The following is a 57671-nucleotide window of genomic DNA, read 5'->3' as shown; positions in this document are numbered from 1 at the left end:
TCTGGGACGGAATGGCACCCCGGCGGCGCGGGCGCTGGCGGCGATGGGCGCGGATGTTCAGGCGTGGGATGATGGCGAGGCGGCGCGGGCGGCTCTGCTGACGGAGGCTGGCGAGGTTTCGGGGTCGCTGACGGTGGCGCCGGTGGAGAGCCTGGCGGGTGTGGATGCGCTGGTGATGTCGCCGGGGATTCCGCATGTGCTGCCAGTGGCGCATCCGGTAGCGGTGATGGCGCGTGAGGCGGGGGTTGCGATCCTGTCCGATGCGGATCTGCTGTTTCAGGCGGTTCGGAAAGCGGGCTCGAAGGCGCGGTTCGCGGGGATTACCGGCACGAACGGGAAGTCCACGACGACGGCGCTGCTGGCGCATCTGCTGCGGTGTGGCGGGGTTGAGGTATCGGAGGGCGGCAATCTGGGGCCGGCCTCGCTGTCGCTGCCGTTGCTGCCTGACGATGGTGTGTATGTGCTGGAGATGTCGTCCTACATGCTGGAGCGGCTTTCCGCGCTGCGGTTTGATGTGGCGTGTCTGCTGAATCTGACGCCGGATCATCTCGATCGTCATGGTGATATGGTGGGGTATGCGGCGGCGAAGACGCGGATTTTCGACCGGATGGGGGCGGATGATCTGGCGGTGATCGGGAACGGGGATTCCTGGTGCCGGGAGATCGCGGCGTCTGTTACGGCGCGGGGGGTGCCGGTTCAGACGGTTTCCGGCGTGGATGAGGCGGCGGATTTCCATCTCATGAGCGGTGCGGTTGTGGACCGGGAGGGGATTGTCGCGCGTCCGGGGGCGGCGTTGCCAGGGGCGCATAATGCCGAGAATGCCTGTGCGGCACTGGCGATGGCGCTGAAGCTTGGCGTGGCGCGGGGTGTGCTTGCGGACGGGATCGGGTCATTTGGCGGGCTGGCGCACCGGCAGAAGCTGGTGGCTGAGCTGGATGGCGTGGCGTTTGTCGATGACAGCAAGGCGACAAACGCGGATGCGACGTCCCGGGCGCTGGGCTGTTACGGGCGGATCGTGTGGATTGCGGGCGGGATCGCGAAGGCGGGCGGGATCGCTGATCTTGTGCCGTATTTCCTGCGGATTACGGAAGCGTTTCTGATCGGGCGGGATGCGCCCGAGCTGGCGGAGACGCTGGCGGCGCATGGGGTTCGGCACAGCATCGTCGGTGATCTGGAGCATGCGGTGCCTGAGGCGTATCGGGCAGCGCGGGCGCAGGGAGCGGAGGTGGTTCTGCTCTCGCCGGCCTGTGCGAGTTTCGATCAGTTTTCAGGATTTGAGGCACGGGGGCTGCGTTTTGCGGCGCTGACGGAAGAGCTGCTGCGGGACGCGGCACGGAACGGATCGGAGCGGGCGGGATAATGGCCAGACTTTCGCGCATCGACAATTCTTCGCTCGGGCGGTGGTGGCGCAGTGTTGACCATGTGACGCTGGCCTGTGTCGGAATTCTGATCGGGTTTGGCTACATTCTGATGCTGGCGGCCAGTCCGGCTGTGGCGGTGCGCATTGGTGCGTCACGCAACATGTTCATTTTCAAGCAGGTGGTATTTCTGTCGCTGGCCGGGGCGATTGTGATCGGCGTGTCGATGCTTTCGCGCAAGGGCGTTGTGCGGCTTGGGTTTATTGGCAGTGCGATTGCGATTGCGGCGACGGCGCTGACTCTGGTGCATGGGATTGAGATCAAGGGAGCACGGCGCTGGATCGCGCTGCCGATGATGTCTGTGCAACCCTCCGAGTTTCTCAAGCCGTGTTTTGCAGTACTGACGGCGTGGCTGCTCGCGCAGCGGCGGGTGATGCGGTATTTTCCGGGGATGCTGCTGGCGCTTGGCTGTTTCGCGGTCATTCTCGTTCTTCTGAAATCGCAGCCGGATATCGGGATGCTGACGGTTGTGACGACGGTGTTCATGTCGCAGCTTTTTGTGGACGGGCTGAATCTCATTCTGGTCGCGGGTGGCGTGGGGCTGATGGCGGCGGCGTTTGTCGCGGCGTATTTTCTGTTTCCGCATGTTCATTCGCGGGTTGAGCGGTTTCTGCATCCGAATGTGGGTGATCACTATCAGATCGACACGGCTCTGCGGGCTTTTGGCAATGGCGGTCTGATGGGGCGTGGGCCTGGCGAGGGGCGCGTGAAGGATCTGCTTCCTGACGCACATGCCGACTTTGTCTTCGCCGTTGCGGGCGAGGAATACGGGCTGCTGATCTGCATGTTCATTATTGCGGTGTTCGCGACGATTGTAGTGAGGACGCTGCTGCGGCTGGTGCGCGAGGACGATCCGTTTCTGGTGCTGGCGACGGCGGGTCTGGTGACGGGTTTCGGGTTGCAGGCGTTTGTGAACATGGCGTCCACGCTGCATCTGATCCCGACCAAGGGCATGACGCTGCCGTTTATTTCCTATGGCGGCTCTTCGGCGATGTCGGTGGCGCTGACGATTGGCATGGTGCTGGCGCTGACGCGGCAGCGTGTGGGGCAGAGCCGTGTGAGCAGGTCGCTTCCGGGTTCGGCGGGCACATGGAAGGCGGCGGCATGAGCGGTGTGGTGACGAAATCTGCTGGTCCGGTTGTGATCGCGGCGGGTGGCACGGGCGGACATTTCTTTCCGGCGGAGGCCCTGGCGGATGCGCTGGTGGCACGTGGGTATCGCGTGGCGCTGATGACGGATGCGCGGGCCGGGAAGCGGACGAGCGGCGTGTTTGCGACGGCGGATCAGTTTGTTCTGCCGGGGGCTGGCGTGGCCGGGCGAGGGCCGGTGCGGGCGCTGAAGGGTGGTCTGGCGTTGCTGAGCGGCGCACGGCAGGCGCGGGCGATCATGGCGAAGATCCGGCCATCGGCGGTGGTGGGGTTTGGCGGCTATCCGTCGGTTCCCCCTCTGCTTGGAGCACGGCTGCTGTCGCGTGCGGGACGGCCGGCGATTGTGCTGCATGAGGGGAATGCGGTTCTCGGCAAGGCGAATGCGTTTCTGGCGCGGTTCGCGGACGGGATTGCGACGTCTTTTGCGAAGGTGGCGGGTTTGCCGTCCGGGGCGCGGGTGCGACTGACGGGGATGCCGGTGCGTCCGGCGATCGCGGCGCTGGCGGGTGAAGGCTATGTCGCGCCGAAGGCGGACGGGAAGGATGGCACGCCGACGGATGGTATCCGGCTTCTGGTCTGGGGCGGGTCGCTTGGCGCGCGGGTGTTTTCGGATGTTGTGCCTGAAGCGCTGTCGCTGTTGCCGCTGACGATCCGCGAGCGGGTGAGTGTGACGCAGCAGGTTCGGGCTGAGGATCTGGAGCGGGTTCGCACGGCTTATGCGACGTATGGCATTGCGGCGCGGCTGGAACCGTTTTTCTCCAATGTGGCGTCGCTGATGCGGGAGGCTCATCTGGTGATCGGGCGGGCCGGCGGTTCTTCGGTGGCGGAGCTTGAGGTAGCGGGACGACCTTCGGTGCTTGTGCCGTTTCCCATGGCGGCGAGTGACGAGCAGACGGCGAATGCCCGGGCGCTGGAGGGTGTCGGGGCGGCATGGCTGATTCGTCAGGAGGCGTTTACGGCGGATGCGCTGTCGGCGCTGCTGGCGATGCTGTTCACGGATGTTGGGACGCTGGCGGCGGCGGCGGGCGCTGGCGCGGCGCTGGCGCGGCCGGATGCGGCGGAGCGACTGGCGGACCTTGTCGAAGCGTCTTTATCCCGCGGGAGCTTGCATTGAACGGCCCGGGGCGCGTATCGGGGCGCCGGAACAGACCGGAAAAAGGCCCTGAAACCGGACCTTCCGCCACATCATTTTCATCTTTTTCGTCCAGAAAGTTTTCATCTTTTTCGTCCAGAAAGACGGTTCTGACCCAGGAGGTCCACCCATGAGAGCCTTGCCGCTGACCATCGGCACCATTCATTTCGTCGGCATCGGCGGCATCGGCATGTCGGGTATTGCCGAGGTGCTGCATCTTCTCGGCTATAAAGTGCAGGGTTCGGATCTGTCCGAGAATGCGAATGTCCGGCGGCTGCGGGCCGCAGGGATTCATGTCTCGATCGGGCATGACCCGGAGAATCTGGGCACGGCGCAGGTTGTGGTGATTTCGACGGCGGTGAGCCGCGACAATCCGGAAGTGGTGGCAGCGCGAAGCCGGCTGATCCCGGTTGTACGGCGTGCGGAGATGCTGGCGGAGCTGATGCGTCTGCGCTGGTCGGTCGCGGTTGGCGGCACGCATGGCAAGACGACGACGACGAGCCTGATCGCGGCGGTTCTTGAAGCCGGAAAGCTTGATCCGACGGTGATCAACGGCGGGATCATCGAGGCGTATGGCACCAACACGCGCATGGGCAAGGGCGAGTGGATGGTGGTTGAGGCGGATGAGAGCGACGGATCGTTCCTGCGTCTGCCGTCGGTGATTTCGGTTGTGACTAACATGGACCCGGAGCATCTGGATCACTGGGGTTCGGGCGAGGCGATGGAGGCGGCTTATGACCAGTTCGTCTCCAACGTGCCGTTTTATGGGTTTGCGGTGCTGTGCATCGACCATCCGGCGGTGCAGCAGATGATTCCGCGTCTCTCGGACCATCGGATCGTGACCTATGGCTTCTCGCCGCAGGCGGATGTCCGGGCCGAGAAGGTGATCACGGACAAGCTGGGCGCGACGTTTGAGGTTCAGATCACGGACCGGACGCGGCGGCGGACGCGCAGGGCGGGACCGTTCCGGCTGCCGATGCTGGGCAACCACAATGTTCAGAACGCGCTGGCGGCGATTGCCGTTGCGACGGAAATGGACATTGACGACGCGACCATCCGTTCAGGGCTGGCGGCGTTCAAGGGCGTGAAGCGGCGCTTTACCCGGACGGGTGAAGCGGGTGGCGTGACGGTGATTGACGATTACGGTCATCATCCGGTGGAGATTGCGGCGGTGCTGAAGGCGGCGCGGCAGGCCGGGGCGCGCAAGGTGATCGCGGTGGTGCAGCCGCACCGGTATTCGCGGCTTCAGACGCTGTTCAGTGATTTCTGCACCTGCATGAATGACGCGGACTCGGTGATTGTGGCGGATGTGTATGCGGCGGGTGAGGCGCCGGTTGAGGGCGTGGACCGTGACTGGCTGGTTGAGGGGCTGCGCGAGCGCGGGCATCGGTCTGTAGTGCCGCTGACGGAGCCTGGTCATCTGGCGGAGATGATCAATGCGATGGCGAAACCGGGCGACTATGTGGTGTGTCTGGGCGCGGGCACGATCACCAACTGGGCGCAGACGCTGCCGGGTGAGCTGATGGCGTTGCAGTCTGGCCAGAAGGCTGGTTGCGCGGCATGAGTCCGGCATCCGTCCGGGTTGAGCGTTCTGAGTCCGGAGCTTTACCGGGGCGGGCGCTGGCGGCGATGGCGGGCGCTGTGCGTGGGCGGGTTTCGGTGGAACAGCCTCTTGGTCCGCGCAGCTGGTTTCGCGTGGGCGGGCCGGCGGAGTGTCTGTTTCAGCCGGCTGATGTGGATGATCTGACGGTGGCGATGGAGCGGTTTTCGCCGGAATTGCCGGTGATGGTGCTCGGGGCGTGCTCGAATGTGATTATCCGCGATGGCGGGATACCGGGACTGGTGATCCGGCTCGGCGGTCCGTTTGCGGGGATCGCGGTGGAGCCGGACGCGGTTGTTGCGGGCGGTGCGGCGCTGGATGCGACCGTGGCGGAAACGGCGGCGGCGGCGGGGCTTGGCGGGCTGGAGTTTCTGGCGGGCATTCCGGGGTCGATCGGCGGGGCTGTGCGGATGAATGCCGGGGCTTATGGCTCGGACATGGCGGCGGTTCTGGACTGGGCCGAGATCGTTTCACGCGACGGGACGCTGATGCGGCTTCCGGCCTCTGCGCTGCGGTTCGGGTATCGGCGTTCGGCCTTGCCGGACGGGGCGATTGTGGTGCGGGCGCGGTTGCGCGCGGAGCCGGCGGATGCGGCTGCGGTGAAGGAACGCATTGCGGGGGTTCGCGCGGCGCGGGAGGGTTCGCAGCCGGTCCGGGCACGAACGGGCGGATCGACATTTCGCAATCCTGATAAGGAAGTCTCTGAGATGAAAGCCTGGCAGCTTGTCGATGCGGCAGGGTGTCGCGGGCTGATGGTCGGCGGGGCGCAGGTGAGTGAGAAGCACTGCAACTTTCTGATCAACACGGGTGGCGCGACAGCGGCGGATCTTGAGACGCTGGGCGAGACGGTGCGGCGGCGGGTTCTGGAAACATCCGGTGTGACTCTGCACTGGGAAATCAAGCGGATCGGGCTGCCTGCTGCCGATGCGCGGGCGAATGGCATTGAGGAGCCGGTGGGATGAGCTTTTCGCGGCGTGTGACGGTTCTGATGGGTGGCGCTTCGGCGGAGCGTGAGGTCAGCCTTTCCTCCGGCGCCGGCGTGGTGGCGGCGTTGCAGGCGGCGGGGCACGAGGCGCAGGGGCTGGATGTGACGCGGGATCTGGGGGCACTGGTTGCCGGGCTGGCGGACCAGAAGCCGGATGTGGTGTTCAATGCGCTGCACGGGCGGTTTGGCGAAGATGGCGCGGTTCAGGGCGTGCTGGAATGGCTTGGCCTGCCTTACACGCATTCGGGCATCCGGGCTTCGGCGACGGCGATGGACAAAGCGGCGTCCCGCGCTGTGTTTCTGGCGGCGGGATTGCCTGTGGCTGAGGGCCGGACGATTGCGATCAGCGAGCTGGCTGCGGGAGATCCGTTGCCGGCGCCGTATGTCGTCAAGCCGCTGGATGAGGGATCGTCGGTTGGCGTGTCGATCGTGCGCGAGGGATCGAACCAGCGGGAGCGGATTGTCGGTTCGTGGCGGTTTGGGCCGGTGGCGCTTGTGGAGGAGTTCATTCCGGGGCGCGAGATTACGGTCGGCGTTCTGGATGGCGGTGCGGCGGGTCCGCATGCGCTGACGGTGACGGACATCACGCCGGATGCGGCGAGCGGTCATGATTTCTACGATTATGACGCGAAATATGGTGAGGGTGGCAGCCGTCATGCGCTGCCGGCGGAGATTCATCCGCAGGCCTTTGAGCAGGCCTGCGAGATTGCTGTCGCAGCGCATGCGGCGCTGGGATGTTCCGGGGCATCGCGGTCCGATTTCCGGTATGATGACACGGCGTGTGGTGACGGGCCGGGCCGGCTGATTTTGCTGGAGGTCAACACGCAGCCGGGAATGACGCCGACTTCGTTGCTTCCGGAGCAGGCGGCGTATTGCGGAGTTTCTTACGAAGAACTCTGTGACTGGCTGGTGCGGGATGCGCTGAACCGGGCGGAGCGTGCGCGCCGATGAGAATGCGCTGATGAGCAGGGGTCCCTCCCCTCGTGACGAGCCACCCGGAGGCAATCGCTTCCGGCAGACGAACCGGGCGGATCGGCCGTCCCGGTTCATGCTGTTTGTGCGCCGGCACAAACATATACTGCGGTTTTTCGGGGGAGTGGCTGTTCTTGTCGCGGGGGGCACGATTTTTCTGAGAATACATGGGGTGCAGACGGTTCTTGCGCCTTTGCGTTCGAAGATCGTGGCGGAAATTCCGCTCAGGGTGACGGCGATCCGGGTTGAGGGGCAGAACCTTACAAGTCCTGATTCGATCAGGGCGGCACTCGGAGTTTCTGTTGGCGACCCGATGCTGGAGTTTGATGTGGCGGCGGCGCGGAAGCGGCTGGATGATCTGCCGTTTGTGGATCACGCGAGCGTTGAGCGGCATCTTTCCGGTCTGATTGTCGTCAGGCTGGTGGAACGTCCGCCTTTTGCGGTCTGGCAGCATCACGGGCGTTTCGTTCTGATTGATCATGACGGCAATCCGGTTCCCGATAAGGGCATGACGGGCAAGGATGCGCGGGCGTTCATGCAACTACCTCTCGTGGTTGGCGAGGGCGCGGATCATGCTGCGGCTGATTTGCTTGATGCGGTCGCGAAGGTTCCGGATGTGAGTTCGCGGATGACGGCGGCGACGCTGGTTGGCGACCGGCGCTGGACGATCACGCTGAAGGACGGGACGATCGTTTACCTTCCTGAGGCGGAAGAGGTTCCGGCGCTGAACCGGCTTGCCTCTTTGCAGAAGCGGTTTGGGCTGCTTGACCGTCCGGTAGAGATCATTGACCTTCGTCTGCCGGATCGCATGACCATTCGGGAGCGTCCGGGAGCGTCCGATACGGATGCGACGAGCGATCAGAAGCAGGATGCGGGATCGGGTGCGGCCGGGGCAGTCACCGGAGCTCCGGCGGGCGGCGCCGCCGCGAAGAATGTCGGGGAAAATGCTGGTGCGCCGCACGCGGATGCGCCTGTTGCGCGGCCGGTCGGGCATGCCGGGTCACATAACAGTGATCAGGGCATGAGTGACGGGAATGCGTCCCCCGAGCGGTCGCGATCTGGTACACCTCAGGAGCAGGACGGGGGTGCGGAAATGAAAGAAGGAGTTATGCCGGCATGAAAGATCTGGTTGTCACGGGATCTCCTTCGTCACTTTCGACGACAACTGCTGCGGCGTCTGTCGGGGAGCGGCGCCTTCGCCTGATGGGGCGCAGTCAGAATGAGCCGCCGGAGAACAGCAGGCCGGAGCCGCGCGTGTGGCGGAACGGTGTTGTTGGCGTGCTGGACATCGGGTCCACGAAAATCACCTGTCTGATTGGCAAGGGCGAGCCGAACGGGATGCTGCGGGTGCTCGGGCACGGGTGGCTGCGGTCGAGCGGCGTGAAGAGCGGGGCCGTTGTTGATCTGAAGGCGGCGGAAGCGATTATTCGTCATGTGGTGGGCAATGCCGAGCGCGAGGCGGAACGGTCCCTGGACAAGGTGATTGTCAATCTTTCCTGCGGGCAGCCGGAGAGTCGGCTGTTTAATGTTCACTGGCCAATTGGCGGGCGTGAGATCACGGACGCGGATATTCGCCGGATTGTCACGGAAGGGCGGATGAAGGCGCAGTCTGAGGGCCGCGCGGTGATTCATACGCTTCCGCTTGATTTCGCCGTGGATGAAACGGATGGCGTGACGGACCCGCGCGGGCATCTTTGCGATCAGTTGCGGGCGCGACTGCATGTGATTGATGCTTCGGCGACGGCATTGCGGACTCTGGACTCCCTGCTGGGTCGGGCGGAGCTGAAACTTGATGCGCTGGTCTCGGCTCCCCTCGCCTCCGGTCTGGCGGTGACGGATGCGGATCAGCGTCTTGTGGGCACGACGGTTGTGGATATGGGTGGCGGCACGACGTCACTGGCTGTGTTTGCTGACGGGCAGTTGCTGCATACGGCGCAGATCAACATTGGTGGCGAGCATGTTACGCGGGATATTGCGCGTGGTCTGGGGACATCTACGGATAATGCCGAACGCCTGAAGACGATGCATGGTCATGCGGATCTTTCGGGAGAAACGGATGACGGTGTGACGATCCGGATTGAGCGGGCTGGCGGTGACACGCCGAGTTTCGAGGCGATTCCGCGTGCGATGCTGGGGGATATTATCCGGCCGCGCATTGAGGAAACGTTTGAGCTGGTCAGGGATCGTCTTGACAGTGCCGGGCTGGGCCGGCTGGCGGGGGGGCGCGTGATTCTCACGGGGGGTGCTTCGATGCTGGACGGTGTCGGGTCGGTTGCCGCGCGGGTGCTGAATCGTCCGGTGCGGCTGGGGCGTCCGAACGGTGTGATCGGGCTTCCTGAGAAGTGCGCGGCAGCAGGTTTTGCGACGACGGTGGGTCTTCTGACCTGGGCGGCGTCGGCGGAGCGTCCGTTTGGTGACATTGAGTTCGCGGAGGAACGTCCGGCTGGCGTTTTAAATAAATTAGTCTCTTTCATTCGTGCTCGTGTCTAATATGATAAGAAAATCTTGATAATTTTGATTCACGGAGTGTTTCCGTGAGGACCGCCATCCTCAGTAATCGTCCAAGGAAGTTTACATGACCCTCAACCTGACTGTTCCGCCACAGACTCATGCGGATTTCACCCCGAAGATCACGGTGATCGGGGTTGGAGGCGGCGGCACGAATGCCGTGGACAACATGATTCAGGCGGACCTGAAGGGCGTGGAGTTTGTTGTTGCCAACACGGATGCGCAGCAGTTGATGCACAGCAAGGCTGACCGGCGCATTCAGCTTGGTCCGCATCTGACGCAGGGCCTTGGCGCGGGCGCCAAGCCGGAAATCGGGCGGGCGGCGGCCGAAGAGGCGGGTGACGAGCTGGCGCGTCATCTGGACGGCGCGCACATGGTGTTCGTGACGGCGGGTATGGGCGGCGGCACCGGCACGGGCGCGGCGCCGATTGTGGCGCGTATGGCACGTGAGCGGGGCATTCTGACGGTTGGCGTGGTGACGAAGCCGTTCAGCTTTGAGGGGCCTCGCCGGGCCCGGGCGGCTGAAGAGGGCATTGCCGAGCTTCAGCAATATGTCGATACGCTGATTGTCATTCCCAATCAGAACCTTTTCCGCATGGCCAATGAGCGCACGACCTATAAGGACGCGTTCCGCATGGCGGATAACGTCCTTTACATGGGCGTGCGTGGCGTGACCGATCTGATGATGGCGCCGGGTCTGGTCAATCTCGATTTTGCGGACATCCGGACGGTCATGGCCGAGATGGGCAAGGCGATGATGGGCACGGGCGAGGCCGAGGGAGAGGACCGCGCGCGGCTGGCGGCTGAGGCGGCGATTTCCAATCCGCTGCTGGAAGACACCTCGATGGGCGGGGCTCGTGGTCTGTTGATTAACATCACGGGCGGCGACGATATGACGCTGTTCGAGGTCGATCAGGCGGCGAACCGTATTCGTGAAGAGGTTGCCGAGGACGCGAACATCATCTTCGGTTCGGCGGTTGATCCTGATCTGAACGGCAAGATCCGCGTATCTGTTGTGGCGACGGGAATTGATATTCCGTCGGCGCGTCCGCATCTCGCGGTTGATAATGTCGAGCCGATGCAGGCCACCGGCACGGATGGCGGCTATGCGATGCAGCCCGGAGCTGATCAGAACGCTGATGCCCGGCAGGGTGGGCATCAGCAGAGCGGGCCTGTGTTTGGTGGCCAGGCTGGTGGTGCTCAGCAGCCGGGCCGGGCAGAAACAGCGACCGGGTTTGGCGGAGCGCAGCAGCCCGTTCGTCAATCGCCGAACTTCAGCATGGAGCAGCAGGGGCATGCCGCGGCTCAGGGTGGCCAGGCACGCAATGCATCTCCGCGCACGGGTCTGTTCACAGACACATCGCGGGCGCCGGTGCATCGGGCGCCGGAGCCTGCGCCGCAGCAGCCGCGCAGCCTGTTCGGTATGATGACCGGCGTTCTTCGCAGGCCTTCGGAGCCGCGCCAGGAGCAGCAGCCTGCCCGGCCGAACACGCCCCCCCAGAACACGGCGCCTCAGGTGAGTCCTGCGCCGCGCCCGCAGGCCGCGCCGACGGTGCGTCCGGCTCAGGCTGACGATGGCGGGCTCGACATTCCGGCGTTCATGCGCCGGCCTTCCTGATAATCCGGAGCCGATTCGGACCGGGAAGAAGATGTGGCATCAGTTTTATGGAAGCCGGAACGATTATCGTTCCGGCTTTCTGTTGTCCGGTTATTCATACTGTATCCAAACGTTTCCGATACTTTTGTATGTTTAAGTGTTGCACGCTGAACCTGCCGCAGATAACCGCGTTAATACGTCGGATTTTCGTAACAAACTGTGCTGTCGCCACCGAAACAAGACGCAATAAACATTGACTGGAACCGAAAGGGCTCGCTGGTATTCTGAATACAGCGCCAGTGAATAGTATCCATGAATGTCGTCTGAACCCGACAAGGTTTTAAGAGAAAGAAAAATGGAAAGCCTCAGTCTTGATCCGGTGATGACTGCAGATACTCCTGAAGAAGGGTTTCTGTCGGCAGGCAACTCTTTCAGAAACTTTGCCACAAGCACGTTTTCTTCCCGGGTCACTGAGCCGGTTATGGCGGACCAGAGAACTCTTCGTTCTTCTATTTCGTGCGTCGGGATCGGGCTGCATACGGGTGCGCGGATCAGCCTGCGCATGGAGCCGGCTCCCGCAGGCACGGGGATTGTTTTCCAGCGCACTGATATCGCCGCAAAGCCGTTGCGGGCGCGCTATGACAACGTTGTGGAAACACGGCTGAGCACGGTGATTGGCGAATCGGCAGAAAGCCTCAATCGGGTTGCCACCATTGAGCACATGATGGCGGCGCTGCACGGACGGGGCATTGATAACGTGCTGATCCTGGTGGATGGGCCGGAACTTCCCGTTCTTGACGGATCTTCCGCTGATTTCCTGTTTCTCCTGGACTGCGCCGGCACCAGTGAGCTGGACCAGCCACGCCGGGAGATTGAAATTCTGAAGCCGGTGCGTGTTGCGAAAGGTGATGCGTTCGCCATGCTGCGGCCCCGTGCCGGGTCCGGGCTTGGGCTGGAAATGACGATTGATTTTCCGGCTGAGGCGATTGGGCGTCAGACACTGGCGGTGGATCTTAATGAGGCCGTGTTCCGGCATGATCTGTCATTTTCGCGCACCTTTACCGACCGGCGGGAAATTGACGCACTGCATCGTGCCGGACTTGCGCTCGGCGGCTCACTCGACAACGCGATCGTTGTGGATGGGGTGAACGTTCTGAATCCGACGGGCCTGCGGGTGCAGGACGAGTTTGTGCGCCATAAACTGCTGGATGCGGTCGGTGATCTTTATCTTGCCGGAGCGCCGTTGCGGGGTGAGTTTACGGGGCACAAATCCGGTCATCAGCTGAACAATCAGCTTTTGCGGGCGCTGTTTTCTGACAAGTCTGCCTGGCGCTGGGTTGAGCGGCGCGGTTCAGGGACGCCGCAGTCACGTCGTGCGGCCTGATAAGAGGGGCTGACCTCTGAGGCTGGCAGAGTTCTGCCTGGATCCGGAAGGCTCTGTTGTCGTGACGTGTTGATCTGTATTTTTTCAAAGGGCTGGCGGAATCCGGGCTCTGCACGAACCCGGCAGGGACCGTCACACGAAGGCGTGCTGCGCACGACGACCCCTGCACCCCGATCTGTTTAATTAAAATGGTTTCCAAAGGTCTGAGACCTTTGGTGGGTTCCAGGGCAAAGCCCTGGAAAGGAGCCAGCACGCAACGCTAACAGTTCCTTTCCAGAGGTCGCGGAACTTTGGGAACCATTTTATTAAAGAGAACCGGAGTGTGAAGAAATTCCTAGCCCCGGACTGAGTATCGACAGTCTCCGGCATCACTCTCCCGCCTTTTTCTGTCTGCTGAGCGTTGCTGGCTGCCGGACGGGACCAGTGGTGTCCGCCGTTTCCGTGTCGTCAGGTGATTACGGATAAAACAGATTGCGCGAGCGGCTTTCCGGCGCTGCAATCCGTGCTATAAGGCTGTGCGTTTATTACATATCTGAACAGTGAGTTGATACGTGCCGCAGCCAACCTCGCGCATCCCGTCCAGTGTGTCGTCGAGACTGGTTTCGACCGCGGCCTGTGCCACGCTCACTATTCTCGCAGGCTGTTCCCTGTTCGGTAAGGACAAAGCAGCCCAGGTGCCGCAGCTGGCTTCGGCCGATGCCTATTACAACAATGGCATCGATGCGCTCCGGAGCCGGCGTTACACGCTGGCAGCGGCGGAGTTTGAAGTTCTTCAGCAAAATTATCCGTATTCCGGTTATACGGCCAATGCTCAGCTCATGGAGGGTTATGCGTATTACCTCCAGAGCAAATATGCTGAATCGGCGCAGCAGCTTGACCGCTTTATTGAGCTGCATCCGACCAGCGGCGATGCGCCGTATGCGTTCTATCTTCTGGCGCTCTGCTACTATGAGCAGATTGGCGATGTCCGGCGTGATCAGCAGATGACGTCTGAGTCGATGTCGCGTCTGCAGGACGTGATCGCACGCTTCCCTCAGTCAAAATATGCCCGGGACGCGCAGCTCAAGATTGATCTCTGCCGCGATCATCTGGCCGGCAAGGAAATGCTGGTTGGACGATATTATCAGCAGCAGCGTGCCTATGAGGGTGCGATCGGCCGGTATCAGCGGGTGGTTCAGGACTTCCAGACCACGAACCATGTGGCTGAAGCTCTCGAACGGCTGGTTGAGGTCTATCTCTCTCTTGGTCTGACAGATGAGGCGCGCAGGACCGGTTCCGTGCTGGCCTACAACTATCCGGGCAGCAAATGGTATCGCTACGCTTACAGCGATCTGAAGCGCTATCGCCTGCTGGAGGCCGGGACACCGAAGCCAGGCACGACAAAGGGGCCGGCCGGCGCGGCATCGCAGGCTGAAACATTGTCTCCCGCACAGTCGGCCGCGCGGGGTATCGGTCGCGCTGACGCGCCGCCTGCTCTTTCGAGTGCTCCGGTCCAGCCTGTGAACTCAGAACCGCTGACGCAGCAAAGCGATGGCTCGACTCTGACCAGCAATGTCGCACATCAGGGTGTCGGGCAGGGCACGAGCGGTCGTCCGCGCTGAGTCCGGCCTCTGTCATGGCAGCGTTTCTGGCGATCACAGGCCGGAGCAGCGGCTGTGACGGTTGACGGAACAGTGCTGCTGAACGATCCATCGGACTTACCGCTCCGGGCGGCGTGCTGCATGTTTCAGCATTCTGTTGCCGTCGGGCGGAACGGGTTTTCGCCATGCTAAGTTTTCTTTCTATTCGCGATGTCGTGCTGATTGAGACGCTTGATCTTGCGTTTCATGCTGGCCTGACGGCTCTGACCGGCGAGACCGGCGCGGGGAAGTCGATTCTTCTGGACAGCCTGGGGCTGGCGCTGGGTGAGCGGGCCAATGCGGGGCTGATCCGGGCGGGTGCGGCTGAGGCACGGGTGACGGCCAGTTTTGAAGTGCCGGGCGATCACCCGGTCCATGCCATTCTGGCGGAACTTGATATTCCTTCCGAGCCGGGTGAGCCGCTGATTTTGCGGCGTGTGGTCAATGGTGACGGACGCTCGCGGGCCTGGGTCAGCGATCAGCCGGTCGGTGTCGGGCTGTTGCGGCGGATTGCGACGACCCTGGTGGAAATTCAGGGACAGCATGAACAGATGGGGCTGGCCGATCCGACCAGTCATCGTGATCTGCTGGATGCTTTTGGGGTGCGCCCTGCCCTTCGCGCTGAGGTGACGCGGTGTTTTGCCGCGTGGCGGGAGGCGCGGACGGCACTTGAGGCGGCGCGGCGGGAAATGGCCGAGGCGGCACGGGAAGAGGAGTGGCTTCGGCACACGGTTTCCGAACTGTCGTCTCTGGCGCCTCAGCCGGATGAGGAACTGTTTCTGGCTGAGCAGCGGCAGGCGTTGCAGCGCAATGAGCGACGTGGCGCGGCGGTGGCGGCGGCGCTTGCTGAACTGACGCCGCGGGACCGGCGCAATCAGGGGCCGGCGGCGGCGCTGCGGGCGGCGAGCCGGACGTTGCACAAGCTGTTACCGGCGCCGGGACATGGGCCGGCTGAGGGTGAGACCGATCGTGATCCGCAGCAGATCGGGGCGAACGAGGCGCTGAACGCACTTGAGGTTGCCGAGACGGCCCTGGCGGATGCGGAGAGTCTGCTGGCACGGCTTGCCGCGGATCAGGATGCTGATCCGCAGCTTCTGGAGCAGACGGAGGAGCGGCTGTTCGCGTTGCGGGCGGCGGCGCGGAAGTTCGATACGACGGTGACGGATCTGCCGGATCTGTTGCAACGTCTGGTGCAGCGGCTTGACGCGCTGGAGAGCGGGACGGCGCGGCTGGATATTCTGGAGGCGGCGCTGCGCGAGGCACGGACGGCGTTTGAGAAGGCCGGAGCGTCGCTGACGGAGGCACGGACGAAAGCGGCGCGGAAGCTGGAAGCGGCGGTGATTGCGGAGCTGAAACCACTGAAGCTGGAGCGGGCGCGGTTTGTGGCGGAGTTGTCGCCGCTGGCGCCGGAACAGTGGAGTGCGGCGGGCATGGAGCAGGTGACGTTCCTGCTGGCGGCCAACCCGGGGCAGCCGCCGGGGCCGCTGGGTAAAGTGGCTTCGGGTGGTGAGCTGTCACGGCTGATGCTGGCGATCCGGCTGGTGCTGGCCGGTCGGTCGGCGATCGGGACGCTGGTGTTTGACGAGATCGATTCCGGTGTGGGTGGCGCGACAGCGGCGGCGATTGGCGAGCGGCTGCACAGGCTGGCGCAGGACATGCAGGTTCTGGCGGTGACCCATTCGCCTCAGGTGGCGGCGGCGGCGGATCATCATCTGCGGATTGGCAAGATTGTGCGGGGCGGTCAGACACAGACGAGTGCGGCTCCCCTCCCCTCTGACGCGCGGCGGGAAGAGATTGCGCGGATGCTGGCCGGCGATGTGGTGACGGATGCGGCGCGGGCGGCGGCGGCGAGTTTGCTGGAGCCGCGATCGTGAGTGGGGCGGACACGGCGGAGATTGCTGTTGAGGCACTGAGCGAGGAGCAGGCGGAGACGGAGCTGGCGCGGCTGGCGGCGCTGATTGCGCGGCTGAACGTGGCGTATCACGGAAAGGACGCGCCGGAAGTTTCTGACGCTGAATTCGATGCTCTGAAACGGCGGAATGAGGAGATTGAGGCGCGGTTTCCGACGCTGATCCGTGAGGATAGTCCTTCGGTCCTGGTCGGCGCGGCGCCGGACGGGGCCTTTGGCAAGCACCGGCATCTGGTGCCGATGCTGTCGCTGGATAACGTGTTCGATGCTGAGGAATTCGAGGCTTTTGTCGGCAAGGCGGTTCGGTTTCTCGGGCTGGATGAAGCGCAGGCGGCTGCGTTGCGGTTTGTTGGCGAGCCGAAGATCGACGGGCTTTCGATCAGTCTGACTTATGAAAAAGGTCGGTTCGTGCGCGGGACGACGCGGGGCGACGGGACGGTTGGCGAGGATGTGACGGCGAACCTGAAGACGCTGCGGGATCTGCCGTTGCGGCTGGCAGGGGATGCGCCGAACCTGATTGAGATCCGGGGCGAGGTGTTTCTCGGCAAGGCGGCGTTTCTGGCGATCAATGAAGCGCAGGACGCGGCGGGCGAGAAGGGATTTGCCAATCCGCGCAATGCGGCGGCGGGGTCTTTGCGGCAGCTTGATCCGAAGGTGACGGCGAAGCGGCCTTTGTCGCTGTTTGCCTATGCGATGGGGGCCAGTTCGGCGCCGGTGGCATTATCGCACTGGGATTATCTTGAAAAGCTGAAGGCGTGGGGCTTTACGGTTAATCCGCTGTCGACTTTGCTGGCGGGCAAGGGTGAGGCGGAACCGTTTTACGAGCGGATGGCACGGGAGCGGGCGGCGCTCGATTACGACATTGATGGTGTTGTCTACAAGATTGACGATCTGGCGTTACAGGAGCGGCTTGGTTTCGCAGGAAGGGCGCCGCGATGGGCGGTGGCGTGGAAGTTTCCGGCTGAGCAGGCGGTGACGCGGCTTTTGTCGATTGAGGTTCAGGTCGGGCGCACGGGGGCGCTGACGCCGGTGGCGCATCTGGAGCCGGTGAATGTAGGCGGCGTTCTGGTGGCGCGGGCGACGCTGCATAATGAGGATGAGATTGCCCGCAAGGATGTGCGGGTTGGCGATCTGGTGCAGTTGCAGCGGGCTGGCGATGTGATTCCGCAGATCCTCGGCATGGTGCCGGAACCTGGCCGGGAACGGGGAGCCCCGTTTATGATGCCGGATCATTGTCCGGCTTGCGGGGCGATGGCGGAGCGGCCTGAAGGGGAGGTCGTGCGGCGATGTGAGGGGGGCCTCACCTGCCCTGCTCAGGTGGTGGAGCGGCTGATCCATTTTGTCTCGCGACTGGCGTTCGACATTGACGGGCTGGGTGATCAGAGCATCCGCGAGTTTCATGAAGCGGGGCTGGTGAAAGCGCCGGGGGATATTTTCCGGCTGTCGGAGCATGAGGCCGGGATTGCGACGCGGGAGGGCTGGGGAAAGATTTCGGCGCGCAATCTGGTACGGTCGATCGAGGCGCGTCGGGTGATTCCGTTGTCCCGATTTATTTATGCGCTGGGTATTCGCAGGGTGGGTGAAAGTAATGCGAAGCTGCTGGCGCGGCATTACGGATCTTATGTGCAGTGGCAGACACAGATGCGGGCGGCGGCGATTATCGGGTCTGAGGCGCGGCAGGAACTGGGGGAGATTACCGGAATTGGCGGGGCTATCGCGGAGGAGATTGTCGCGTTTTTTGCCGAGCCGCATAACCGGGCGACGCTGGAGGATCTGCTCGGGCAGATTACCGTGGAGGATGAGCAGGCTGGCGGCGACGGGAAGCTTTCTGGAAAAGTGATTGTTTTTACGGGAAGTTTATCGACGATGACGCGGCCTGAGGCGAAAGCGACGGCGGAGCGCCTTGGCGCGAAAGTCACTGATAGCGTCTCGAAGAAGACGGATCTTGTTGTTCTGGGGACGGATGCCGGATCGAAGGCGAAGAAGGCGGCGGAACTGGGGATCGACACGCTGGATGAGGCCGGGTGGCGGGAACTGGCGGGGATGCCGGCTGTCTGAGGGCCGGGGCGCTCCGATAACGGCACAAGCAGGAACTCGCGGCAGATGTCTGTGCCGACCCGGGGCCGGTTACCACCGACCGAGATGTCGCCATCACGGTGCTGGATGCCTGCAAGCCAGATTATGCGTGAAGCAGGGCAGAGTCACCGGGTGATCCGGGTGCTTGTCATGCAGGGCGGCGCGATCATTCCGTATGCTTTCAGCGATCAGCCCCTTTGTGACGTGCGGCAGGAAAATATCCTGACGAACATGCCCCTGATCCTTGTGACGATGTTGAACTCTTCTGATCAGGGCATACAACTTCTGTTAAGAACAGTGATCTCGCTTCGGCCAGCTTTATACCGGCTTATCAGAACGGCATTGTCCGGAGTTCGGGAAACCAAAGCACTCCGTGGCACGACAGGATCAGGCATCCTGGAACCGGTCCGTCGCGTGCGGGATATGCTGAAAGCCGGCAGGGTTTTCGGAAATCCGGCCTGTGTGGAAGCTGGAAGCAGACGGAGCGTGAGCATCTGGTAACGGCAGCCGGGAACGACCGGATGCCTGCATCAGGACAGAACCGGATTGTCCTCCTGGCTGAACCGAATCCCACTCCGTCTGTCCGGCGGAACTGGCGGAAAGTGACAGGTTTTTCACGGCAAATCCGAATTGCGGGATGGGTATTTCCCTGTCATTATGCACCTCCCGGGAACAGAACGACTGAATAATAATAAATCCCCGCGGAACGCTTCCAGGCCTGCATTTTCTCCCGGGGAAACAGGGAATGCGGATTTCAGGAGGCTCCGTGCTCGGAGAGCGTTGGTCATGACGAAATGGGTTTACAGCTTCGGTGGCGGCCTGAATGAGGGCGGTGCCGAAATGCGCAATCTGCTTGGTGGCAAGGGCGCCAACCTGGCGGAGATGGCTTCAATCGGACTGCCTGTGCCTCCGGGATTTACGATCACGACGGAGGTGTGTTCGGCGTTCTATGCGAACGGGAACAACTACCCGCCGGAGCTGGCGCAGGAGGTTGCGGCGGCTCTTCATCGAGTTGAAGAGGTGATGGGACTGGTTTTTGGCGATGCGAACGCGCCGCTGCTGGTTTCTGTCCGCTCAGGCGCGCGGGTATCGATGCCGGGCATGATGGACACGGTTCTGAATCTCGGGCTGAACGACGTGACTGTTGAGGGGCTGGCGCGCTCTTCCGGTGACGAGCGGTTTGCCTGGGACAGTTATCGCCGTTTCATCCAGATGTATGGCTCGGTGGTGATGGGGGTTCCGCATCATCGCTTTGAGGATCTTCTGGAGCAGGCGAAGCGTGGTCTTGGCGTGCATGATGATACGGCGGTGAAGGCTGCTGACTGGCGCGAGATTGTCGAGGGCTACAAGGAAATCGTTCAGCGCGAGACGGGCAAGCCGTTTCCGGCTGATCCACAGGCGCAGCTCTGGGGGGCGATCGGGGCGGTGTTTGGCTCGTGGATGAATCCGCGTGCGAACACGTATCGCAAGCTGCATGAGATTCCCGCGAGCTGGGGCACGGCGGTCAACGTTCAGTCGATGGTGTTCGGCAACATGGGCGAGGACTGTGCGACGGGCGTGTGTTTCACGCGTGATCCGTCCACGGGCGAGGACATGTTCTACGGCGAGTATCTGGTGAACGCGCAGGGCGAGGACGTGGTGGCGGGCATTCGCACGCCGCAACCTATGGCGGCTCTGCGTGCGACACCGGATCAGGCGCCGATGGAGAAGGTTCTTCCGAAGGCTTACGAGGAGTTGCTGCGGGTTCGGGCGCTGCTTGAGAAGCACTACCGCGACATGCAGGACATTGAGTTCACGGTTCAGAGCAACACGCTTTATATGCTTCAGACCCGGACGGGGAAGCGGACGGCGGCGGCGGCTCTGAAGATTGCCATCGACATGGCGCGTGAGGGGCTGATCACGCAGGAGGAGGCGATCCAGCGTGTTCCGCCGACATCGCTTGATCAGTTGCTGCATCCGACGCTTGATCCAAAGGCCGAGCGGACGCAGATCGCCCGTGGTCTGCCGGCCTCGCCGGGTGCGGCGGCGGGAGCGATTGTCTTTACGGCGGAAGAGGTTGAGGATCGGGCGGCGCTGGGTGAGGACGTGATCCTTGTCCGGATCGAGACGTCGCCGGAAGACGTGCACGGGATGCATGCGGCGCGTGGCGTTCTGACGACGCGTGGCGGCATGACGTCGCACGCGGCTGTTGTGGCGCGTGGCATGGGCCGGGTGTGCGTCGCGGGGGCGGGCAGCATTCATGTCGACTACAAGGCGCAGACGCTGACGGCGAACGGGGTGACCCTCAAAGCGGGTGACTGGATCACGCTCGATGGCGGCACGGGCGCGGTTTATGTTGGCAAAGTCGCGACGATCCCCCCTACCCTTTCGGGCGATTTCAGCACGCTGATGGGCTGGGCGGACGATGTGCGTCGTCTGCGGGTCCGGGCTAATGCGGAAACGCCGGACGATGCGGAGACGGCGCGGAAGTTCGGGGCGGAGGGCATTGGTCTGAGCCGGACGGAGCATATGTTCTTTGGTCCGGACCGGATCGGGCATGTTCGGCAGATGATCATGGCGGATGATCCTGAGGCCCGGACGAAGGCGATCGGGGCGTTGCTGCCGTTCCAGCGGGACGATTTCGCCTCGATTTTCCGTATCATGCGGGGGTTGCCGGTGACGATCCGTCTGCTTGATCCGCCGCTGCATGAATTCCTGCCGCATGGCGAGGCGGAACTGGCTGAGGTTGCGACCGCTCTGGGTCAGAGCGTTGAGTCGCTGCGGGCGCGGCGTTCTGCCTTGTCGGAAGCCAACCCGATGCTGGGTCATCGTGGCTGTCGTCTCGGGATTACCTATCCTGAGATTTATGCGATGCAGGTCCGGGCGATTATCGAGGCGGCGATTGCTGTGTCCCGCGAGACGGGCGAGGCGATTGTTCCTGAGATCATGATCCCGCTGGTTGGTGTGAAGACTGAGCTGGATGTGACGCGCAAGGCGGCTGAAGACGTTGTCGCGGCGGTGTTTGCCGAGCAGGGCACGACGCTGGATTATCTGATCGGCACAATGATCGAGCTGCCACGGGCGGCGATCACGGCGGGGCAGATTGCCGAGGCGGCGGACTTTTTCTCATTTGGCACCAATGACCTGACGCAGACGACGCTCGGGCTTTCGCGTGACGACGCGGGATCGTTCCTGCCTTATTATGTCGATCACGGGCTGCTGCCGAAAGACCCGTTTGTGTCCATCGACCGTGAGGGTGTGGGCGCGCTGGTGCGGATGGGCGTTGAGGGTGGCCGGAAGACGAAGCCGAAGCTGAAGCTTGGTGTATGCGGCGAGCACGGTGGTGATCCGGACTCGATCGCGTTCTTCGAGCAGATTGGGCTGGACTATGTGTCCTGTTCGCCGTTCCGCGTTCCGGTTGCGCGGCTGGCTGCGGCACAGGCGGCTCTGGCGAAGAAGCAGGCGGGCGTTCCGGCCTGACGGGCTTCATGCGACTGCGGGGCGGGAGGGGTTGGCTTCGGGCGGCTTCCTCCCGCCCTTTTTTATGGGCAGGTGGCGAGGCTCCGGGCCGGCAATGCACTTCCCGATTGACACGTCGCCCTGTAACCGCATTCGAAAGCGTGCAAATCTCGGAAAATTTCTGACCGGTCAGTTGTCTTTGTCAGCTGCTTAAAATTAACCGTTCAGACTCTTCAGCAACACTTTCCGGAACCGGACAATGACGACGAAACAGCGGATTATTCTTCATCTGGTGTCGGGCGGGATCGGGCAGACGCTCGATGCGCTGGCCCGGGCGTCTGTGCCTCATTTTCCGGAGAATGAGTTTGAGGTCCGGCACTGGAATCTGGTGCGGACCCGGTCGCAGCTGCGTCGTGTGATGACGGGGATTGCGGCGGAGCGCGGGCCGGTTCTCTCGTCTCTCACGGATCAGGATCTTCAGATGGATCTTGAGGAGGGGTGCGGACGCGTGGGTGTGCAGCTTCTGGATGTGATGAACAGCACGCTGGCGCTTCTGGAGCGTGTGACGGGAACGCAGGCTTCAGGTCATGCGGGTGGGCAGTATGTGATGGACGAGAACTACTTTCGTCGCATCGACGCCATGCACTATGTGATCGAGCATGATGATGGCCAGCAGACCCGGGAGTTGCGGGATGCGGACGTGATTCTGGTGGGGGTCTCGCGGGCTTCGAAAACACCGACCTGCTTCTATCTGGCCAACAGGGGCATCAAGGCGGCGAATGTGCCTCTGGTGCCGGACACGCCTTTGCCTTCGGAACTGTTTGAGGCGCGGGTGCCGGTGATCGGGCTGACGATTGATCCTGATTCGCTGGTGGAGATCCGGCGGACGCGGATGACGTCGATGATTGCAGCGAAGCCTGGCGGCAATCCGGCGCTGCATGAGACGAGTTATGTCGACCCGGAAGAGGTTCGGGCGGAGTTGCTCTGGGCCAGGCGGCTATGCGCGCGCCATGGCTGGCCGGTGGTGGATGTGACGCGACGTTCGATCGAGGAGACGAGCGCGGCCATTCTGGAAATTCTGGAGCATCCCGGGCCGACGAACCTGCCGGGATAGGCTGGCAGGTCCCGTTCTGTGGCGAAGCTGGCGCCGTTTTTATTGCACGGTGATACGGTAAACGCGGGTTCCGCTCCGGCCGAGCGGACCGGTGACCTGGAGGGTGGCGAAGACGACGCCATGGAAGCCGGGCTCCGGCGTGTAGATGGCGGCGACGCCGGCTCGTTTTTTCAGATTACAGGCGTAACGCTGGCTGTCTGAAGCAGGATAGGACGGATAATAGTTTCCCGTCTCCGTTGTGATCTGACCGTGTGCTGGCGGGGTCTGCACCTGGATAATGGCGGTTCCGGCGGGGGTGCAGTCGGGCTCCAGGATGACGATGCTCTGGAGCGGCACGGGACGACCACCGATGGATGAGACATCGGTGAACTGTCCGGTGGAGGTGACGCTCTGATTGGCTGCCACAACCTGGAATCGTTGCGGCATGCAGGCCGCGAGGGCGAGGCATCCGAGGAGGACTGGCCCGAAACGCAGGGTATGCAGAAACGAGGACGATCGGTTCATGGTCAGGCCCTGTCGATGACGAACGGGTGGATACTGAGCCCTATTTTAGGGAATGTCGCAGAAAATGCCACAACGGCGTGTGTGACATAACGATAATTATGAATCCGATGCCGATGGCGACGCGACCGATGATGAAGGTGCCGACCTGGCGGAGGTCATGGAGTGTGGCCATTTCCACGAACGGGTCCCGGGGTGTTTCATCGTTCTGAGGCAGGGATTCTGCGCGACGATTGCGCCGTTCGGCCTCGGTGGAGGGAAGGCCTGCCCGCAGGAAGAGTTCGGTGCGGTAGACGTCCAGTTCTGTCGTGCGGTAACGACCGGGGGCAAAGGGTATTGGTCCGCAGCGGGCTATTTCGAGCAGACGCAGGCGCAGGGGACGGATGCCGAGATAGCCGGCCGCTTCGCTCCGGGTCAGCACACGCTTTCCGGGGAAAGCGAACACTGTCGTCCCGGTATCCTGTGTATCTGGTGTTGGGGATGGGCCGACCATGACAATCAAAGTCCGTGAAAGCGGACAGGGTGTCAATTTGTGTCTGCGTGAGGCTGCGATGCGAAGCTGGGTGCAGCTCTGATGTGGCAGGGTTTTCCGCAATCAGATCAGCACTCTGCCGGAGGTGTAACAGGCTGTCTGACAGGTCATCTTTACGGTTCTCTGCAAGCGGCGACTGGCCGGGCATTGGTTCTTTTGTGCTGGATAAAGGTATTATACCGTGGGTGTTATCCGGTTTTCCAATAGATACGCCGTGTGTTTCATCGGAGCGTATACGGCCCGTTTGCGGCGCTCTGCTGATCCGGCGCGTGTCAGGGGCGGTGCATGATGCCTGTTAAAGCTGGCGGTGTGGTGACCGGATTGATGCCCGTACGAGACGAAGAAAAAATCCGTAACAGTATTACATTTGCGATTATTCTTTACGAAAAACAATAAATACACAGAATATTCAGCTGTTTTGCATGGTTATACGCGGATATTTTCTGCTTCTTTCTGTGTTGATTCCTGTCATGCAGGGCTGCACTGAAGCGGCTGAAGGACGCCTCCTCCGTTTTGCGCAGCACGTCGGACACAGATTTTCAGAGCGCTGCGACAGAGAATGTCGCTATTACCGGATCGACGTTACGAAATAAGAACAACCCAGATGCCACAACGAATGAGGGAGCGTCTTTACCTACCTGACCTGGCAGCAACGGCACCCGAAGTCATCGTCGTCGAACCATTCGTCATCTTCTCCGGCAAAAGGATCATCGGTCGCTTGACCCGACTGACATGTCAGAGACAGGGTTATTTTCCTGCCTGGCGTTATGACATCGGGGATTTCATCCGGTGACTGTGCTGCGGAAAGAGCCTCGGCGTTCGTCCGGTCCGTCATCCTTTCCATAATATAGCTTTCCTGTCTCATGGCGGGGCGCGCCGGGTCTGCTTCGTGTTACGCAGAGAACAGGCGTATCCGCAGTATGCCTGTGCTGACAGAACTGTTCGCCCTTACTGATCTCAATCGTCCGGGCGTTTTATACCAGAGACGATGAAGGCTATGTGCGGAGCATCAGATCGCAGCGAGGAGTGTGTAGCCGGATCATAAAACCCGGACAGAGCCGGAGCGACCCGGCTTCCAGGCAGGCGCCCTCTGCCCGTACCGCCCTGACGGCGCGCATCACGACAAAACTTCAGCGCCCGGTCAGGGTCGGAAACGGCCAGTGTAATGTGGTTTAGCCCGTTAACGACGCCCGCCTGTCGAATCCTCCTGCTCCCGTGTCGTGTGCGAACATTCCGGTCTGGCTGAAGCCGTCAGAAACAGCTCTCAGCGCTGCACTCAAAGGAACGGGGTGGACGGTCAGTTTCAGTGGCCGGCAAGAAGCCTTGCGCGTGTTCGGTCGGGGCCGATCATGGGGAGGAGATCACGGAGTTCCGGCCCCTGCTCTTCTCCGGTCAGGGCGAGGCGGAGCGGATGGAAGAGGGCTTTTCCGCTTCGGCCTGTGGCGGCTTTCAGAGCGGTGGTCCAGTCTTTCCAGGTTGCCTCGGACCAGGGAGCCGGCGGCAGGAGTCCGGCGGCTGTGACGAGGAACTCCGCTTCGTCATCCTGCACGGGCGGGACGATGTGGTCATGAGTGACGGTCCACCAGTGACCGGCTTCTGAGAACAGTTCGATATTGCCCCGGATAGCAAGCCAGAAGGCTTCGGTTGTGCCGGGGGGGAGGCGACCCTGAACGTCGCTGAACGGGGTGGTTGCGAGGACGCGGCGGTTCAGAGCGAGAAGCTGACGCATGTCGAAGCGCGCTGAGGATTTCGAGATATGCGACAGATCATAGCTCTGTGCGAGTGTGTCGAAATCGAGCGGCTCCGGGTCGTCGGAGCTGCCGAGGCGGGCGAGATAGGAAACGAGGGCTTTTGATTCGATGCCATCGAGACGGAGGGTCTTGAGCGAGAGGGCGTCGAAGCGCTTGGAGAGTTTGCCGCCACCTTCGTCGAGGAGAAGGGGCAGATGCGCGAATCTGAAGCGGTTCGGGATTGCACCGAGGGCTTCGGCGATGTCGAGCTGTACGCCTGTATTGGTGATGTGGTCTTCGCCGCGAATGATGTTGGTGACACCGGTTTCCATGTCATCGACAACGGAGGCAAGCGTGTAGAGCACGGTGCCGTCCGCGCGGACCAGGACGGGATCGGAGATGGCGGTCAGTTTTACGGAGCACTGGCCCATGACGGCATCGATCCAGTTTTTGCTGCCGTCGGACAGACGAAAGCGCCAGTACGGCACTTTGCCGTTGGCTTCGGCCTGGGCGCGCTGCTCGGGGGTCATTTTGAGCATGGCGCGATCATAGAGCGGTGGCTTGCGCTGTTTGATCCGCAGTTCGCGCTTCTGGGCGAGTTCGATCTCGGACTCGAAGCAGGGATAGAGGCGGCCCGTACGTTTCAGGGCCTGAATGGCGAGCGCGTAGCGCTCCAGCCGTTCGGTCTGGCGGAAGGTTTCGTCCCAGTGGATGCCGAGCCATTCGAGGTCGGTGCGGATCGCGTCGGCGTAAATCTCTTTTGAGCGTCCGGTATCGGTGTCGTCGATACGGAGCTGAAACGCCGCCTTGTTCTGGCGGGCGAACAGGGCGTTGGCGATCGCCTGACGGGCATTGCCGACGTGAAGCATTCCGGTGGGGCTGGGCGCGAAGCGTAGTTTCATGAGCGGTTTATGCCGGTCTGCGGGGGAAAATGCCAGAGGGTGATGAGAGAGGAATATTTCGGTGTCAGAGCCAGGGCAGCGGCATGGTTAGGCCGTTGTTAACGCTGATGCCGGAAAAGCGACCGGGCTTACCGATCACATGACATTCGTCTGATGCGGCGGCTTTGTTCTGTTGTTTTTCATGACCATGATCCGCCTCCTGGTTCTGTGTCGTGGTTTACGTTGTCGCACTCTGTTTTATCTGAGCCGGGAGACTGATCGTTTATGATTCCGTTTCGATCGGTATGATGCGTCCCCTGCCCTTCTGGCGGGACCGGCGCGGAGGCGTTGCATTTCTGACCGCACTCTGGGCTGTGCCGGCGCTGATCGGGGTGGCGGCTGCCGTGAATTACGGGCTTTGTATTGAGAGCCGCAGCAGGTTGAACGCAATGGCGGATGCGGCCACGCTTGCGGTCGTCAGCACCGGCAAGATATCGGAGCCGGCGGCTCAGGCCGGGAGCGACGCGGAGACACTGTTCAGGTCGGCCGCGGCCACCTTGCCGGGGGTCACGATCACATCCGTTGACGTTTCGGTCTCCTCCACGGACAGTTCGACGACCACGGTGAAGCGGGTGGCGACGCTTCGGTACAGCGCTGCGTTTCCGCTGCTGATGGGCGGGTTTCTCGGGATGCCCTCCCTGTCACTGACTGGCATGAGCGAGGCAACCGGCTCGACGCCGGCAAATATCGATTTCTACCTTCTGGTCGATACGTCGCCTTCGATGGCGTTTCCCGCCACATCGACCGGCATGGATGCTATGCTGGCCGCCACGAAAAGCCAGAGTTCCGGTAACGGTTGTGCTTTTGCCTGCCATCAGACGACGACGTCCGCGACGAATCCGGGTGGCACACCTCTGGACTCCGCCAGTGGCAAATATCTCGACAACTATCAGATTGCGATCAATCAGGGGATCTCACTGAGGATTGATGTCATTCGCTCAGCCATTACTGATCTGATCCAGACCGTCAGTGCAAGCGGCGGCAAGAATGCGGCAACCTATCGGATGGCGATTTCAACATTCGACTATTCCTATAGCCCGGTCTCGGCTGTGACAGGAGATACTGATACGCTGACGCAGGCGGCTCAGCAGATTGAGCTTCTCGCTGTCTGCAGCAATAATGCCCGTGTCTGCGGCGTCAGCAATTCCGATATGGATACGAATTTCACGGCGGCATTTGCGGGAGAAAGCGACAGTCTTCCCGCTATGTCAGGGACAGGCACCAATAATTCCGGCGATACGCCACAGGTGGTGCTTTTTCTGCTGACGGATGGGATGCGTGACGAGAACGTTTCCGGCGGTCGCGCCCTTGGTGCCATTCCTGTGGCGCTTTGCGAGGACCTGAAACAGAACCGGAATATTCGTATTGCGGTACTTTATACGCAGTATCTTGTGGATGATCTGCAAACCAATGCCTGGTCAGTGTCCCATGTCATGTCTTTCCTGTCGCCGACGGACACTCTGGAGGAAAACCTTCAGTCCTGTGCATCGCCCGGGCTGTTTTACGAAGTCACGACAAATGACGATGTTTCGACGGCATTGCAGACTCTGTTTCAGCGCACGCTGGCAACCGCGCATCTGACACAATAGCCACTGACCGGCCTCTGGCGGGGCGTTTGCTCATGACGAACCGGAGCCGCGGCCATTGACGCGGTGCGATGGCGTCGTTACCGGAGCAGGGCGCCACTCAGTGAGGATAGTGTCATGACGGCTGCGGCCGGAGCACCTTTGTCGTTGCGCTTTCATGCCGCGGGTGAGTGGCCCGACGGCACGGTGGACAGCGCCGGCGATCTTATACTGTCACCGGAAACGGACGCTGCGCTTGCGGCGATTGCGGCTCCGGTGAGCGTAAAGGCAAAAACGTCCGTGTTCCGGCAGGGTGATGCTGCGGCCTCTGTTTATCTCATCCGGTCCGGCGCCATGCGGGTGGCGCATCAGCTTGAGGACGGGAGAAACCAGATCGTGGCGTTTTCCTGGAGCGGGGATCTGTTCGGCCTGGCCGATCATGGGGTTTACCTGAATTCGGCGGATGCGCTGACGGACTGCGATCTTGTGGAGTTTTCCCGGCCGGCTCTGAAAAGTCTGTTTCTGAAGGAGCCTCAGTTACAGGGGGATTTCCTTGTTGAGGCGATTGCGGATCTTCGCATGTCGCAGCGCCATCTTCTTCTGGTAACGCATCAGCGCGTGACGAAACGGCTGGCCGGATTTCTTGTTGAATGTGCCCGGCAACCGGATTGCTATGATCCGAAGACCGGTGTGCTGTCGCTGATTATGGACCGGACCGATATTGCGGATTATCTCAGCACGACGGTGGAGACGGTCAGCCGGACGATTGGCGCGCTGGAGGAACAGCGACTGATGACACGGATCGACCTGCGACATGTGCATCTGGATCTGGCCGGATTACAGGCGATGATGGTGCGCTGAGCCTCCCTTCCGGTTTGTTATGGCATCGGCGGGGGATTGCTTCTCAGGAGTGCATTGTCCCTGTGTCGAGAAAGCGCTGATGCCAGGCGAGGGATTCTGTCAGCAGATGTGGCGTTTCACCTCCGCCGGGGCTGTTTGTGGCGCGCGTGAGATAATCTTTCAGCATGGGTCTGTAATCCGGATGGGCGCAGTGGTCGATGATCAGGCGGGCTCTCTGTCTCGCGGAAAGGCCGCGCAGATCGGCGAGACCCTGTTCTGTGACCATGATCTGCACGTCCTGATTGATGTGATCGACATGGGCGGTCATGGGGACGATGCTGGAGATGGCGCCGGCTTTCGCGGTTGAGGGCGCCATGAAGATGGAGACGTGGGCGCTGCGGGCAAAGTCTCCTGAACCACCGATGCCGTTCTGCACTCGCGAGCCCATCAGGCGGGTGGAGTTTACGTTTCCGTAGATGTCTGCCTCAATCATTGTGTTCATGGTGACGCAGCCAAGGCGGCGGATGACTTCGGGATTATTGCTGATTTCCTGTGGACGGAGAATGAGTTTTTCGCGCAGGGAGGCCATGTCGCGGTTCAGGATTTCTGAGGCGCTGCTGCTGACGGAGAAGGCGGAGCCGGAGACGGCGCGCATCTTGCCGGAATGAATCATGGCGAGCATGCCATCCTGAATAACCTCTGTGTAAGCAAAGAGGTTTTCGAACGGACTATCAACGAAGGCGGCCATGACGGCGTTGGCGACATTGCCCACGCCGGACTGAAGCGGCGGAAGTGCGGGCGGCAGGCATCCATATTTTGTTTCGTGACGGAAGAACTCCATCAGATGACCGGCGATCTGGCGGGCGCTCTCATCTGTATCACGAAAAGAGACGTTGAGATCGGGCTCGTTTGTCAGGACGATGGCGGCGATTTTTTCGGGATCGACACGGAAAACGGTCTCTCCGATGCGGTCATCCGGGCGGCGGATGGGGATTGCGAGACGCTCTTCGGGGTGAAGGTCTCCGTTCCAGATATCGTGCAGGCCGTGGATGGCGGGATTGTGCCACGCATTGACTTCGATGATGACTTTTTCAGCCATATCCAGCCAGGTTTTGTTGTTGCCGACCGCGAGAGTCGGGACGATGCCACCGTCTTCGAGGATGGCGGCGGCTTCGATAATGGCGACGTCGATTTTTCCGAAGAAGCCGGCGCGGACCCAGGACGCGACCTTGCTGAGATGCAGATCGACATAGGCCGTGTCGCCGGCGTTGATTCTCCCGCGCATGGTGGCGTCGCCGTTATAGGGCATGCGGAAGCTGACGCCGTTGACGCGGGCCAGGGCGCCGTCGAGATCAGGGCTGGTGGAGGCGCCGGTGAAAAGGCGTACACTAAAGGGCTGGCCGACTGCATGGGCTTCCTCAATGCGGGCGGCCAGGGCGCGGGGAACGGCTTTGGGTGTGCCGGACGGGGTGAAGCCGCCGCTGCCGATTGTCATGCCGTTGTGAATGAGAGCGGCGGCGTCTTCCGCGTTGCAGATTTTGCGCTGTAGCGCCAGTGGGCGGACCCGATCCTGTTCCATGGCCAGTCTTCTTTCCTGTTTTTATTTTTTATTCGACGGAAACCGGATCAGTCCTCGCATTCGATGGCGATGGCTGTTGCCTCCCCTCCCCCGATGCACAGAGCGGCAACGCCCCGTTTCAGGTGACGTTGCCGCAGCGCGTGCAGCAATGTGACGATCAGCCGGGCGCCGGTCGCGCCGATGGGATGACCGAGGGCGCAGGCGCCGCCGTGAACGTTCAGTTTATCGGCGGGAATTTCGAGATCGCGGGCGGCGGCCATGGCGACGACGGCGAAGGCTTCGTTCACCTCGAAGAGATCGACATCCGCGAGGCGCCACCCTGCCCGCCCGACCACTTTTTTCGTGGCCGGGATAGGTGCTGTGGTGAACCAGGCCGGTTCCTGAGAATGGGTGGCGCAGGCAGCGATTGTCGCGAGGATGGGCAGACCGGCGGCCCGGGCGTGCGACCGGCGGGTGAGGACGAGGGCGGCGGCGCCGTCCGCGATGGCTGAGGAACTGGCGGCGGTGATGGTGCCGTCTTTTCGGAATGCTGCTTTCAGGGAGGGTATTTTTTCAGGTGATACTTTGGGAGGGTTTTCATCGGCCGTGACGCGCATCTCTCCCTTCCGCGACGGGATCACGACGGGTTCGATTTCGTCGCTGAAGGCGCCCTGACTGGCGGCGTTGCGGGCGTTGGTGAGCGTGCTGGCAGCATAGGCGTCCTGGTCGGCGCGGCTGAATTTGTAGGCATCTGCTGTCGCTTCGCCGAAATCACCCATGGAGCGTCCGCCTTCATAGGCGTCTTCCAGACCGTCGCGCAGCATGTGATCGACCACGGTATTGTGGCCCATGCGATACCCGGTGCGGGCTTTGGGCAGAAGGTATGGCGCGTTCGACATGGATTCCATGCCGCCCGCGACAGCGAGTTTCGCGGAGCCGGCCAGCAGGGCATCGTGCGCCATGAAGACCGCCATCATGCCGGAGCCACAGACTTTGTTGACGGTGGCGGCGGGAGTGCTCTGGGGCAGACCCGCGCTGAGCGCGGCCTGTCTGGCGGGGTTCTGTCCGATACCGGCGCCGAGGACGCAGCCCATGGTGACGCTGTCGATGGCATCCGGGGCGATGCCCGCACGCCGGAGGGCGCCGGTGATGGCGGTGGCGCCGAGCATGGGTGTGGTGGCCTCTGACAGGTCACCGAGGAAGCGGCCGAGCGGGGTGCGGGCGGCGGCTACGATGACGATGGGATCTTCGTGTTTCATGACTGTCTCCCCGTGTGACGGGCTGGTTTCGCGATGGCTCAGCCAAGGGCTTTTTCGAGTTCCGGGACGACTTCAAACAGATCGCCGACGAGGCCGTAATCCGCGACCTGAAAGATCGGGGCATCGGCGTCTTTGTTGATGGCGACGATGATTTTCGAATCCTTCATACCGGCGAGGTGCTGGATGGCGCCGGAGATACCGAGTGCGATGTAGAGATCCGGCGCCACGACCTTGCCGGTCTGGCCGACCTGGAGGTCGTTCGGGGCGTATCCGGCATCGACGGCGGCGCGGGAGGCTCCGATGGCGGCATGGAGACGTTCAGCGAGCGGGCCGAGCACGTCACGGAAGCGGTCGGCGGAACCGAGGGCGCGGCCACCGGAGATGACGATTTTGGCGGAGGCGAGTTCGGGACGGTCGCTCTTTGTGACGGTTTCTTCCTCGAACCGGGTGCGCCAGGTGTTTTGTGGCACTGCGATGGTTTTGATTTCCGCCATGCCCTCGCCTGCGGGCGCGGGGTTGAAGGCAGATGTGCGGATGGTGAGAACTCTGACCGGATCAGCGGTTTTCACAGTTTCGATTGCGTTTCCGGCATAGATCGGCCGCTCGAAGGTGTCGGGAGTGATGACGCGGATGACGTCGGAGATCTGCATGACATCGAGGCGGGCGGCGACGCGGGGAAGGACATCCTTGCCGACGGATGTGGCGGCTGCGGCGATGGTGTCGTACTGACCGGCCAGTGAGAGGATGGTGGCGGCGAGTGGTTCGGCGAGATTGGCGGCCAGAGCAGGATCGTCAGCGACCAGGACAGTGCTGATACCCTCCAGTGTCGCGGCGGCTTCGGCAATGGCGCTGACACCGCTGCCGGTGACGAGAATATGGATGTCGTTGCCGGTCTGTTTCGCGGCGGTGAGGGCGCGGGCGGTGGCTTCGCTGAGGGTGTGATGGTCGTGATCGGCCAGAAGAAGAACGGTCATGAAGGGCTCCTGCGGAGGATCGGTCGGGGTGGTGTCAGAGGACGCCGGTCTGGCGGAGGTCGCTGACGAGTTCGGCGGCGGTGGACACGCGGATTCCGGCTTTGCGGGTTGCGGGTGGGCGGACGGCGATGACGGTAAGGCGGCGGGCGGTATCGACGCCGTAGTCGGCGGGGTTGCTGACGGTGAGAGGCTTTTTGCGGGCTTTCATGATGTTGGGGAGCGCGCAGTGACGCGGTTCGTTGAGGCGGAGATCGGTGGTGACGATGGCGGGCAGCGGGACTGAGAGGATTTGCAGGCCGGCATCGACTTCGCGGGTGACGCGCAGGCGGTCGCCTTCCACGCTGATGGCTGAGGCGAAGGTGGCCTGTGGCCAGTCGAGGAGCGAGGCGAGCATCTGGCCGGTCTGATTGCAGTCGTCATCGACGGCCTGTTTGCCGAGAATGACGAGGTCGGGTTTTTCCTGTTCGACGACCGCACGAAGAAGTTTCGCGATCGCGAGGGGCTCCGGGGAGTCCGCGGTTTCAATGAGGAGCGCGCGGTCAGCACCCATGGCCAGGGCCTGGCGCAAAGTATCCTGAGCTTTAGCGGGGCCTATGGAGACGACGACGATCTCTTCCGCCTGGCCGGCTTCTTTCAGGCGGACGGCTTCCTCGACGGCGATTTCGCAGAACGGGTTGATGGACAGGCGCATACCGGAAAGATCGACCCCGGTTTCGTCGGCGCGGACGCGGGGGCGGACATTGGCGTCGAGCACCATTTTCACAGGAACGAGGATCGTTTTCATTATTATTTTCTCTCGATTTATTCTGCCTGATTCAGAACAGTTCGGCGGGGAGCGCCATGATAGCGGCGCTGCCGGTGCCGATCTGGCTGGCAAGTGAGGCGGTCTGGGGAAGGATGCGGTCGGCAAAGAACTGTGCTGTTGCCAGCTTGCGGATTGCCTGGTCGCTGTTGTCACGGGTGGCCAGGGTCATTTTCAGCCAGAGCCAGCCGAAGCAGGTGAGCGCGAAGAGACGGAGGTAATCGACGGCGGCGGCATTGCGCTCTTCGGTGGAGGAGAGGTCTCCGTCTGTCAGGCGTTTTGTAACGGTTTCGAGGTGCGTGAAGGCATTTTGCACGGCATGACGGATCGAAGCCAGTTCCGGGACAGGCTCAGCTGTGTTGAGGGTTTTTCGAATCAGGCCGAACAGATGGGCGACGGGCTGGCCGTCATCGAGTGTGAGTTTACGAAGCACGAGGTCCTGGGCCTGGATGCCGTTGGTACCTTCGTAGATCATGGCGATGCGGGCATCGCGGACGTACTGTTCCTGGCCCCATTCACGGATATAACCGTGGCCGCCGAGGACCTGCTGGCCCTGCACGGTGGCTTCGAAGCCGAAATCGGTCAGGGCGGCTTTGATGACGGGGGTCAGGAGAGCGACGAGACCTGCGGCGGCGTGGCGCATGGCCGGATCGGGGTGGAATTTTTCCTTGTCCATTTCAAGGGCTGTGAAGAGGGTCAGGGCGCGGCCTGCTTCGATGAAGGCCCGCATGGACAGGAGCATGCGGCGGACATCGGGGTGTGCGATGATGGGGCTTGTCGTGTTGCTGTTCGGGGCGCGGCCCTGGAGCCGTTCGAGGGCGTAGGTTGCTGCTGTCTGGTATGATGCGTCTGCCACGCCAAGGCCCTGGACACCGACGAAAAGGCGTTCGGCGTTCATCATGGTGAACATGGCGGCGAGACCGCGATGCGGGGTTCCGATGAGCCAGCCCTGACTGCCGTCATAGTTCATGACGCAGGTAGGCTGGGCGTGGATGCCCATTTTGTGTTCGAGGGCGCCGACGGAAATATTGTTATGGACACCCGGTTTTCCGTCTCCTCTGACGAGGAATTTGGGGCAGAGGAACAGGCTGATTCCCTTTGTGCCGGCGGGGGCGTCCGGCAGGCGGGCCAGCACGAGGTGGATCACGTTTTCGGCCATGTCGTGATCGCCGGACGAGATGAAGATCTTTGTTCCGGTGATGGTGTATGACCCGTCGTCGCGGGGTTTCGCTGTGGTTTTCAGGAGACCCAGATCTGAGCCGGCATTGCTTTCTGTCAGTGCCATGGCACCGGTCCAGGTGCCTGCGATCATCTTTGGCAGGTAAAGCGTCTTCAGATTGTCTGTGGCGTGGGCTTCGATTGTCTCGACGGCGCCACGGGTCAGACCTGGAAAGAGGCCGAAGGAAAGGTTGGAGGCGGAGAGCATTTCGTCGACGAGGATCTGGATGGTGCGGGGCAGGCCCTGACCGCCGTAGTCGGGAGAGGCTGACAGGCCACCCCAGCCGGCTTCGGAGAAGGCATGATAGGCGGCGGCGAACCCTTTCGGGGTGATGACGGCGCCGTTTTCGAGGCGGCAACCTTCGACATCCCCTGTCATGTTCAGGGGATAGAGGATGTCCGAGCAGAAGCGTCCTGCTTCCTCCAGCACGCTCTGAATGGTGTCTTCATCCGTGTCGGCCTGTTCGGGCATGTCGGCGAAGACGGAGCGGACATCGAGAACGTCCCGGAGAAGAAACATCATCTCATCGACGGGAGCTTTGTAAGACGGCATGGTTCTGTCTCCTTCTTTTGAGAACGGGGATTCAGTTCCGGAGAGGTTTCCCGGTGGCGATCATCTGGCGCATGCGGTCGCGGCTCGGTTCGCTGAGAGCGAGGTCGAGGAAGTGCCGTGTGACGCGATCGGTGAGGTCGCTGGCGCTGACGGGATGTCCCGTGCCGGAGAGGATGTCGGCCAGGGCGTTGCCGATGGTGCGGTCATGGGGCGTAATCGCCGGGGCCAGGTCTTCGAGAGTGGTTTCGAGAACGTCACGTGACGGAAGGAAGAAGGTGGTATCGTCGGATCGGTGCGGTTCGGTGGCGAGGGCCAGCATACGGGCATCGGCGATGAGGCGGTCGGCATTCATGACGATACCGTCAGAGGGGCGCAGGAGATGTTCGGCACGGGCGGCGAAGGCGCAGGAGGCGGTAGCACCTTTGAGGACGCCACGGAGCACGGCGGTTGCGGCGTCTGTCGGGGAGAGACCGGCTTCCTTATGACGGAGCAGCCATTGTGCGATACCGGCCCAGCCCGGGAGCAGGCCGACCTGGGATTCGACCAGTCCGATCCTTGCTTCGGCATGGAGTGCCATTCTGTGCGTGTGTAGCAGGATTTCGCATCCGCCGCCGACGGCGAGGGCACTGGCGGCGCCGATGACGGGGAACGGAGCGCGGGCGATGGATGAGAAAACATGTTGTCCGTCAAGGAGGAATTCTCTGAGATCCTCTCTGTTGCCAGCCTCCGAGAGGGCGAGCATGGCTTTCAGATCGGCGCCTGCGCTGAAGACGGGGCCATCATTAGCGATGACGAGCGCGCGGAAATGCGTGGGAGTAAGAGCGAGGGCGGTCTGCACGGCGTCGAGCAGCGGGCCGGTAAACACATTGAGTTTGGTGTGAAATTCGAGCAGGCCGACGCCTTCGCCGATATCCCACAAGGTAGCGGCCTTATCGGACCAGACGGGTGTCCGGGTAAGGCGCAGACCGGGAAGCGTGATGACGCCAGCCGGTTGCGGGATGAGGGTGAAGTGGCCGGGCGGCGCGAAGACTTCGCGGGTGCCGTCGGTGACGCGGTAGAAGCCGGAGCTGGCGGTGCGGAGAAGGGGTGGAACAGGCTGGTTGTCACTGGCAAGATGCTCCGCGAACCAGGCGCCGCCCAGGCGGTCGATGAGCTCGAACGGGCCGGAGGTCCAGGCGTAGCCGAGGCGCATGGCCTCATCCACGAGGTCGGGACGGTCGGCAATATCCGGCACGAGAGCGGCAGCGTAGGCCAGAGTGCGGGACATGACGGCCCAGGCGTATTGCCCTTCGATGCTGTCAGAGTTCAGAAGCATGCTGACGTCGGCGGGGAGTGTCGGAGCGGGTTTTTGTTCGCGGTAATCGCCGGTGCGGAGGCAGATGACGTCGCGGGTGTGGCGGTCTTTGCTGACGCGGTAGAATCCGGCGCCGGATTTCCGTCCTTTCAGCCCGCGTTCAAGCAGTGTCGAAACCAGCGGAGGCTCGGCGGCATAAGCGTGGATGGCGTCGGTTTCGGGCAGATTATCCTGAAGTGAGCGGATCAGGCCGGGCATAAGGTCGATGCCGATGAGGTCGTAGAGACCGAAAATTCCGGTACGGGGTAGGCCGAAGGGTTTCCCCATGACGGCGTCCGCGGCCTCGATGTCGATGCCGAGGCGAAGGGCCTCACCGAGGCCGGCCGCGAGCCAGAAGCAGCCGATGCGATTGGCGATGAAACCTGGCGTGTCCTTGCAGGGGACGATGGTTTTTCCAAGAGCTATGGTGAGGAAAGAACTGATGCGGGCGATGGCGTCCGGGTGGGTACGAGGTCCGGCGACCATTTCCAGCAGGCGCATCTGGCGGGGTGGGTTGAAGAAGTGGGTGACGAGCATGCAGCCGGCCATTGCCGGGTCCATCTCCTGCACGAGATCAGCGAGCGGGATGGTCGAGGTGTTGGACGAGACGATGCAGCCGGGTTTCCTTACGGTCGCTATATCAGCGAACAGGGTGCGCTTGATATCGAGACGCTCAGCGACGGCTTCGACGATCCAGTCGCGGTCTGACAGCAGGGCGAGGTCGGTGCGGATGCTGCCTGTGCGAATGCGGGCGGCGAATTCGGGCAGCATGAAACCGCCTGCTTTGAGCTGTCGCTCCACGCCGGCGGCGGCGAGGGCCGGGTCGATGTCCAGGAGCAGGACATCGGCGCCGGCATTGGCCAGATGGGCTGCGATGCCGGAGCCCATGGTGCCGGCGCCGATGACGGCGCATTTCCGGATGGTTGTTGTGGATGAAGGCATTGTTTTGTCTGCCCTGTTACCGGGTTGCGTGCTGAGAGGCGTCTGTTTGTGCGGTCATGGTCTGCATCCGGCGATTCCCCTCGCTTATCTATCAAACACTTGTTAGATTTGATCTGGGGGTAGTTCGTTCGTGTTGTCGAGTGGAAAATGCAGGCACTTCGATCACAGGTGATTGAACGATCTGTCATCCTTGGAAGACACGCATTCCTGCTGCCGGGACACCGACTGGTTGCAAGGCGGCTGACTCGTTACAGTGCCGGAGAGATTGCCATGACACAGGATGGACCGACGATGTCAGAGGGTGCTGTTCACCGTGGCCGGGCGGCTTCGTCCGGTCAGCCGAAATCTGACACGCGGGCGGCCGGAAGCGGCGAGGCTTCTGTTGTGGAGCGGCGGGATGAAATTCTTGAAATTGCAGCGACGCTGTTTGCGGAGCGCGGATACAGGGCGACGTCGATCCGCGACATTGCTGAGCGGGCCGGGATGAAGGCGGGATCGCTTTATTATCATATCACCTCGAAAGAGGCTTTATTTGTCGAGATTCATGACAAGGCGCTGGATGCGGCGGCGGCGCGGGTCCGGGCGGTGATTGCCGGGTGCCGGTCACCCTGGGAGCGGCTGGAGGCGGCCTGTGTGGAGATGCTGGAGATACAGCTCAATCCTGAATCGCTGACGTTGCCGATCATGAACAATTTCCGGTCGGTTCCTGATGAGGTCAAAGACGCTCTGATCAGAAAACGCGATGAATTTGAAAGGATTTTTCGCGATATTATTGCAGCGCTGCCCCTCCCCTCCGCGATTGACCGGACCATCTATCGCATTCTGTTGCTGCGGCTGCTGAATACGGCGGATGAGTGGTATCGCGAAGGGAGGCTGACCCGGCCGGAAATTGCGGCTCAGATTGTGGGAATTTTCCGGCATGAGGCGGGGTGAGTGCCGGATAGTCCATGATCTTTCCGATCAGGGCGTGGAACAGCGAGGCTCCGGGCGCGATGCTTCATACGTCATCTTCATCCGTCCCGCCTTCCGACAGTTCATCTTCTGGCAACCCGTCTTCTGGCAGTCCGGCACCTGGCAGTTCGTCGGGATCGATAAGCTGGCGGGGGTCCAGAGCGCGCCAGTCACGTTCCATGGGGGTCGCGGGGCGTTCGACGAACTCGTTGAGTTCGGTGGACGATTTCCAGCCTTCCTCGCCGGCATCGAGCACTTCCGCATTTTCACCGTACGCGAACCAGGCGTTCAGCGTGTCGCGCGGCGTGGTGCTGGCGGACCGGCAGATTTCGATGCTGTCGCGGACATAGGCGCGGGCGAAGGCATTGGCGTGGGCGATGTCCAGAAAATTACGGATATCCTCGACGATGTTATCTTCCGCGCCGCCAGACAGGTCGAGGATACGGACTGTCCATCCGGTGTTCCCTTCCGGGGCTTCGGTGGCGGAGTCGTCCATTGCGTCGAAATCGTCTTCGATCGGGGGCATGTTTCTGGTCTCCGGATTTATGCCATGACAGGAAGTTTGTCGCCGGCTCTCGCGGGCTGGCGCCAGCGTTCGGGCTCTGGTTGTTTTACTGTTCAGGAGTGTTGGGGCCGCCGTCTGGCGGCCTCGGCGCGGCGGAAGGACGGGAGCAGGAATTCGCGGCCGATTTTCACGCTTTCCACGCCATCATAGGTCACGATATCGGCGGTGGCGTAGGTCTCGTTCCAGAGCTTCGGAATGAAGGAGCCGGTACCCACGACGTCGATCGGGGCGTTGGCGTCGGCCATACAGGCGCATTTGGTGACGCCGAAGCCGGAAGAGACGACGATGCGAACTTTGTCAAACCCGGCTTCATCCAGGGCTTCGCGCATCCGCCAGATGGCTGCTGCGGAGACGCCGGTTCCGATGAGGTTGCGGAGTTCGCTTTCGGAGCGGTAGCGGCGGATGGCTTCGGGGACATGGCGATCCACCACGGCGTAGGATTCCTGCGGGTCCAGGCCTTCGAGAAAACGACCGCCATGGGTGTCGAGCCGGACCGCGACCCTGCCGGCGGCGGCGAGTTCGGGGAAGCGTCGGCAGACGGAGAGCGCGTCGGTGATTTCCTTGCCGTAGTAATCAACCAGGACGACGAGATCGGTCTCCGGATAGGTTTCGTGAAACATTTCGGCGGCACGGAGGGTGGAGCCGGCATAACCGATCAGGGCGTGAGGCATGGTACCGAAGCCGTGGGTCTGGCCGAAGAAGGCGGCGGTGGCATCGTTCGCACCGCCGATGAAGCCGACGGCGCCCTGTTTCTGCGCGGCACGGCTGCCGACGGAGGCACCGTAGGCCATCAGTTCCTGCATTTCGTAACCGGCGCAGTGGCGGGCTTCCATGGCGAGGAACTGCGCTTTGGGCAGGGAGAGCGCCATCTGGTAGGCGCGGTGGGCGGCGACACAGGGGGGACCGAGTTTTTGCAGGACCAGGGTTTCGAGGTCGGCGAGGTGCGAAAAGAAGCCGGTGATGTAGAGCAGCGGCTCTCCGGCGCCCACCCATTCGCCTTCGGCGTGGGTGGTTTCAACGATGATTTCGATGCCGCGTTCGCGGGAGATGTTTTTCAGCCAGAGTTCGAGGATGGCCGTGGCGGAGAGCACCGGGCGGCGGATGAACACGGCGTAGGTGACGACACAGTCACCGAAACGGCTGACAATGGCCCGGGTGCGATTGAAATAACTGTCGGTACGGGCCGTGATGTCGGCGTCGGTGATGGGGGCGACAGTGGCGGCGGTGGCGACGCCGGGGGAGGCTTCTCCCGTCCGGGTTTCAGCCGGGACTGTGGACGGACCTGTCTCGCCGGATCTGGACATTTTTTTCCGTCCTTTTCTGTGTCACGCCTGTTGTGACAGCCGGTGTCATTACGCCGCAGGAGGTGTCAGGCTGGCAAGTCCGGGACCGGACGGTGCCAGCGCAACAGATCGTGACGGGCAGATCAGAGTCGGAACGTTGCCGACGGGACAGCGCGGACGCGGGTTGAGAGTTCCTCGGCCATGCGGAAGGCGAGTTCGAGCGACTGCTCCGCGTTCAGACGCGGGTCACAGAACGTCTGGTAACGGGCACCGAGATCGTCTTCGGTGAGATCGTGCGCGCCGCCAACACATTCGGTCACGTTCTGGCCGGTCATCTCGATATGGACGCCGCCTGGTGGCACTCCTTCGTTGGTCAGCACGTCGAAGAAGCCCTGCACTTCGTTCAGGATCGCCTCGAAGGAACGGGTCTTGATCATGTGCGAGGTCGAGATTGTGTTGCCGTGCATCGGGTCGCTGACCCAGGTGACTGTGCGGCCGGTGCCTTTCACCGCACGCACCAGCGCTGGCAACTGGTCGCGGATTTTCTCCGAGCCCATGCGCGAGATGAGTGTGATGCGGCCGGCTTCGTCGGTCGGGTTGAGGATTTCGAGCAGGCGTTCGAGGTCTTCGATCTGCGTGGTCGGCCCGACCTTGATGCCGATCGGGTTGCGGACGCCGCGCAGGAATTCGACATGGGCGCCATCAGGCTGACGGGTGCGATCACCGATCCACAGGAAGTGGGCTGAGCAGTCATACCATTCGCCGGAGGTGGAATCGATGCGGGTCAGCGCCTGCTCGTAGGGCAGGAGCAGGGCTTCGTGCGAGGTGTAGAACTCGGTTTCATCGATCTGCGGCGCACATTCGGCGTTGATGCCGCAGGCGCCCATGAAGGACAGGGTTTCATCGATTTTTTCGGCGAGCACACGGTAACGCTCGGCCAGCGGGGAGCGTTCGACGAAGCCGAGATTCCAGCGATGGACCTGGTGCAGGTTAGCGTAACCGCCGCGTGAGAAGGCACGGAGCAGATTGAGGATGCCGGCGGACTGGAAGTAGCCGGTTTCCATGCGCACCGGGTCCGGCACGCGGTCGGCGGAGGTGAAGTCCGGGCCGTTGATGATGTCGCCGCGATAGGACGGGAGGCTGACACCGTCTTTCGTTTCCGTGTCCGAGGAGCGCGGCTTGGCGAACTGGCCGGCCATGCGACCGATTTTCACGACCGGCACTTTGGCGCCGAAGGTCAGGACGACGGCCATCTGGAGCAGAACGCGAAAAGTGTCGCGCACGAAGTCGGCCGAGAATTCGGAGAAGCTTTCCGCGCAGGCACCGCCCTGGAGCACGAAGGCGCGACCGGCGGAGGCCTGCGCGAGATGGTTGCGCAGGCGACGGGCTTCACCGGCGAAAACCAGGGGCGGATAACGATGCAGGCGGGCTTCGACGGCGGTCAGCGCATCTTCGTCAGGATAGGTCGGCACCTGCCTGATGGGAAACGAGCGCCATGACTCCGGCGACCAGTTGACTGCCTTTGCGGCGGCCCGGGATGCGGAGGTCTGGCTGAGCGTGACACTCATTGTCGTTTCTTTCGTCCTTGCGGCGCGCCGTCGCGGGCGCGGAGTTTCGTGTCAGATAGAGAGGAATAACATCCCTGGCGCAGCCGGTTTCCGGCGGCGCGGGGCGGTTTTTATGCCGGAGTTCCACGGGGAATGCAAAAAGTGCGACGGACCGGCGCGGATGGCGGATTTCTGCGTTGCGACAGAGGTGCTTTTGAGTCGGCGGGACGTGCTCCTTATTCCTCTGGCGCAATCTGACGGAATGTAATGTTGAACCGGTTCTCGCCCGTCTCCGGATGGGATGAACGGGACAGCGGGGCGATGCCGTGAAAGACGAAGCGGGACGGGCCGCCCCAGACGACGACGTCACCGTGAGCGAGGCGCAGACGGCGGACGGGGTCGGAGCGGCGCAGACCGCCCCAGAGGAAAGTCGCGGCAACGCCGAGTGAGAGCGAGACGATGGGCATATGCGGGGCGTTTTCGTCGCGATCCTGATGCAGGGAGAGCCGGGCGCCGGGTTCGTAACAGTTAATGAGGCAGGACTGGAGAGGCGGCTTCGGGAAACCGGCGGCGGCTGTGGCGCGGCGTGAGATGGCGACAAAGGCATCCGGGAGCGGTGGCCAGGGGGCACCTGTTACGGGCGAGTGGGTGGTGTAGCGGTAGCCGTTTCGATCTGAGCACCAGCCAGATTCGCCGCAGGCTGTCATGGCGACGGACATCTGACGACCGCCCGGTGTTTCCATGCGTCGGAACGGCACGATGCGGGCGAGATCATGGATAGCGCGGATCAGAGCGGGTGCGTCGGGCAGCGCCAGGCCGGGAAAGAGAACGGCGCCTTCGGCGAGGGGGACGGGTTGTGTGGATGTCTGCGGCGCCGGGCGGGCCTGCGGGAGATCGAACAGATCGGCTGTCATGATGCGCCCCCTTCCCTTTCATTGTGTGACGGTTGGGATCATATGGGGGTGGATGCGGCATGTGAAAAGCTGCCCCGCGCGGAACGGGTGACACCGGCATAGCGGGATTTAATGCCCTGTTTTTTCTGTGACCGGTGTGCGAAACTGTCCGGAATTGAAACAACAGCCTGGTTTTCAGTCACTGCTGCAGGCTGTCCTTCGCTCTTTTCCCGGGGCGTCTTTTATTCAGAGAGTGGTTCTGATGGTTGCTTTCTCCCGTTTCAGCACTGTTGCCGTTCTGGCCGTCGCTTTGTCGGCTGGCCCGCTGGTCGGGGTTGCGTGTGCTGCTCCGAGCGACCCGCTGGCCGGGGCCGAAATGACGAATGGCGACCCGACCCGGCAGGATGGCGGAGCAGCGGGGGGCGTTCAGTCTCATCAGCACGAGCATCTGCGGGTTCGCGGACACCGTTCATTGCCGCCCGGATATCAGGACGCGCCGTCCATGGACATCGATCATGGCCCTGACCCGGAGCATCAGGAGCATGTAACCCGGGATTCCGTGACAGGAGCCAACCTGTCGCGCTTTGGGTCATCCTATCAGGATTCGGGACCGACAGGGACCGGTTCGCTGGGTGATTCGACGGGAAATGGCTGGGTGGCGCCGCGCTGATCATGCGGCGTTAAGGATTTCGGCGCCGCTGAACTTCCCTGGTCGGGGGTGTTGCGTTCCGGCGTCCGGCGGGGCATCCACTCTGGCGCGGTTTCCGGGCGAACTGTGGGGACAGGCTTCTGGTTTCGGTCAGGGGAATGTCTGGTGTTGTGTGTCGTGATCCCGGGCCGCGGGCGAGAGCCGTGTTGCCATCCTGAAGACATAGAGAACCGCATACGATGAGCCAGTTTCAGCTCCATGACAGCCAGCGGCGGACGACCGTTCCGTTTGTGCCGCTCGATCCGGAGCATGTGCGCGTCTATTATTGCGGTCCGACCGTCTATGATGTTCCGCATATCGGCAATCTGCGGGCGATGCTGACAGCGGATATTCTGATCCGTCTGCTACGACGGCTTTATCCGCGCGTGACGTTTGTGCGGAACATCACCGATGTCGATGACAAGATTACAGCCCGCGCGGCGGCGAACGGCGAGGACATTGGCAGCCTGACAGCGCGGACGACGGCGGAATTTCATGCTGGTCTGGCTGCGATGAACATGACGCCGCCGGATATTGAGCCACGGGCCACGCATAATATCGGCGAGATGCAGGCGATGATCGCCCGGCTGATTAAGCAGGGCCATGCTTATGAGGCGGAGGGGCACGTGCTCTTTTCCGTGGCGTCTTTTGCGTCTTATGGCGCGCTTTCGGGGCGTGATCCGGACGAACTGGTGGCCGGAGCGCGAGTGGAAGTCGCACCTTACAAGCGCGATCCGGGCGACTTTGTGTTGTGGAAGCCTTCCACGCCGGAGATGCCGGGCTGGGTCTCGCCCTGGGGTCGCGGACGTCCGGGGTGGCACATTGAATGCTCGGCGATGGCGCATCGTTATCTGGGCGAGAGTTTCGACATTCATGGTGGCGGATCGGATCTGCTGTTTCCGCATCATGAGAATGAGCGGGCACAGAGCCTGTGCTGCTTTCCGGGTGGAAAGTTTGCGAATTACTGGCTGCATAATGCGATGCTTCTCGTCGAAGGCGAGAAAATGTCGAAATCGCTTGGCAATTTCTACACGCTGTCCGATGTGCTGGATAAGGGACCGGTGGAGGCGCTGCGGCTGTTGCTGATGAGCGCGCAATATCGGTCGGTTCTGAATTTCACCTGGGCCGGGCTTGAAGAATCGCGACGGACGCTGGACCGGTTTTACCGGGCGCTGGAGACGGCGGGGGCTGTCGATGTATCGGGACGGGGGGTGCCGCAGGCGTTCCTTGAGGCGCTGTGTGACGATCTGAACACGCCGAAAGCGATTGCGGAGATGCATGTGCTGGCGACGGCGGCGCTGGCGGGTGATCGTGAGGCGGCGGCGGATCTGAAGGTTGCGGGCGGGATGATCGGGCTGCTGACACAGGAACCGGAGGTCTGGTTCCGTGGCGGCGCGGATGCGGGCGGGCCTGGAGAAGCGGAGATTGCGGCGCTGATTGCCGAGCGGCTTGCGGCGCGGAAAGCGAAGGATTTTGCCCGGGCGGATGAGATCAGGGCGCAGCTGACAGACCAGGGTGTTGTGCTGGAAGACGGCGCGGGTGGCACGACCTGGAGGCGGGCGTGACCGGCAAGGAAGGCGGAGCGCCGCTGGAGCCGATCGGGAACAGTCCGGTTGTGATTCTCGTGCGCCCGCAGATGGCGGAGAATATCGGCACGACGGCGCGGGCGATGGCCAATGGCGGGCTGTTTCACATGCGTCTGGTTGCGCCGCGTGACGGGTGGCCGCTGGAGCGAGCCTGGCGCACGGCCTCCGGGGCGGATCGGATTCTGGAGGCTGTGGAGGTGTTTGACACCGTGGATGAGGCGGTGGCGGATCTGCATCATGTTTATGCGACCTGCCCCCGGCCACGGCATATTATCAAGACGGTTCTGACCGCGCGCGGCGGGGCCGCCGAGTTGCGGGCGGCGACACGGCGGGGGCTGCGCGTGGGGCTGCTGTTTGGTCCGGAGCGGACCGGGCTGGACAACGAGGATATGGCGCAGGCGGACGGGCTGATCCGCTATCCGCTGAATCCGGGGTTCATGTCGCTGAATCTGGCTCAGGCTGTGATGGTGATGGCTTATGAGTGGTGGCTGACGGAAGACGACACGCCTCCCCGCGAGCTGATGACCAATGAGACGCATGTGGCGACGAAGGGCGAGCTTGAGAACTTCATGCGCCATCTGATTGCTGATCTTGACGCGTGTGGCTTTCTTCGGAACGAGCAGAAGAAGCCGGGTATGGTGCGGAATCTGCGACATTTTTTCACGCGCGGCGAGGTGACGGAGCAGGAGCTCCGGACATTGCACGGGGTGGTGACGGAGCTGTCTCATGGCCGGAAGATCCGGCAGGGCTGAGGAGACGGGCGCCGCTGCCGGGCATGGCCGCTACCGTTTATTTCTGAATAGCGCTTATGTTGTTTGAAAATATGATGGACCGATACGGGTTCGCACGGCGATCAAACGGGCGTACAAGAGTTCTGTTGTCCAACCACATGGCACCCTTCGGCGTTGTCTGACGGGAAGAACCAGGAGTGCGCTACAGATGTCTTCGCAGAAACCTTCATTGCGCGGAATGGCGCTGCTGAACGATGCCGAGCTCAATCATGGCACGGCTTATTCCGGGGAAGAGCGCAAGGCTCTCGGGCTGGAAGGGCTGCTGCCGCCGCGTGTTGAGACGATCGAGCGGCAGATCGAGCGGACGTTCCGGCATCTTGAGGCCAAGCCGGATGATCTGGAGCGTTATATTTATCTGAACTCTCTGGTCGATCGGAACGAGACGCTTTTCTATAAGGTTCTGCGTTCCGATCCCGCGAAGTTCGTTCCGATCATTTATGCGCCGACGCTGGCCAAGGCGTGCAAGCTGTTCAGCCATCTGTATCGCCGGCCACGCGGGATGTACATCACGCTGGAAATGAAGGGGCGGATTGCGGAGGTGCTGCGCAACTGGCCGGACAAGGAGGTCCGGACGATCTGCGTGACCACGGGCGGGCGTATTCTCGGGCTTGGTGACATCGGAGTGAACGGGATGGGCATCCCGATCGGCAAGCTACAGCTTTATACGGTCTGCGGTTCGGTCCCTCCCCGCTCGCTGCTTCCGATTCAGCTTGATATTGGCACGACGAATGCTGCGCTGCGGGCGGACCCGCTTTATCTCGGACTGCGCCGCGAGCCGCCGTCGGTTGAAGAGCTTGACATTTTTGTCGAGGAGTTTGTTGAGGCGGTTCAGGAGGTTTTTCCGGGCTGCTGTCTGCATTTCGAGGACTGGAAAGGCACGGACGCGCTGCGTTATCTTGCGAAATATCGCGATCGGGTATTGTGCTACAACGATGATATTCAGGGCACGGCGGCGGTGACGCTGGCGGGGCTGATCACGGCGCTGAAAGCGAAGGAAGAGAAACTTTCCGAACAGCGCTTCGTGTTTCTGGGCGCGGGATCTTCCGGGCTGGGCATTTCGGATCTTCTCGTCACGGCCATGAAAGCCGAAGGGCTGAGTGAGGAAGAAGCCTGCGCGCGGATCACGCTTCTGGACGTCAACGGGCTGATCGAGCCATCACGAACGGATCTTTCTGAAGAGCAGAAGCGGTTTGCGCATCCGGCTGAGCCGACGAAGGATCTGCTGAAGACGATCCGGCGAGTGAACGCATCGGTGCTGATTGGTGTTTCGACAGCGGGCGGCGCGTTTACGCAGGAGATTGTCGGAGAGATGGCACGGCTGAATGAGCGGCCGATCATCTTCTCGCTGTCTCTGCCGCTGACCAATGCGGAATGCACGGCGGAGCAGGCGTATCAGTGGTCTGGCGGGCGGGCGCTGTTTGCCGGTGGCCAGCAGTTTCCGAATGTGGAGATGGACGGCCGGACATTCTATCCGGGACAGGCGAACAATTTTTACATTTTCCCGGCGCTGGGTCTGGCGAATTACGCGACGCATCTGAAGATTATCACGGATGAGCTGATCATTGAATCGGCGCATGCGCTGGCGGATCAGGTGGACACGGTCTCGCTTGAGCGTGGGCGGCTGTTTCCGCCGCAGACGCAGATTATCGAGGTGGCGGTGACATCGGCGGTGCGGCTTGCGGAGTTTATCTTCGATCGTGGAATGGCGGGCGTTGAGCGACCGGACGATATCCGGGCGTGGATTGAGACACTGACTTACGATCCGGACTATTGACGGGCCGCGTCTTTATGATACGGGACCGGGCGTTTTATTCATATCCGATGTCGGGATCTGCACTTTGTCGCGCGCAGTGGCAAACGTGCCGGACAGGCTGGTCCCCCGGTTTATCCGTTTATATCCGAACCCGATGATGCCACGAAATGGCGCCACGGAATTCAGATGCACTTTTTCGTCTGTATCGCGGCCATCGGATAATATCCTCCGATACCGGCGGCCTCTGTTGAGGCGGTGACACTGTCTATGAAGTTTCGATAGTAATTATCATAGAAAGAGATGTTCGCTCCTCTTTCCAAGGTGCCGTATTTCGCACCGACTTCCCACCCACGACTTGTTTCCGGTTTGAGGTTCGGGTTGCCGACGCTGACATAGCTGCCGTTACCACCGTATGTCAGGTACAGTTCCGTGACTGATGGTGCACGGAAAGCCTGTGAATACTGGCCGTAAAGCACGAGGTCACGGGCTACGCGCGCTTCCGCCAGCACCTTTGGAGAAAAATGCGAACCGGAGGACGCGGCGGACTGGCCCATCCAGGCAGCGCTGGCGGCGTAGCCGGGTGTGGCTTGCGGATCGCGCCTATAGAAGTCAAAGCGGAAACCCGGAGTGAGGTGAAACCACTCGTTCCGTCCCATGCCGGACATCACGCCGGCACGGGTCGTCCGTTCGTGATTCCGCACGATCTTCCCGTAGCGGAAAAATGTGAAAACAGAGCGAAGGAATAACAACAATGTATATCGCGATGAATCGCTTCCGGGTGCATCCGGACAATGAGGACGCATTCCGCCGCAGGTGGCTGGACCGGGACGTTCTGCTGAAAACCGTTCCCGGGTTCGTTTCCTTTCAGTTTCTGAAGGGTCCGAAGCACGAAGACTTCACGCTTTATGCCTCTCACACGGTCTGGGAGTCGTTTGAAGCGTTTCAGGGCTGGACTCAGTCCGAACAGTTTCGGGCTGCGCATGCGAATGCCGGAGAAGGAAGAGCACTGACGGCGGGACCGCCTGTTTTCGAGGGATTTGAGGTGCTTCAGAACGTCTCTGCCTGAACAGCACGGTGAGGCTGTGTCCGCCGGTCAGATTCTGACCGGCGGTTTGCTGACTGGCTGACGGCGGTGCTGTGACACTTTGTCAGCAGCACCGTCGGGGGCGGTAATTGTCCAGATGGTCCACAATCGCGGTTAATGCCGCGATGCGTGTTTCATCTCCGCAGGTAAAGACATGTGTGCGGGCGCGGCGTTCCACGACAGTGGCGGCCACGTTGTCCATACGGGTCTCGCCTTGTCCGTTCAGAAGTTCTGTCACAGGACGATGTGAATGGACGGCGAGCCGGACAATCCGGAATGCCAGACAGTTGATGATCGATTCACTTTCAATGCGCCCGAATGCACTCTGGTGTCTGCCAAGTTGTGCGCAGGCTTCAGTGTATCTCTGTACTGTGCTCTGTTCGCAGGCAGCATGGAAATAACGCTGATGCCAGACGCTGGCCTGTCTGTGTTCCGCCTGAGCAAGGTGAAAATCCTTTTCTGCCCCGGCGTCATTCGCGATCCGCGCTCTTTCGCGACGTGCGGCGAGCCACATGCCTGCGAAATCAGATGAGGCGGAATCGTGCCAGACGGCATTCCCCTGCCCGGTCATGTACGCGAAGCGAAACTGGCGGTGCCCGTCCACTCCATAAAGTAACGGGCCGGATTCTGACGTCCCGCTGCGGCCGAGGATCACGACATGATCACGATCACCTGTCCGCATGTGGCGCTGCATTGTGAACACGTCATAGAGCGTTTCGTCTTCAATCGACTGTTCCAGATGAGACTTCACATAGTCCAGAAACACTGTCGGGCGAATTTCAAGAACACCTTTTGAGCAGAAATCAAAATTCCACCAGCGTGACATTTTCACGACGTGAAAAGCGAGTGCATTCCGAAGGGTAACCAGTCGCTGACAGGGCTTTCCGTGCTCGCACAGAAAATGCACACACTGGAACCGTGCGATGAGTTTATTGATCTGCCCGACAAACGGAAGAAACGGGTCCGCATAGGCGAGAATATCTTCCGGGCGGGACCGTTCGAGATGCCATTCGGAAGTAAAATCAGTTGAGGTACTCATGGCTGATGCTGCTCCTGCAGGATAGGCCCAGACGTCCTTCTTATTGCAAATGAGAGTTGATCGCAAATAAGATCAGCATGACATCATAAAAAAAGGCAGATCGCTGAGAGGCTGTTTCAAAGACTCTGTTCGCGTTACGTGCTGGCTCCTTCCCAAGGCTTTGCCCTGGAACCCACCAAAGGTCACAGACCTTTGGAAACCATTTTAATTAAACAGATCGCGGTGAAGGGGTCCGCGACCCCTTCCGGGTCCGGGCAGAGCCCAGTCGTTTGCTAACCCTTTGAAAAATCACAGATCAACACGTAACGACAACAGACCCTTTTGAAGCAGCCTCCGGGTCCGGTTATCTGTGGAGAAATGACGGCCTTCGCCCGGACAGGCTGTCAGAAAAGCACTTTTGGGAAAGACGGATTCCGGACCTGTCTTATTTTCCCGGCAGTTGTCGAAGACTGATTCCGGTTTTCAGGTCGGGAAGGAACATTTTGGGCGTGCCAACCCGCTGAGCGAGATAAATGCCGGTGTGACCGGACGTGAGGTAGGCGATGAAGCAGCCGGCGGCATAGTAGACCACGTCTGTGGCGCCGAAGAGCTCGACGGCCATGAAGGTGCAGGCAAGCGGCGTGTTGGCAGCTCCGGCGAAGACAGCGACGAAGCCGACTCCGGCAAGCAGGTCAGCGGGGACATGCAGGATCGGGGCCAGGGCGTTGCCGAGACCTGCGCCGATGAAGAAGAGCGGGGTGACTTCGCCACCTTTGTAGCCGCAGGCAAGAACGATGACGGTGAAGATAAGCTTCAGAGCCCAGCTCCATGGATAATGGGTGCTGCCAAAGAAGCTTACGATCGAGGCGGCTGCGGGATCCGGGTTTGTGACGCCGAGGCCGAGATACTCATGGGTGCCGGTGATCCACACGAGCAGAATGGTCAGGGTGCCGCCGATGGCGGGGCGGAGCCAGGGCTGCGGGCAGATCTGGCGGAAAACGGCGCCGAGACGGTGGACGCTTTCAGCGAAGGAGCGTGCAGCGAAGCCGAAAGCGATGGCGGCCACACCTGTTTTGCAGAGAAGCAGGGCATTGACGTGAAACACCGAGCCGTCCGCGGCCGGGATACCGCGAAAACCAACATGGTAAGCCGTGTGATGGATGCCCCAGGCATGACAGGTCCAGTCCGCGACGATGGACGCGACGGCGACGGGAAGCAGGGCGGCGTAATCGAGGCGACCGAGTGTGAGGACTTCGAGAGCGAAGATGGCACCTGCGACGGGCGTTCCGAAGACGGCTCCGAAGCCTGCTGCGATGCCAGCAGTAAGCAGAAGGCCGGTGCTGCGGGTATCGAGGCGGAAAAGCTGTGCGAAGCCGCTGGCGAGGCTGCCGCCGATTTGCACGGCGGTACCTTCTCGCCCGACGGAGGCGCCAAAGAGATGGCTGATGACAGTACCGAACAGGACGAGGGGGGCCATTCTGAGTGGCACGCCGCCGCCGGGCTCATGGATCTGGTCGATAATAAGATTATTACCGCCTTCCGAGCGGCTGCCGATGCGCTGATAGAGGGCGGCGACAGCCATGCCGGCGCACGGGAGGCCATAGAGAATGGCGGGATGAGCGAACCGGCCGCTCGTGACGACCTCTAGGAGCCACAGGAACAGGGCCACAAGGGAGCCTGCACAGATGGCCATGGGAACGAGGATGATGGCCCAGCGGGTTGCGGTGAATGTAATGTGCGCGGTGTTCTGAAGAGAGCGCTGCCATGCGGGCATTGAATCGGACTCCTGGCATCATGCTTCCTGCGAAGCGATTGTGTCAGGAATCATCAGCTCCGGTGAGAGCGGTTTGACCCGGTCCGGGTCCGGCAGAATCCATTGCCGTATGATCTGCACTACAGGCGAAAGGGCGGGGCGCTGTCAACCGGACAGGGTTCCCCTGCCCTCCTGGAAGGCTCTGTTCGTGTTAAGAGGCTGTTTCAAAAGCCTCACTGCTGAGCGAGAGTGCTCCTGATGGGCGTGACCGGCGTGTGTTTTTGAGCGCCCGGGCAGAGTCCTGTCTTTCGCTAATTCTTAAAAAACCTTCAGTACGTAACGCGAACAGAGTCTTCCGAAAGCCAGGATGTGAGCGGTCGTTTTGTCGGCTGATGTGAACGACCGGAAACAGACCATATCCTGATCAGGCATGGTGCGACCGCGACAGTCTGGCGGTCAGTTTGCCGAGAATGGTTTTGAAGGCGATGCGTTCATGAGTGTTCAGGCAGCCGAACCAGAGCAGAGCATAATAAAGCGGTGGAATGACGATTGCGACCAGCAGAGCGGGTTGCACGGGTATGTCGATGAGAGCCAGACCCAGGCTTGCGAAGGCTGCGGCAACGATGGGAAAGGTACGAACGATACCGGTGCGCAGAGGTTTATAGAGAGTCATGCAGATGAGCATGCGGATGTGCACATCGATAAAACCGCGCAGAGCCCAGGCTACGGCGGCTCCGACGATACCGAAGGCTTTTACGCACAGGAAAAGTAGCGGCAGGTAGACAAAGAGTTCACCGATGGAGAGTTTGGCGCTTGTATCGGGGCGACCGATGGCATCGAGAAATCCGGCACTGATCGTGTCGATGGCCGAGGCAAAAACACCAAGGCAGAGCAGCTTCATGATCAGGGTGCTGTTCGCGGCGAAGACCGGATCGATCCAGAGAGTCAGGAACGTATGACTGAAGAGGGCTGTTCCGAAGCAGACCGGGAACATGAGGGCGCTCATGGTGAGCATGCTGGTGCGGAAGAGTTCGACTGTGGCGGGAATGTCGTTTCGCCAGGAAGCCGCGAAAGCGGGATAGGCTGAGCCGGCGACGGCGTTGGTGAGGATGGAGAAGCGGCTGACGACATCAAGCGGCGTTGTATAGAAGCTGGTGGCAGCAACCGAGACGACGCTGGCGATCACGAAGCGATCAAAATACATCAGAATGGGAAAGGCGAGGTTGGAGACGGTCATCCAGCCGCCGATGCGAAGCAGCGGCCTGAGCAGGTGCAGCCGGAAGTTCGCGGTTTTCAGATTGGGCATCAGGTTCAGGCAGACCCGCAGATAGGCCACGGTCATCCACAGGCGACATGCGGCAAGCGAGAGCATGACGCCGACAAGACTGTTCCAGAACAGCAGAACGAGGAGCGGCCCGAGATAGTACATGATCGAGATCGGGATGCTCATGAGATTGACTGTGCGGAACGCCTGGTAGGCGGACATGATTCCCCACATGGCGGCGTTGACCATGACGAACGGAGCGGTCGCGCAGAGCACCCAGAGAGAAAGTTTGGTTTCCCATTCCAGTTCAGGGGGAACCTTCAGGCCGTTATGCACCCAGATCTGCACGGCAATGGCGGCCAGGATGCCGCCGATGATCCCGATGACACCGAGCACGATGGTGCCTGTCAGGGAGAGGTCGGCGACGGAATCCCTGTCGGAATCATTGGTGACGCGATCGGCGATGGCACGGGTCAGGGCGCGACCAAGTCCGAGATCGAAAATGCCGAAAGAGCCGACGAGGCTGAGAGCGATGGTGAAGATGCCCCAGCGGGACAGGCCCATCAGATGGATCAGCTTCGGGGTTACCAGAAGGGCCACGAGAACGGGGGCGACCCGTCCAAGGATATTCCAGCCGGTATTGGAGAGGATGTGGTGAGGTTTGACGGCGCCGGGCGCGGGAGACGTCATATACGTTCGGATCCTGCTGGCGATGGTTGCATCCGGAGCAGACTCAGACGCAACGGAAGCCGGTTATGTTCATAACAACAGGGCCCCGTCAGTCGTTCTTTCCCACATGGCTTTCACCCGGACCAGGTAAAAGCCAACTGAGAAAGTCAGTGGCATGGACTTGCCAGAGGTGACCGGACGGCAAAGAGACCGACCCGGTCCTGACCAGGGGATGCGGGAAGACGGTATCGGACCACCTCCCTGCCCCTTGCTGTTCCGCTTCTTACGGAAGGATTTCCGTCTCGGCGAAGAAGAAGCGAATCTCGTTTGCGGCATTCTCGGCGCTGTCGGAACCGTGCACGGAATTGGCTTCGATGCTCTCGGCGAACTGGGCGCGGATGGTGCCGGCGTCAGCCTTTTTCGGGTCGGTGGCGCCCATGACTTCGCGGTTCTTCGCGACGGCACCTTCGCCTTCGAGGACCTGGATGACAACCGGGCCGGAGGTCATGAAGGAGACGAGATCGCCATAGAACGGACGCTCCATGTGCACGGCGTAGAACGCGCCCGCCTGGGCGGGGCTGAGCTGCGCGCGCTTCTGGGCGACGATGCGCAGGCCGCTGTCTTCGAATACGGCGTTGATCTTGCCGGTCAGGTTGCGGCGTGTTGCGTCCGGCTTGATGATGGAGAGTGTGCGTTCAACAGCCATTGGTCGGCTCCTCACTATCGTTATCTGTCCGGACAGGCCGGAACGGATCGCGGGCCATAACGGCCCGCGGGCAGCGATCATCTAGAGCATTATTGTCGCGACGGGTAGGGCTTTACGCAAGCGGGTGCTATTGCGGGGCGGCGCTGGCCCGGTTTCGGTTCCGCGCACCCTGTTCGAGACGAGCTGTAGTGAGACTTTCGTGAGCCTTCTTGGCATTACCGACCTGACCCTTCGCATTGCCGGCCGGACGCTGCTGGACCAGGCAAGCCTTTCGATCGAGCCAGGGCGGAAGGTGGGGCTGGTTGGCCGCAATGGTGCGGGGAAATCAACGCTGCTTGGCGCCATTGCCGGCGACATTCAGCCGGATGGTGGTGACATCCGGCTGTCTTCGCGGGCGCGGATGGGACGGGTGAAGCAGGAGGCGCCGTCCGGGCCGACATCGCTGATTGACACGGTTCTGGCGGGTGATCTGGAACGGGCCACGTTGCTGACTGAAGCTGAAACGGCGACTGATCCTCAGCGGATCGCGGAAATTCACGAGCGGCTCGGAGCGATCGACGCAGACAGCGCGCCGGCGCGGGCGGGCAGTATTCTGGCGGGTCTGGGGTTTGATGCGGCGGCGCAGCTTCGGCCGGTATCGGACTTTTCCGGCGGCTGGCGGATGCGTGTGGCACTGGCGACGGCGCTGTTTCTTGAACCCGATCTGTTGCTGCTCGATGAACCGACGAACCATCTCGATCTTGAAGCGACGCTCTGGCTTGAGGGATGGTTATCGCGGTTTTCGGGTGCGGCGCTGATTGTCAGCCATGATCGGGGACTGCTCGATTCCTGCGTGGATGCGATCGCACATCTGGACAAGGGCAAGCTGTCGCTGACGCCGGGCGGATATGAGGAATTTATCCGTATCCGCACCGAGCAGGCGTTGCAGCAGGCCAGGGCGGCGGAGAAGATCGCGGCGCGGCGGGCGCATATGCAGTCGTTTGTGGATCGCTTCCGGGCGCAGGCGACCAAGGCGCGGCAGGCCCAGGCGCGGATCAAGGCGCTGGAGAAGCTGCCTGTGATCGAGAGCGTCGTGGAAGATACGCCGACACAGTTCTCGTTTCCGGAGCCGCAGGAACTGCCGCCGCCGATGCTGACGATGGAGCATGTGACGGCGGGATATGGCGACCGGGTGATTCTGTCCGACCTGTCGCTTCGGCTGGATATGGAAGACCGGATTGCTCTGCTGGGCGCGAATGGCAACGGTAAATCGACCTTTGCGAAACTGGTCGCGGGGCGGCTGGAGCCGATGTCCGGGACGATCGCACGCAGTACGCGACTGAAGGTTGGCTATTTTGCCCAGCATCAGGCGGAAGAGCTTGTGATGGACGAGACGCCGATTCAGCACATGGCGCGGGCATTGCCGAAAGCGGCGCCGACGGAAGTGCGATCACAGCTGGCGCGATTCGGGCTGAACGCGTCGAAGGCCGAGACGCAGGTGTCGCAGCTTTCGGGCGGTGAGAAGGCACGGCTCCTGCTGGCGCTGGCGACGCGGGATGCGCCGCAGTTGCTGATCCTTGATGAGCCGACCAACCATCTTGACCTGGATGCGAAGGATGCGCTGGTGCGGGCGCTGTCGGAGTTTCAGGGGGCTGTGCTGCTGATCAGTCACGATCCGCATCTGGTGGAGATGGTAGCTGACCGGTTGTGGCTGGTCGGAGATCAGAAAGTCACGCCGTTTGACGGCGATATGGCGGAGTATCGGGTCTGGCTGATTGAACAGTCGCGGGCTGCGACACGGGCTGCGAGCGGGAAACAGGTTGAGGGCACGTCTGCCGGGCGCAAAGAGGATCGGCGGGAGCGGGCTCAGGCCCGTAAGGCTCTGGCGCCGCTGCGCAAGCGGGTGAAGGATGCGGAAACGCGGGTGACGAAGCTGGGTGTGGACTGTGCCACACTGGAAGCGAAGCTGGCTGATCCGGGACTGTATGTAGACGGCGGTGCCGATGAAGTGACGCGGCTGACGACGAAGCTGGCGGGGCTTCGTCGGGATGAGGAAAAGGCCGAAGCCGACTGGTTCGCGGCGCTGGCGGAACTGGAAGAGGCCAGTGGTGGCGAATGAGGCACGATCGGAATCAGGATGTACTGTCTTTTCCACCTGTTGTTCCGATGGCTGCAAGCTCCGTTTTATCGTCCGGATAATAAGTCCTGCGCCTGGTCGGAATCGCTAAAATTATGCAAATACGATTTACCGGATTATGCAGAGGCTCTACTTAGTTTCGGAAGAGATTCTGATCAGGACCTGTTGTTCTGGCCGATATATCGGGTCTGACCGATATTGTACGGGCAGGTTTCTGTGCGGAACAGTCCGGGCGAAGGTATAACGGTTCTGTATTATGGAAATTGTGGATACAAAACAGTCTGACATCCTTAAGGACTGGTCGCTTGACAGGAAATGGCTGTCAGAATTTGAGGCCCGCCTGGACAGCATAGAAGTCGTCACTTTCGACGTTTTCGATACAGCTCTGACCCGCACGCTTGATACGCCGGTTGATGTATTTGCTCTGATCGAAAAGCGCCTTACGGACGCGCATGGAGCGATGTTCGCCGGTTATGCGGTGAAACGTGAGGACGCTGAAAAAACGGCGCGGCACAAAGCCGGCGCCTGCGGTCGGAGAGAAATCGGATTTGATGAAATTCTGGACGTTCTGCTGTCCGAAAATCGCTGTTTTTGTTCGTTTCGACAGGTCCTTGCGGATACGGAATTTGAGGCGGAACGGGATGTCTGTTTCGCGGTGCCGGAGATTAAAGCGGCTGTCCGGATCTGCATAAAACGTGGTATTCGCGTTCTGTTCGTTTCCGATATGTATCTTCCTGAATGTGTTATCCGCGATCTGCTCGAACGTGTGGGCTATGCCGTCCCGGATCTTCTGGTGTCCTGTGAAACCGGCTGCGTCAAATCGGATGGCACGCAGTGGCCTGTTGTGCGAACAGTCACGGGACAGAATTCCCGCGTTCTTCACATTGGCGACAATGAATGGAGCGACGGCGTTAAGGCCCTCGAAGCCGGTTTTGAGGTACTGATTTTTGAACGCGCCCGTTCAGATCATCGTCGTGGCGGCCCGCTTACACCAGACATTCTGCCGTTCTCCCGCCTGTTGCGGGCCACGATGCTGTCAGCAGCCCCCGGGGCCGGACACCCTGACTGCACGGTTCAGCCACCGGACAGGACAATGGCACGTCTTGGCGCATCATGGGGAGCCATTGTGGCGGGAAGCTACGTGCGCTGGATTGCAGCGCGCGCCAGGACAATGGGGCTGACACATATTTATTTCTGTGCGCGTGACGGATGGCTGGTTCAGCGTGCGTGGCAGGCAGCAGGTTTAGTGTCTGACCGAAAATGAGTTGAGTGATTTCAGCGGGTTATGATTCATGGGTTTGCGATAACCTGATGAGATCAAGATGGCCTGGACTGAAATCACCCGAGCGCAGTATC

Annotated in this window: 44 protein-coding genes and 1 riboswitch (1 of these 45 running past the window's edge); of the genes, 26 read left to right on the top strand and 18 right to left on the bottom strand. The window is 61.5% G+C overall.

What is annotated here, in order from left to right; genetic code table 11:
• The 16 genes from murD to GOB85_RS06280 all read left to right on the top strand — a co-directional run.
• Positions 1-1360 carry the 3' portion of a UDP-N-acetylmuramoyl-L-alanine--D-glutamate ligase gene (murD, locus tag GOB85_RS06355; protein WP_173576724.1) on the top strand. 53 nt of this gene lie to the left of the window's left edge, so only the last 1360 of its 1413 coding nucleotides appear in the window; its start codon lies off the left edge, out of view; its stop codon occupies positions 1358-1360.
• Positions 1360-2526, top strand: a complete 1167-nt coding sequence (locus GOB85_RS06350) for an FtsW/RodA/SpoVE family cell cycle protein (protein WP_173576725.1) — start codon at positions 1360-1362, stop codon at positions 2524-2526. The genes murD and GOB85_RS06350 overlap by 1 nt, the downstream gene beginning before the upstream one ends.
• Positions 2523-3680, top strand: coding sequence for an undecaprenyldiphospho-muramoylpentapeptide beta-N-acetylglucosaminyltransferase (gene murG, locus GOB85_RS06345; protein WP_173576726.1), 1158 nt, complete (start codon positions 2523-2525; stop codon positions 3678-3680). The genes GOB85_RS06350 and murG overlap by 4 nt, the downstream gene beginning before the upstream one ends.
• 148 nt (positions 3681-3828) lie before the next feature.
• The gene (gene murC / locus GOB85_RS06340; protein ID WP_173576727.1) at positions 3829-5262 is read left to right on the top strand and encodes a UDP-N-acetylmuramate--L-alanine ligase; all 1434 of its coding nucleotides are present in this window, start codon (positions 3829-3831) and stop codon (positions 5260-5262) included.
• A 65-nt stretch (positions 5263-5327) separates the two neighbouring features.
• Complete coding sequence (gene murB / locus GOB85_RS06335; protein WP_173576774.1) at positions 5328-6260, top strand: UDP-N-acetylmuramate dehydrogenase; 933 nt, start codon at positions 5328-5330, stop codon at positions 6258-6260.
• Entirely contained in the window at positions 6257-7234 is a 978-nt protein-coding gene (locus tag GOB85_RS06330; RefSeq protein ID WP_173576728.1) for a D-alanine--D-alanine ligase, read from the top strand. The genes murB and GOB85_RS06330 overlap by 4 nt, the downstream gene beginning before the upstream one ends.
• Positions 7235-7244: 10 nt before the next feature.
• Positions 7245-8375 carry a cell division protein FtsQ/DivIB gene (locus tag GOB85_RS06325; protein WP_173576729.1) on the top strand — a complete coding sequence of 377 codons (1131 nt, stop codon included), beginning with the start codon at positions 7245-7247 and terminating at the stop codon, positions 8373-8375.
• Positions 8372-9745: a cell division protein FtsA gene (ftsA, locus tag GOB85_RS06320; protein WP_173576730.1), complete on the top strand. Its 1374-nt coding sequence runs from the start codon at positions 8372-8374 to the stop codon at positions 9743-9745. The genes GOB85_RS06325 and ftsA overlap by 4 nt, the downstream gene beginning before the upstream one ends.
• Positions 9746-9830: 85 nt before the next feature.
• A complete protein-coding gene (gene ftsZ, locus GOB85_RS06315; protein ID WP_173576731.1) occupies positions 9831-11381 on the top strand; it encodes a cell division protein FtsZ in 1551 nt (516 codons plus the stop codon).
• Positions 11382-11715: 334 nt separating this feature from the next.
• Positions 11716-12744, top strand: coding sequence for a UDP-3-O-acyl-N-acetylglucosamine deacetylase (lpxC, locus tag GOB85_RS06310; RefSeq protein ID WP_173576732.1), 1029 nt, complete (start codon positions 11716-11718; stop codon positions 12742-12744).
• Between the two features lie 551 nt (positions 12745-13295).
• A complete protein-coding gene (locus tag GOB85_RS06305) occupies positions 13296-14345 on the top strand; it encodes an outer membrane protein assembly factor BamD (protein WP_408737044.1) in 1050 nt (349 codons plus the stop codon).
• A 164-nt stretch (positions 14346-14509) separates the two neighbouring features.
• Positions 14510-16237 carry a DNA repair protein RecN gene (recN, locus tag GOB85_RS06300; RefSeq protein WP_173576733.1) on the top strand — a complete coding sequence of 576 codons (1728 nt, stop codon included), beginning with the start codon at positions 14510-14512 and terminating at the stop codon, positions 16235-16237.
• A 35-nt stretch (positions 16238-16272) separates the two neighbouring features.
• Positions 16273-18330 (top strand): NAD-dependent DNA ligase LigA, encoded by a 2058-nt coding sequence (gene ligA / locus GOB85_RS06295; RefSeq protein ID WP_173576776.1) that lies wholly within the window; start codon positions 16273-16275, stop codon positions 18328-18330.
• Between the two features lie 45 nt (positions 18331-18375).
• Complete coding sequence (locus GOB85_RS06290; RefSeq protein WP_173576734.1) at positions 18376-18849, top strand: hypothetical protein; 474 nt, start codon at positions 18376-18378, stop codon at positions 18847-18849.
• A gap of 285 nt (positions 18850-19134) precedes the next feature.
• A complete protein-coding gene (gene ppdK, locus GOB85_RS06285) occupies positions 19135-21807 on the top strand; it encodes a pyruvate, phosphate dikinase (RefSeq protein WP_173576735.1) in 2673 nt (890 codons plus the stop codon).
• A gap of 238 nt (positions 21808-22045) precedes the next feature.
• On the top strand, positions 22046-22900 hold the full coding sequence (locus GOB85_RS06280) for a pyruvate, water dikinase regulatory protein (RefSeq protein WP_173576736.1): 855 nt from the start codon (positions 22046-22048) through the stop codon (positions 22898-22900).
• A gap of 39 nt (positions 22901-22939) precedes the next feature.
• Here the strand turns inward: GOB85_RS06280 and GOB85_RS06275 are convergent, their stop codons facing one another.
• The 3 genes from GOB85_RS06275 to GOB85_RS06265 form a co-directional block, all read right to left on the bottom strand.
• Positions 22940-23404 carry a hypothetical protein gene (locus GOB85_RS06275; protein WP_173576737.1) on the bottom strand — a complete coding sequence of 155 codons (465 nt, stop codon included), beginning with the start codon at positions 23402-23404 and terminating at the stop codon, positions 22940-22942.
• A gap of 40 nt (positions 23405-23444) precedes the next feature.
• Positions 23445-23894, bottom strand: coding sequence for a hypothetical protein (locus GOB85_RS06270; protein ID WP_173576738.1), 450 nt, complete (start codon positions 23892-23894; stop codon positions 23445-23447).
• 1342 nt (positions 23895-25236) lie between these two features.
• On the bottom strand, positions 25237-26565 hold the full coding sequence (locus tag GOB85_RS06265; protein ID WP_173576739.1) for a glutamate--tRNA ligase: 1329 nt from the start codon (positions 26563-26565) through the stop codon (positions 25237-25239).
• A gap of 284 nt (positions 26566-26849) precedes the next feature.
• Here GOB85_RS06265 and GOB85_RS06260 point away from each other — a divergent pair, with 284 nt between their 5' ends.
• Positions 26850-28193 (top strand): TadE/TadG family type IV pilus assembly protein, encoded by a 1344-nt coding sequence (locus GOB85_RS06260; protein WP_173576740.1) that lies wholly within the window; start codon positions 26850-26852, stop codon positions 28191-28193.
• Positions 28194-28307: 114 nt separating this feature from the next.
• Positions 28308-29030, top strand: coding sequence for a Crp/Fnr family transcriptional regulator (locus tag GOB85_RS06255; protein WP_173576741.1), 723 nt, complete (start codon positions 28308-28310; stop codon positions 29028-29030).
• Positions 29031-29073: 43 nt separating this feature from the next.
• Here GOB85_RS06255 and GOB85_RS06250 read toward each other — a convergent pair whose 3' ends face one another.
• The 6 genes from GOB85_RS06250 to GOB85_RS06225 are packed head-to-tail and all read right to left on the bottom strand — an operon-like array spanning position 29074 to position 37648.
• Entirely contained in the window at positions 29074-30588 is a 1515-nt protein-coding gene (locus tag GOB85_RS06250; protein WP_173576742.1) for a succinate CoA transferase, read from the bottom strand.
• A 47-nt stretch (positions 30589-30635) separates the two neighbouring features.
• Positions 30636-31826 (bottom strand): thiolase family protein, encoded by a 1191-nt coding sequence (locus tag GOB85_RS06245; protein ID WP_173576743.1) that lies wholly within the window; start codon positions 31824-31826, stop codon positions 30636-30638.
• A gap of 38 nt (positions 31827-31864) precedes the next feature.
• Positions 31865-32800, bottom strand: a complete 936-nt coding sequence (locus GOB85_RS06240; protein WP_173576744.1) for an electron transfer flavoprotein subunit alpha/FixB family protein — start codon at positions 32798-32800, stop codon at positions 31865-31867.
• Between the two features lie 34 nt (positions 32801-32834).
• Positions 32835-33584 carry an electron transfer flavoprotein subunit beta/FixA family protein gene (locus tag GOB85_RS06235; RefSeq protein ID WP_173576745.1) on the bottom strand — a complete coding sequence of 250 codons (750 nt, stop codon included), beginning with the start codon at positions 33582-33584 and terminating at the stop codon, positions 32835-32837.
• A gap of 31 nt (positions 33585-33615) precedes the next feature.
• Complete coding sequence (locus tag GOB85_RS06230) at positions 33616-35373, bottom strand: acyl-CoA dehydrogenase (RefSeq protein ID WP_173576746.1); 1758 nt, start codon at positions 35371-35373, stop codon at positions 33616-33618.
• 31 nt (positions 35374-35404) lie between these two features.
• Complete coding sequence (locus GOB85_RS06225; protein ID WP_173576747.1) at positions 35405-37648, bottom strand: 3-hydroxyacyl-CoA dehydrogenase/enoyl-CoA hydratase family protein; 2244 nt, start codon at positions 37646-37648, stop codon at positions 35405-35407.
• Between the two features lie 270 nt (positions 37649-37918).
• On the opposite strand from GOB85_RS06225, the gene GOB85_RS06220 reads away from it, so the two are divergent.
• Complete coding sequence (locus GOB85_RS06220) at positions 37919-38581, top strand: TetR/AcrR family transcriptional regulator (protein ID WP_242011320.1); 663 nt, start codon at positions 37919-37921, stop codon at positions 38579-38581.
• Between the two features lie 64 nt (positions 38582-38645).
• Here GOB85_RS06220 and GOB85_RS06215 read toward each other — a convergent pair whose 3' ends face one another.
• The 4 genes from GOB85_RS06215 to alkB all read right to left on the bottom strand — a co-directional run bounded on the left by GOB85_RS06215 (position 38646) and on the right by alkB (position 42908).
• Positions 38646-39095 carry a hypothetical protein gene (locus tag GOB85_RS06215; RefSeq protein ID WP_173576778.1) on the bottom strand — a complete coding sequence of 150 codons (450 nt, stop codon included), beginning with the start codon at positions 39093-39095 and terminating at the stop codon, positions 38646-38648.
• A 122-nt stretch (positions 39096-39217) separates the two neighbouring features.
• On the bottom strand, positions 39218-40468 hold the full coding sequence (locus GOB85_RS06210; RefSeq protein WP_194298694.1) for a nicotinate phosphoribosyltransferase: 1251 nt from the start codon (positions 40466-40468) through the stop codon (positions 39218-39220).
• A 122-nt stretch (positions 40469-40590) separates the two neighbouring features.
• Positions 40591-42015: a class II 3-deoxy-7-phosphoheptulonate synthase gene (locus tag GOB85_RS06205; protein ID WP_173576748.1), complete on the bottom strand. Its 1425-nt coding sequence runs from the start codon at positions 42013-42015 to the stop codon at positions 40591-40593.
• Between the two features lie 215 nt (positions 42016-42230).
• Positions 42231-42908, bottom strand: a complete 678-nt coding sequence (alkB, locus tag GOB85_RS06200) for a DNA oxidative demethylase AlkB (RefSeq protein WP_173576749.1) — start codon at positions 42906-42908, stop codon at positions 42231-42233.
• Positions 42909-43149: 241 nt separating this feature from the next.
• On the opposite strand from alkB, the gene GOB85_RS06195 reads away from it, so the two are divergent.
• From GOB85_RS06195 to GOB85_RS06180, 4 genes are all read left to right on the top strand, one after another.
• Positions 43150-43557, top strand: a complete 408-nt coding sequence (locus GOB85_RS06195) for a hypothetical protein (protein ID WP_173576750.1) — start codon at positions 43150-43152, stop codon at positions 43555-43557.
• Positions 43558-43775: 218 nt separating this feature from the next.
• Entirely contained in the window at positions 43776-45140 is a 1365-nt protein-coding gene (cysS, locus tag GOB85_RS06190) for a cysteine--tRNA ligase (protein ID WP_173576751.1), read from the top strand.
• Positions 45137-45913, top strand: coding sequence for an RNA methyltransferase (locus GOB85_RS06185; RefSeq protein WP_173576752.1), 777 nt, complete (start codon positions 45137-45139; stop codon positions 45911-45913). Before cysS ends, GOB85_RS06185 begins: the two co-directional genes overlap by 4 nt.
• 187 nt (positions 45914-46100) lie before the next feature.
• On the top strand, positions 46101-47726 hold the full coding sequence (locus GOB85_RS06180) for an NAD-dependent malic enzyme (protein ID WP_173576753.1): 1626 nt from the start codon (positions 46101-46103) through the stop codon (positions 47724-47726).
• Positions 47727-47887: 161 nt separating this feature from the next.
• Here the strand turns inward: GOB85_RS06180 and GOB85_RS19190 are convergent, their stop codons facing one another.
• Positions 47888-48406, bottom strand: a complete 519-nt coding sequence (locus GOB85_RS19190; RefSeq protein ID WP_408737043.1) for a TonB-dependent receptor domain-containing protein — start codon at positions 48404-48406, stop codon at positions 47888-47890.
• 50 nt (positions 48407-48456) lie between these two features.
• Here GOB85_RS19190 and GOB85_RS06170 point away from each other — a divergent pair, with 50 nt between their 5' ends.
• On the top strand, positions 48457-48771 hold the full coding sequence (locus GOB85_RS06170; RefSeq protein WP_173576754.1) for an antibiotic biosynthesis monooxygenase family protein: 315 nt from the start codon (positions 48457-48459) through the stop codon (positions 48769-48771).
• Between the two features lie 82 nt (positions 48772-48853).
• Here the strand turns inward: GOB85_RS06170 and GOB85_RS06165 are convergent, their stop codons facing one another.
• From GOB85_RS06165 to ndk, 4 genes are all read right to left on the bottom strand, one after another.
• Positions 48854-49828 (bottom strand): hypothetical protein, encoded by a 975-nt coding sequence (locus GOB85_RS06165; RefSeq protein WP_173576755.1) that lies wholly within the window; start codon positions 49826-49828, stop codon positions 48854-48856.
• A gap of 424 nt (positions 49829-50252) precedes the next feature.
• On the bottom strand, positions 50253-51581 hold the full coding sequence (locus GOB85_RS06160) for a voltage-gated chloride channel family protein (RefSeq protein WP_173576756.1): 1329 nt from the start codon (positions 51579-51581) through the stop codon (positions 50253-50255).
• A gap of 37 nt (positions 51582-51618) precedes the next feature.
• Positions 51619-51697: riboswitch (Fluoride riboswitch) on the bottom strand.
• 287 nt (positions 51698-51984) lie between these two features.
• Positions 51985-53514 carry a flippase gene (locus GOB85_RS06155; protein ID WP_173576757.1) on the bottom strand — a complete coding sequence of 510 codons (1530 nt, stop codon included), beginning with the start codon at positions 53512-53514 and terminating at the stop codon, positions 51985-51987.
• Between the two features lie 262 nt (positions 53515-53776).
• Positions 53777-54199: a nucleoside-diphosphate kinase gene (ndk, locus tag GOB85_RS06150; protein ID WP_173576758.1), complete on the bottom strand. Its 423-nt coding sequence runs from the start codon at positions 54197-54199 to the stop codon at positions 53777-53779.
• A 199-nt stretch (positions 54200-54398) separates the two neighbouring features.
• Between ndk and GOB85_RS06145 the strand changes: the two genes are divergently transcribed.
• A complete protein-coding gene (locus GOB85_RS06145; protein WP_173576759.1) occupies positions 54399-56297 on the top strand; it encodes an ATP-binding cassette domain-containing protein in 1899 nt (632 codons plus the stop codon).
• A 274-nt stretch (positions 56298-56571) separates the two neighbouring features.
• A complete protein-coding gene (locus GOB85_RS06140; RefSeq protein ID WP_173576760.1) occupies positions 56572-57579 on the top strand; it encodes a hypothetical protein in 1008 nt (335 codons plus the stop codon).
• Positions 57580-57671: the final 92 nt, after the last annotated feature.

The sequence above is a fragment of the Acetobacter fallax genome (genome assembly GCF_011516735.1).
Taxonomy (GTDB): Bacteria; Pseudomonadota; Alphaproteobacteria; order Acetobacterales; family Acetobacteraceae; genus Acetobacter; species Acetobacter fallax.
The sequence above is the reverse complement of the archived record's forward strand: the minus strand, read 5'-3'. Positions and strand labels throughout refer to the sequence as shown.

What these genes read in the sequence shown, in the direction of transcription:
- GOB85_RS06350 (WP_173576725.1), top strand. Translation starts at nt 1,360, where the DNA reads ATGGCCAGACTTTCGCGCATCGACAATTCTTCGCTCGGGCGGTGGTGG.
- murG (WP_173576726.1), top strand. Translation starts at nt 2,523, where the DNA reads ATGAGCGGTGTGGTGACGAAATCTGCTGGTCCGGTTGTGATCGCGGCG.
- murC (WP_173576727.1), top strand. Translation starts at nt 3,829, where the DNA reads ATGAGAGCCTTGCCGCTGACCATCGGCACCATTCATTTCGTCGGCATC.
- murB (WP_173576774.1), top strand. Translation starts at nt 5,328, where the DNA reads ATGGCGGGCGCTGTGCGTGGGCGGGTTTCGGTGGAACAGCCTCTTGGT.
- GOB85_RS06330 (WP_173576728.1), top strand. Translation starts at nt 6,257, where the DNA reads ATGAGCTTTTCGCGGCGTGTGACGGTTCTGATGGGTGGCGCTTCGGCG.
- GOB85_RS06325 (WP_173576729.1), top strand. Translation starts at nt 7,245, where the DNA reads ATGAGCAGGGGTCCCTCCCCTCGTGACGAGCCACCCGGAGGCAATCGC.
- ftsA (WP_173576730.1), top strand. Translation starts at nt 8,372, where the DNA reads ATGAAAGATCTGGTTGTCACGGGATCTCCTTCGTCACTTTCGACGACA.
- ftsZ (WP_173576731.1), top strand. Translation starts at nt 9,831, where the DNA reads ATGACCCTCAACCTGACTGTTCCGCCACAGACTCATGCGGATTTCACC.
- lpxC (WP_173576732.1), top strand. Translation starts at nt 11,716, where the DNA reads ATGGAAAGCCTCAGTCTTGATCCGGTGATGACTGCAGATACTCCTGAA.
- recN (WP_173576733.1), top strand. Translation starts at nt 14,510, where the DNA reads ATGCTAAGTTTTCTTTCTATTCGCGATGTCGTGCTGATTGAGACGCTT.
- GOB85_RS06290 (WP_173576734.1), top strand. Translation starts at nt 18,376, where the DNA reads ATGTCTGTGCCGACCCGGGGCCGGTTACCACCGACCGAGATGTCGCCA.
- ppdK (WP_173576735.1), top strand. Translation starts at nt 19,135, where the DNA reads ATGACGAAATGGGTTTACAGCTTCGGTGGCGGCCTGAATGAGGGCGGT.
- GOB85_RS06280 (WP_173576736.1), top strand. Translation starts at nt 22,046, where the DNA reads ATGACGACGAAACAGCGGATTATTCTTCATCTGGTGTCGGGCGGGATC.
- GOB85_RS06275 (WP_173576737.1), bottom strand. Translation starts at nt 23,404, where the DNA reads ATGAACCGATCGTCCTCGTTTCTGCATACCCTGCGTTTCGGGCCAGTC.
- GOB85_RS06270 (WP_173576738.1), bottom strand. Translation starts at nt 23,894, where the DNA reads ATGGTCGGCCCATCCCCAACACCAGATACACAGGATACCGGGACGACA.
- GOB85_RS06265 (WP_173576739.1), bottom strand. Translation starts at nt 26,565, where the DNA reads ATGAAACTACGCTTCGCGCCCAGCCCCACCGGAATGCTTCACGTCGGC.
- GOB85_RS06260 (WP_173576740.1), top strand. Translation starts at nt 26,850, where the DNA reads ATGATGCGTCCCCTGCCCTTCTGGCGGGACCGGCGCGGAGGCGTTGCA.
- GOB85_RS06255 (WP_173576741.1), top strand. Translation starts at nt 28,308, where the DNA reads ATGACGGCTGCGGCCGGAGCACCTTTGTCGTTGCGCTTTCATGCCGCG.
- GOB85_RS06250 (WP_173576742.1), bottom strand. Translation starts at nt 30,588, where the DNA reads ATGGAACAGGATCGGGTCCGCCCACTGGCGCTACAGCGCAAAATCTGC.
- GOB85_RS06245 (WP_173576743.1), bottom strand. Translation starts at nt 31,826, where the DNA reads ATGAAACACGAAGATCCCATCGTCATCGTAGCCGCCGCCCGCACCCCG.
- GOB85_RS06240 (WP_173576744.1), bottom strand. Translation starts at nt 32,800, where the DNA reads ATGACCGTTCTTCTTCTGGCCGATCACGACCATCACACCCTCAGCGAA.
- GOB85_RS06235 (WP_173576745.1), bottom strand. Translation starts at nt 33,584, where the DNA reads ATGAAAACGATCCTCGTTCCTGTGAAAATGGTGCTCGACGCCAATGTC.
- GOB85_RS06230 (WP_173576746.1), bottom strand. Translation starts at nt 35,373, where the DNA reads ATGCCGTCTTACAAAGCTCCCGTCGATGAGATGATGTTTCTTCTCCGG.
- GOB85_RS06225 (WP_173576747.1), bottom strand. Translation starts at nt 37,648, where the DNA reads ATGCCTTCATCCACAACAACCATCCGGAAATGCGCCGTCATCGGCGCC.
- GOB85_RS06220 (WP_242011320.1), top strand. Translation starts at nt 37,919, where the DNA reads ATGACACAGGATGGACCGACGATGTCAGAGGGTGCTGTTCACCGTGGC.
- GOB85_RS06215 (WP_173576778.1), bottom strand. Translation starts at nt 39,095, where the DNA reads ATGGACGACTCCGCCACCGAAGCCCCGGAAGGGAACACCGGATGGACA.
- GOB85_RS06210 (WP_194298694.1), bottom strand. Translation starts at nt 40,468, where the DNA reads ATGTCCAGATCCGGCGAGACAGGTCCGTCCACAGTCCCGGCTGAAACC.
- GOB85_RS06205 (WP_173576748.1), bottom strand. Translation starts at nt 42,015, where the DNA reads ATGAGTGTCACGCTCAGCCAGACCTCCGCATCCCGGGCCGCCGCAAAG.
- alkB (WP_173576749.1), bottom strand. Translation starts at nt 42,908, where the DNA reads ATGACAGCCGATCTGTTCGATCTCCCGCAGGCCCGCCCGGCGCCGCAG.
- GOB85_RS06195 (WP_173576750.1), top strand. Translation starts at nt 43,150, where the DNA reads ATGGTTGCTTTCTCCCGTTTCAGCACTGTTGCCGTTCTGGCCGTCGCT.
- cysS (WP_173576751.1), top strand. Translation starts at nt 43,776, where the DNA reads ATGAGCCAGTTTCAGCTCCATGACAGCCAGCGGCGGACGACCGTTCCG.
- GOB85_RS06180 (WP_173576753.1), top strand. Translation starts at nt 46,101, where the DNA reads ATGTCTTCGCAGAAACCTTCATTGCGCGGAATGGCGCTGCTGAACGAT.
- GOB85_RS06170 (WP_173576754.1), top strand. Translation starts at nt 48,457, where the DNA reads ATGTATATCGCGATGAATCGCTTCCGGGTGCATCCGGACAATGAGGAC.
- GOB85_RS06165 (WP_173576755.1), bottom strand. Translation starts at nt 49,828, where the DNA reads ATGAGTACCTCAACTGATTTTACTTCCGAATGGCATCTCGAACGGTCC.
- GOB85_RS06160 (WP_173576756.1), bottom strand. Translation starts at nt 51,581, where the DNA reads ATGCCCGCATGGCAGCGCTCTCTTCAGAACACCGCGCACATTACATTC.
- GOB85_RS06155 (WP_173576757.1), bottom strand. Translation starts at nt 53,514, where the DNA reads ATGACGTCTCCCGCGCCCGGCGCCGTCAAACCTCACCACATCCTCTCC.
- ndk (WP_173576758.1), bottom strand. Translation starts at nt 54,199, where the DNA reads ATGGCTGTTGAACGCACACTCTCCATCATCAAGCCGGACGCAACACGC.
- GOB85_RS06140 (WP_173576760.1), top strand. Translation starts at nt 56,572, where the DNA reads ATGGAAATTGTGGATACAAAACAGTCTGACATCCTTAAGGACTGGTCG.